Source organism: Flavobacterium sp. DG2-3, assembly GCF_030730925.1.
Taxonomy (GTDB): domain Bacteria; phylum Bacteroidota; class Bacteroidia; order Flavobacteriales; family Flavobacteriaceae; genus Flavobacterium.
This window is the reverse complement of record NZ_JAVAMB010000012.1, coordinates 57,672-115,342: the sequence shown is the minus strand read 5'-3', so window position 1 is coordinate 115,342 and position 57,671 is coordinate 57,672. Positions and strand designations below refer to the sequence as shown.

Below are 57,671 nucleotides of genomic sequence, written 5' to 3'. Positions count from 1 at the left end.
ATTTTCCCCCGTTAAAAAGATCCAATGTGAACCTGTTGGGATATTTTCCAACTCTACTTTCTTTATTGATCTATAGTTTTCAATACAAAAACTACCAATTGTATAAAGTTTTTTATCATCATGTTTCTTTACTAATTGGTAATTTTTATAATACAATATATTCTCTATATCTTTTTTAAAAATATGATCATCTATAAGATCTATAAAATAATTTTGGCCTTTTTTTCTTATAATTTCGTCGATTGAGCCCCAATATTGAGCTAAAAATTCATTTAGACAATCAAATAAATTGTTATGATTAAATCTTAAATTATATTCACATCCTGCCTCTAAAAAATCCTTTTCCCTAATGTTAATTTCTAATAATGGAAAAATTTCATTTACAATAAAATCAAACTTTTTATCGGTATCAGCCGCACTAAAATTCAACCTGCAAGTTCCCTCATAATCAATTATAAAAGAAATATTTGGCAATTTCTTTCTCCAATCGTCACCTGTCCAAAAACCTATTACTAGACGTTCTTCATCACCTAAAAACCATAAACCTTCACTTAAACGATTCGACCGATTTGTTTTTCGTGTTCTAAATTTAAAATCAGGATTTTCATATGAACGTTCCAGTAAAAAATCGAACAATTTATCTTGTAACTCGAAAAAGTCGTTAAATTGAAATCTATTTTCTTGTTTACTAACATTATCTTTAACAATTTTTTCAAAAATCGGATTATTATTGTTTATTTCCTTTAGTTTCTTTAATCCAAATTCATCATTAACCGTTTTCACAGTGCCATACTGTCCACCTCCAATTGTAGCATTTTGAATACCATAATTTGAAACACCTCTCTTTGGATTTGCCGAATCATACATAATCCATTCTTGCACTTCTACTCGTAACGCAAAATCTTTAGAATCATTAACGTACTTACGTACAACAATACCATATGCAACCAGAGAATGCTTATACTTTAAAATTAAAACATCACCTTCTTTGATTGAATAATAAGTACCTTTTTGTTGCGTGTTTTGATGTAATGCAAATTCTCTTGTATCAATGATATCAAAAAAATTATCCTCAATATAATCTGATCCAGGTTCGCCAGCACTAACTATAAAAAAATTCATATTTTCTTTTTTAGAAGATTTGATTAATTATACTTTTTTGTAAAGATTGAGAACTCTCTATTTTTATTTGAAATGATATCAAATTATCTTCAAATTTTTCTAATTTTAAAACGATCTCTTTTTGCTCGTTAATTTTGGGTAGTCGTACTTTCAACTTAGTTCTCACAATTGTTTTAGATAAATTAAATCTTGTTGATCCTTGAGCTCTCAAAGACATAAAAGTTCTTACTTCATTTCCTCTCATTAGGTATCTAGCATATTCAGGTAACAAGGTTTTAAAATCATGCAATCTAAAGCCAAAACAAAATGAATTTAAATAAAATCCTTTTAAATTATCAAGAACAACAGATGACATACCAACTTCATGCGGTGTTTCTGATGACCCTGTTAATAATATGTCCCCATATCTTAACTCATTTTGATTTTCACCTTTATCGATTTTAACATATTCAACTTGATTTGGATTTATTTTAGTGTTTGAAAACACATTCATATAAGTAACAAATGGCGCTCCAATACCAAAATCATCTTTTGTCTTACCTGTTAATCCTCCAAAAGTGTTTCCAAGTTCCCCAAACACATACTCTCTCCAACGGTTTTTTGAAACTTTACCAGATACTGTATCAAATAAATATCTCTGATAAAAAATATTATACTTATCTCTATTCTCTTTCTCCTTTTCAATAACCTCATCCATCGCCCAAAGTAATTTTGCAATTTCTTTCTGTTCTTCTTTAGATGGTAAAAGAAATTTGTATTCTTCTAAATCACGAAATTTAACACGAGGCGAAAGCCCTCCTGCAGAATGCTTAACTGCGTAATCAAAGAAATTGTCGTTATTAACTATAAATGGCAATATTTCAGGAAGTACATTTTCTTTTGCCCTAAAAACAGTAATGTCTCCTGAACAAATTCCATCAAAAGAAGCTTGTGCCGCTTTTTTTAAATATGCCCTCCTTCTTCCAAAAAGGACATCAAATTTTTTAAATTTTTTAGTAAAAGTGGTGCTGTCTTCTATGCTTGCTGATTTTCTTAAGTGAATATCTCCAGAATCAATATGCTCTAAACCTACAACATGTAAAATACCCTCAGCGGAAGCATCTTTCATATTTTCTTTTGGCTCAAATACCACATCACCAAATTTAACTAAAGCCCAATTGGACTTATCTATATTCATTTTTTGCAATAATTCTGTCGTCATTTATTTTTCTAATATTTGAAAAAGTTCGTTCATTGATTGTTTAAGATTATTGGAAGTTTCCTCCCAATTAGAATAGACATCTTCAAAAAGTTCAGTTGCTTGAGAATTTAAATCATTTGTGCGAACATATAAATTTATAGACATATTACCTTTGTTATCTAAAACCTCTGAATTACGTTTTACAACAGATAAATTATCAATATCCTTAAATAAATTATAGGCGTTGAATATAGTTTCAATATGAGATTGCAATAAATATCCAATTGTTTTCTCCTGCTTTACTTGATCTACGGCATTTATAAAAAGTATTTTTCCTTTCTTATGTTTTGCTTTTTTATTATTTGTAATTAACAAACAAGCTTCCATTGGGGAATTATAAAACAAGTTCGGTCCTAAACCAATAACACATTCTACCAGATCTTCTTCAATCATTTTACGACGTATTTCAGCTTCAGAATCCCTAAATAGAATTCCGTGTGGCCATAATGAAATAGAACGTCCATTATTTACATCTAAGCTCTTTTGTATGTGTTGCTGAAATGCATAATCTGCACAACCTTGAGGCGGTGTTCCCCAAAGATTACGCCCATAAGGATCGCTTTCAAAACTTTTTCGATCCCAGGCTTTTATAGAATATGGAGGATTAGCCAAAATTACATTGAACTTTTTAAGTTCGTCATTTTCTAATAGACTCGGTTGCGCTAAAGTATCTCCACGAACTATTTGAAACTCCTCAATTCCGTGCATGAACATATTCATTCGTGCAATTGCAGAAGTAATCAAATTAATTTCTTGTCCGTATAATTTCAACGTTCTGTATTCTTTTCCTTCTTCTTTTAAATGTAAAGCGCAGTTCAACAATAAACCTCCAGAACCACAGGTTGGATCATAAACACTTTCTCCTGGCTGAGGATCCATAATCATCGTCATCAGTTTCACAACTGTGCGATTGGTATAAAACTCTGCTGCCGTATGACCGCTATCATCAGCAAACTCTTTAATTAAATATTCATAAGCGTTACCTAATTTATCATCAGGAACATTTTTAATGTTTAAAGTATGCTGTGAAAAGTGTTCTACTAAATTGGTTAAAGTAGCATCTGAAAGTCTATCCTTATTAGTCCAGCTTGCATCTCCAAATATTCCAAATAACGTTTCAGGGTTAGCTTTTTCAATTTCGCGCATTGCTTCTTGAATTGCTAATCCAATATTGACAGTTGTTTCTCTAACCTTTTTCCAGTGCGCCTTTTTTGGTACTAAAAAATGATGGTGTTCTGCAAAAGATGCGTATTCTAAATCTCCGTTACTTTCTTTTAATGCTTTTTCAAATTCTTCATCATATACATCACAAATACGCTTGAAAAAAAGTAAAGGAAAAATATATTGTTTATAATCTCCAGCGTCAATTGTACCGCGTAAAGCGGTAGCTGCTCCCCAGAGATATTTTTCTAATTGTTGTTGGGTCATTATGATAATTCTTCTTCTATTAATTCAGCCTCTTCAATAACAGGAAGTTTTGAGTCGACTTTCAATAATTGCATTAATTTGTTTTTAAGTATTTCTCTTCTTGAAGTAAAGAAATTCAAATAATTGATAATTGATAAATCATTATCATTTGGAATAAAATGTAAGTTTTTATAATTTAATAAATCTTCATCTTTATAATTCTTATTTAACCAATCAACAAAAGGAGTTGCATTTTTCTCTAAGTTTTCAGTTTCTTGAATTAACTGTAAATTTGAAATTGAATTAAATGAACTTAAATATTGGTTTCTTAAATTTTCATCTTCTATTCCAAATTTTATTAAATCACGGTGATTAAAATACTTTTTAGGATGGATATGATCCTGATGAAATTTATAATTATGATTTAGTGGATAAACTAAATTTAAAACCATGTATGCAAACGCACTTCCATATTGCGTATTTAATAAATGCTCAATCGTCTCTTCATCAAAACTTAAAGATTTATTAGTTCCCTTATATTTATCAATTAAAATTTGGAGTGGAAACTTACCTAAATTTTCTGAAATAATATTTCTGTAAACTGGATAAAGATTATCAGGTGTTCCTCCAAAAACTCTTTTCAATAAAGCACGAATTAACCATTCTTTTATTAATTTTCTATTTTCGACATGATTACTTGAATGTAAAATCTCGTCGCCTAAATTGTTCTTTTTTATAAAATAGGCAATAGGAATTATTGCATTATAAGCAGTTAATGTTTTATCATTAAATCCAAAAGATGCTATTAATTGTATTGAAAGATTTAATGCTTTAGCAATGTTATCCCATTCAGACTCAATTAAAGTCATATTTTCAGAAGAGAAATTATCCACTTTAAACTTGATGTCTTTTATATCAGTTAGAACAAGACAAGATTTTAATACTAAATCTTTATTTATATTAAATCCTGGATCAATTGCATTAATTTGATCAACAAATCTGTGTATAATCTCTCGAGCATCTTTATCTTTCCATTGTGCCGTCGCAATTGATAATAATAAATCCGAATAACTCAATTGAGTCCCTCCACTATTTACACGAATGAAAATATGCAAAACCTTATCTAATTCGTCTGATTTTTCTAAATAAAAATTAATGATCTCATTTTTGTTAAAATATTGAAACAATTTAGATAATGTATCAGAAGCAAACTTTGCTTGTTCAGCACTAAATTTAGAAGTATCCATTAAAGAATGGTCCGCTATATATTTGAATATATCAGGGAAATCAGTAAAATCTAATATTTGACCAACCTTAAACCAATGATATTTTTCTGAATGAAATTCTTTAGCTTTAGAATATTCATCATCCGATAAAAACTTAAAATCATAAATTGAATCTATATCTTCTGAATGGCTTAAAAGATTTACATACAATTGACGTTTAGGAAATGCATCATTATTTTTCCAACCGTATTTTGATAGTTTGTATGCATAACTGCCTTTTAATCCTAAATATAAAGAAGTTAATCTCTGTTGACCATCTAAAATAGCAAATCTATCTTTTTCGCCAGATAATTCAGCAAGCTCGTTATGCCTTTTATCTCGCTGATGGTAATATGGAAGAAATCTGTAAAACTTAAATTTTTCAACATTTTCAGCTTTAACTTTCCAAAATAAAAAAGTACTTATTGGATAGTCTCTTAAAATAGAATCAAACAGTAATTCAATTTGTTTTGTATTCCACACAAACTCTCTTTGTATAGCAGGCAAAATATATTCTTGATTTTGAATTGAGGATATTGCCTCTCTAATTGTAATCGGTTTTTCGTAAGCCATTATATGAACTGTTTTAGTATGTTTTTAAATTTTTCTTCTGCTTTCAAACTCTCGTCCCATGCAATTTTAAGATCTGTTAAAGCTTCTTCTACAGATGGTAAATTATCTTCTATTATTTTTTCTACATAAAGCGGAATATTTAAATTATAATCATTCTCTTTTATTTCATCATCAGAAACAACTTTTACATAATTTTCGACATCAGAAAATTGAGAATACCATTCGTAAAGCTTTTCTACATTATGTTTCTCAAGAAAATTTTGAGCTCTTCCTACACGTATTTGCTCAGAACCATCTATAAAAAGAACTTTCCCTTTCTTATGCTTCTCTTTATTTTGCTTAAACACGAGTACACAAGCGGCTAACTGAGTACCATAAAAAATATTTTGCCCTAAGCCGATTACTGCTTCTAAAAGATCTTTTTTCAATAAGGCTTCACGAATTTTACCTTCAGAAGCTTTTCTAAACAAAGCCCCATGCGGCAAAACAACGGTCATTCGACCATTAGTATTCATTGACTTAATCATATGCTGAACCCAGGCCATATCACCATTTCCTTGTGGTGGCACACCTGCAATATTTCTTCCAAATGGGTCATTTACCCAAATATCTGCCCCCCAATCTTTTAGTGAAAATGGAGGATTAGCAATAACACAATCAAAAGTTTTTAATTCATCTGATTCAAAAAAAACTGGATTTCTTAATGTATCGCCACGAGCAATTTGAAAATCTTCAATCCCATGAAGAAACATATTCATACGTGCAATTGAACTAGAAGTTAAGTTCTTTTCTTGTCCATATAATTGTAGTGTTCTATAATCTTCGTTGTTGTGCTTTAAATGATCTACACATTCTAAAAGCATTCCACCTGTACCACATGCTGGATCATAAATCGTTTCACCTTCATGAGGATCTAATATTAAGCCTAATAAATGTACAACTGAGCGAGGAGTATAAAATTCTCCAGCTTTCTTATTGGTTAAATCAGCAAAATGCTTAATTAAATATTCATAAGCCTGACCCAAAATGTCTGGATCTACTAAAGAATTTGATAATGAATATTGTGAAAAATGTTCTATCAAATCTACCAATAATCGATCGGATAGTTTGTTTTTATTACTCCATTGCGCATCTCCAAAGATTCCATACAGAAATTCTTGATTAGCCTGCTCAATTCCTCTTAAAGCTTTTTCAATTGCTAATCCCATATTTGATGTAGTTTCTCTAACATCTTTCCAATGGCAACCATCAGGAATTATAAATCTGTGAAATTCTGGTAACAAAGCATAATCTACATCACCTTCAGATTCTTCTAATGCAATTTGATATTCTTCATCAAAAACATCAGATAATCTTTTGAAAAATAAAAGAGGGAATATATATATTTTAAAATCAGAAGCATCAACCGGTCCTTTGAGGATCCAAGCTGCTTTTGAAAGATATTGTTCTAATTGAGAAAGATTAATTTTGGGTGTGTTCATAATGCTTAAAATGAGGCATTTATAATGTAGAGGTTGTAATTAAATTTCTATAATAATTACAAAAATAGTTTCTCCAAACTTACTATTTTAAAAGTAATGATTAAAATATGTTTGGGTTTAATTTGTTTGTTAGAGACTAACTTATTTCTTTATAATTATTTCACAAACATAAATAAATGATTTAAAAGAAAAATATGGAAAACCGTAAGTGCTATAAATAATTTAGAATAAAAATTGAGTAAAATATAAAAGTTTTAACAATAAGAAAAACCTTTAGAATAATAAAGATATGAGATAACTACAGTTTCGCATCTCTTTGTTATAGTGTAATTGTTTAATATTATTTGAGATATCTGATAAAACTGAAGTATTTTATATCTTATTGTAAAAAATTATTTGACACTATTTTTGTATTTGCTTTTTAGTGCTGTTGTATCTTAAAAATTTAGAGTTTTAATTATTTCCTAACCTTAGGCTTTTCCATCAAAACACCAAAAATAAGAAGTGCTAAAAGCCAAAAGACTTTTGTACCCAACCAAATGCGCAATCTGGCTCGAAGTATATTCCTTACTGTCCAAAAATCAATAAAGTAAAACCTCCAAAGTCAGTTTTTGATTTTGAAGGGTTTTCTATGTTTTTTCCTTAATTTTAAAATCAAAAAAACAAAAACAATGGCTTTCAATCTACAACCCGTTTTAGAAAATGATCTTTGCATTCTATCACCCTTAGAAAAAAAAGATTTTGATGTTTTATACAAGGCAGCTTCCGATCCTAAAATCTGGGAACAGCATCCTAACAAAGACCGATGGAAGAAAGAAGTTTTTGAGAATTTTTTTCAAGGTGCTATCAAAAGCAAAGGCGCTTTTAAAATTATAAATAAAGCAACTGGAGAAGTTATAGGGAGTACAAGATTTTACGATTTCAATCAAGAAGAAGACTGTATTTTTATTGGTTATACTTTTTATGCCGTTTCCTGCTGGGGAAAAGGTTTTAATCTAAGCGTAAAAAAGACAATGCTGGATTATCTTTTTGAATATGTGTCAAAAGTTAGGTTTCATATTGGTTCAGAAAATATTCGATCTCAAATTGCAATCTCAAGAGTGGGAGCCGAAAAAATTGCCGAAGAAGAAGTAGCTTACTTCGGAGAAAAACCAAAATTGAATTTTGTGTATCAGATTGACAAAGCAAATTGGATAAAAGAAAAGCCTTAAACGTAATGTTTAAGGCTTTTCTCTTTTTATAAAAACGTTTTTATTGTACCAAATAAGGAACCTGATCAGCTTCGCAAAGTCTAAAATATCCGAATGCAAAATTATTGGCATCAGTACTATTCACAATATTTCCTCTAATGGTTCCCGGAGGAACAGAAAACGGATTAGAGTTTGAAGCTTCCAAAATTAATTTCCAATAATTAAAGAAATTTTTAGAAACGCCTCTGTGCGTAATCGTAACGGTGTTTCCAGGTTTCATTTTGTCTTCATCAGAAAATCTCGTGCTGATTTCGTTTCCGTTATAAAATTCATCATTTGTGATTTCATATTCCGGATAAATCAAAAATGAGCTTTGATAATCGGTTACATAAAAATTAGTCTGATCTGCTGGATCGTTATAATAAAAAGTCAGTTCGATGATATCTTTTCCATCAAAATCAGGAACAATTTTCTGTTCTACTTTATTAATTGGACTTACAGAAGTCAGTTTTTCAGTCGCCGTGAAACTTTGCCCTTCAGCATCTACAAATAATTTATAATCGGCATCAATTACAGGAACAAAATTGGTGCATTTGTAAACTCCGGCTTCCGTTTCGTTAAAAGTAAAAATGTCGCCATTGCTGTTTTCTATTCGGACTTGCGCGCCCGAAACTTTTGGTGTAGAACCGCTGTAATAAGGAGCCGTTTTACTGATTTTTATCGTTTGTTCTTTCCCGTCAGTTCCTTTTTTCCAGATAATTTCAGCATCGATGACCAGTTTGGTTTCGCCAGTTGGCAAATCAAGATTTACAACATCTTCGCATGAAGCGAAAGAAAAAACAAAAAGAAGAGTTATTAATGCCAGTGCTCTGTTCATTACCGTATATTTTTTCAATTTATTCATAGCATTAAAATTTAAAATTATAAGAAACTCCAGGAACAATTCCGAAAATCGAAAGCCTTCTGGTTTCATTTGCTCCCGTATCTTCATTGGTTGTAAAACTCATAGAAGCCGCATTTTTTCTGTTGTACACATTGTATAAACTAAATACCCAATAGCTTTGCCATCCTTTCTTTTTGTCTGGTTTTGGCGTATATGTCGCCGCAAGATCTAAGTGGTGGAAAAGAGGCAGTCTGTTTTCGTTTCTTAAAGAATAATTCGGAACGTGAATACCGCCCATTTCATAATAACCATTTGCATACGTTACTGGCTGACCCGACTGTAAAGTGAAATTTCCATTAAAAGACCATTTCGGATTCAGTTCATAACTTCCCACAATGCTCAAATTATGCATTTTGTCATAACCCGACAAATACCAGTCGCCGTTTGCAATTCCTGGTTCTTCAGGAGTTCTTCCCGGTGTTTTTTGTTCTGCGCGAGATAAGGTGTAAGAAACCCATCCGGTGAAAACGCCTCTATTTTTTCTGAACAGTAATTCCATTCCGTAAGATCTGGCTTTTCCAGTTAAAATAACCTGCTCAATGTTGTTGTTAGCCAAAACATCAGCACCGTCAATATAGTCAATACGATTTTGAACATTTTTGTAGAATAATTCGGTTTCTAAAGAGTAATCGCCGTCTTTGAAATTTCTGAAATAACCCATCGCATACTGATCCAAAAGCTGAGGTTTTGTAAAAGGGCCGCTTGGAGTCCAGATGCTCATTGGTAACGGAGACTGCGTGTTGGATAAAATATGAATGTACTGCGCCATTCTGTTGTAACTTGCTTTTACAGAAGTTTCGTCGTTAAAAGCATAAGACAAGGCTGCACGCGGCTCAAAATTGTCGAATTTGCTGATGGTTTTTCCTTTTCCGTAGGAGATGCTTCCTGTTGGTGTTCCTTCTTCGTAAATATTATATAATGGATTATAAACTACAGCTTGACCATTTTCGTAAGTGCTGATTGCTTCATCTCCTAAACGGTAAAACATGCTGTAGCGAAGTCCGTAACGGAAATTCAGTTTTTCTGTAATCTGATTTTCAAAATCGACAAAAGCAGAAGCTTCTAAAGCGTATTTTTTATCCAGCTGCATATAATTAAACTGAGAATCTGAAGAAGTCGGCTTTACAACTCCAGGATTGAAATTATAATACAAGCCATCTATACCATAATTGATTTTAAATTTCTCCGACTGCTGAAAGTTCCAGTTGTATTTCAAACCATAACTCTGAATATTGCTGTCCCATTGAAAACTTTCAATCGGAATTTCTAGATTAAATCTGTAATCACTATAGAAAGTAGATAAATTACTGTTTAAGCGATCAGAAAATTTATGTTTCCAGTTTAAAATTCCCATTGTGCTTCCGTACGTACTTGCAAAACGGTCGTTAATGTCGAATAAATCGTTTCCGAAATAACCAGAAAAAGACAGCGTATTCTTCGCATTAAAACGATAATTTAATTTCGCATTCAAATCGTAAAACATGGCAGAGTTATTATTGTCAGCCAATTTCATAAATAAATGTGCATAAGAAGCACGCCCAGAAAGAATAAAAGAACCTTTTTCTTTTTCCAGCGGACCTTGAACCAAAAGTCGGCTTGAGATAATCCCGATTCCTCCATTTACTTTATATTCTTCAAAATCTCCAGTTTGCTGCGTAACATCAAGAACAGAAGAAACGCGTCCTCCAAATCTTGACGGAATTCCACCTTTGTATAAATCTAAACCGCTAACTACATCAGCGTTGAAAATAGAAAAGAAACCAAACATGTGCGAGTCTGCATAAACAGGAGCGCCATCCAAAAGAATCAAATTCTGATCTGCAGCACCACCGCGGACATTAAAACCCGAAGAAGCTTCTCCCGCATTGGTAACACCTGGCAAAGTCAAAATCGATTTTAGAGGATCGGCTTCGCCCATTGCAACCGGAATTTTCTTGATTTCCTGCATCGAAAGCCTGTTCACACTCATTTGTGTGGTTTTGATGTCGACCGCTTTATTGGCTACCACAATAACTTCTCCCAATTGCTGGCTATCAGAATCGATGTTGAAATTAACTCTGTTATCATCAGAGACAGAAACACGTTTTTCTTCATTTTTAAACCCCACATAACTCACCTGAACGGTATAGTTTCCGTTTGGAACTTCAATACTGTATTTTCCGTTTGCATCTGTTACAACGCCCGTTTCCAGTTCTTTAACGTAAATATTAGCACCAATTACAGGCTGTCTTTCATCATCATAAACGGTTCCGCTTAGCTTGCTTTTTTTTTTGGCAGGCTTTTGCGTTTGAGCTTTCTGCTTCACAAAAATATTGTTGCCCACTATAGAAAATTGTACAGACGAAATCTGGTTTAATTCGGTAATAAGCTTGCTGATTTCGATACTTTTAAAAGTTTTATTTTGTGTAAAATACTTTTTATTGGTATCGATCTGATCTGTAAAAGCAAATTTAAAGTCGGTTTGGCTTTCAATCTGTTTGAAGAATTCTTTTAAAGTTACATTTTGATCTACAGTTACCGTAACGCCTTGAGCAGACATACCTAAGCTGAATAAAAAAAAGCATGCTGAAATTATATGCTTCATGAAATTTTGTATTTTTGAATATTATTAAATGGAATAACCTCGTGTTATCCTGAATATTAGGAGGATGTGGAGTTTCGCGGCTTACATCCTTTTTGTTTTTATTGAAAATTAATCTGCTTTAAATCTTCATTTATTTCAAAGTTTAGGTTATACATTTCTGATATTAGTTGGACAATTGTTTTTAAATCTTCTTTTTTATTGATTCGAATGGTAATTTTCTGATTTAGATTTTCTTTCGGAATAGTGACTTTATAGCCGTAATTTTCTTCAATATACTGACTGATAACAGAGAGTTTTTCGTCATCAAAATCTACAAATCGGCTGAATTCTGTTACCGAAGCAATTTCGTTTCCGTAAGTGAATTTATCGCCAGGTTTCAAGATCCATTTCTGGTCTTTGCCTTTTACGCTCATTTCTACGCTTCCTTCAAAAAGCTCAACAGTTATTTCTTCATTTTCAGATTCTTTAACAGTAAAAGAAGTTCCTAAAACTGTTGTGGTAGTTTCGTCGCAGAAAACCTGAAACGGATGCTGTTTGTCTTTTTTAACTTTAAAATACGCTTGACCGTCAATTTCGATTTTTCTATTTGAAGCAAAATTCTGTCCGAACTTAATTTTTGAATTTGGACTCAGTTCCACTTTTGAGCCGTCTGGCAATACAATATTTTTTATTGTTGAAGTTGTATTTTCGATTACAGTTTCAGCTAGAACTACATTTTCGGCAGAAGATTCTCCGTTAAAATAAATTCCAGTTCCAATTAAAACAAAAAGTAAAACAGCGGCAGCAGAACAATAGTGCCATGGTCTTAAGGAGCGTTTCTTTTGAGTAAAAGTTTTGGCGCGAAATTCTTCCCACGAAGTTTCTTTTTCTTCATTTGAATGAGAATGGGAGGTTTCGTTCCAAAGCTTTTCGAATTCCTTGTCAAATTTTTCGTTATCCATTTTTTAGATTTTTAAATAAGTTGACAATGAAAGCCTTGTTTGGTAAAAACGCCGTAAACCATTTCGTGAATTTCTCTGTTGGTTTCGATTTTGAGAATATTATCGCGTCCCTGCTTATCAAAATTTATGATGCAGTCGGAAATAACGAACTGTAAAAGAGCAATGAGTAGAGTTGCATCTTTTTTGGTTCTAACATTAGTTTTATACGCTTCGATATGCATTTTTTAGTTCTTTGTTTTTTAGTATAACAAACGAGAACTAAAAAGTTCCTAATGGTTTTCGATTTTTTTTCGAATAAATTTACTGGCAAGATAAATATGATTGGCAATGGTCTTCTCAGAAAGATCCGTTATTTCTGCAATCTCCTTATAGCTAAGGTTTTCCAGTTTGTGTAAAGTGAATATTTTTTGCTGCTGTTCTGGCAGCTGATTGATGAAGTTCTGTAATTTTTCTTGTCTTTCTTCAAAAATTCCTGATTCTGATTCTTCTTGAGGAACATCAATTTGAACAGGATCCAACGGAATTACTTTGTTTTCTCTATTAACATGATTAATGATAATATTCTTGCAGATCACAAATATTTGTTTGTCGAACAAAACTTCTTCGTTTAAGAGTTCTCTTTTATTATAAAGTCTAATGAAAGTTTCCTGAACGAAGTCTTCGGGAGTAAAGACAGAAGAATTAAATCGTTTGGCAATATTGATAAGTTTGTCGTAGTAGCTGAAGTATACTTCTTTGAAAGCTGCTTCATTACCTTTTTTTAAACTTAAAATAAATTTTTTATTGTCCATAACGAAAATATCGTGACTAGCTTCCTAGTCTAAACTCATTGGTGTCAATATTATTGTATTCGGAAATTGAGTAATCTCAAAATGTAATTAGTTACAAAGAACCGTAATTTAATTTAAGATTGGACGCTTTTATTGGAGAAATGTTACAGTTGATTTCAAATAAAAACCCTTAAACATTTGTCTAAGGGTTTGTTTTTATTGTTCGTTTGAAATTTTAACTTTTATAAGCAGCGGTAAGTTTATCTAGAAACTGAAAAAGTTTTTCATTCATTTCGCTAAAATCGTGCGAAAGAATTTCTTCTGGATTTTGAACGAATTGGTGTTTTTTGCTTTTCGCTAATAAATCAGTTTCGCTCTCAATTAAAAGAGAAACAACCTCAGCGGTTAATTCCATGTGGCACTGAAAACCGTATACAAGATTAGAATACGAAACAATCTGGATAGGGCAGCCTTCGCTAAAAGCCAGCACTTTACTTTCTTTTGTTAAACCCGGCATATCGTTGTGCCAGTGCCCGACATTTAGAACAGAACCAAAATGATTTATTTTTTCATCTTTAATTCCGTCTTCGGTTAAAGTGATTGGGAAAACTCCAATTTCTTTTTCTGGACTATGGCCGACTTTTGCGCCTAAAGCTTCGCCAATTAATTGCGAACCCAAGCAAACTCCAACAACAGCTTTTCCAGCAGCAATACATTTCTGAATTAAGGATATTTCATCTTCAGCATTAAAATGCGGACATTCTTCTAGAGTCGTATTGGGACTTTGAGGTCCGCCCATTACAATTAACAGATCTATAAAATCAGCAGAATCTGGTAGTGCATCATTTTCATAAACTTTAGAAAAAGAAATTTTGTGCTTTCTGCTTTCTGCCCAATTTAGATACGCTCCCGGAGCTTCGTATGTTTCGTGTTGTATAAAGTGTATGTTCATCTTCTATGGAATTTAAAGCAAATTTATTTTGAAAAAGAACAATACCAATAGTCCACTTTTTCTTTTACTAAAATAGTCCAGCTTTAAGAATTCAGCAAGAGCATCATCTGGATATCTACTCTGTCATAGGTTGAAGAAATTCCAGTTATTTCTTTAAATCCTAATTTCTCATACAATTTAATGGCAGGCTGCAGTTTGGTGTTGCTTTCCAGATAAAGTCGAGTTGCACCTTTTTCTTTAGCCCATTTTATAGCTGTTTCTGCCAATAATAATCCAACGCCTTTTCCTTGTGCTTTCGGACTTACCGCCATTTTTGCCAATTCATAATCGTAATCTTTTCCGTCACTTTTAATTAAAGCGCAAACGCCTAAAACTTCATCATTTAAAATAGCAGAAAAAATTTCCCCGCCTTTATTTATAATATATTCTTCGGCGTGGTCAAGCGCTTTTACATCATTTGGTTCCACTACAAAATACTTCGAAATCCATTCTATATTTAAATCCTTAAAACTTTTTTTATATTCTGGTTTATAGGTAACTATTTCTATTTGTTCTTTATTTTTCATACTAAAATTAAATACTGTTTTTTATTATACTGCCTAATTTTTCCAAATCAGATTCGACGCGCTCATTCCATTCCAAAGCGTATGTAAGTCTCATACAATTGTTGTACTGATTGTATTGCGAAAAGATTCTTCCGGGCGCAAAATTGATTTTTTGGGCAAGAGCCGTATTGTACAATTCGGTTGTCGAAATTCTTTCGTCCAACTCCAGCCATAACATAAAACCTCCTTTTGGCTGTGCAATTTTGGTATTGTCTGGAAAATAAGATTCTACCGCACGATTGATTTGCAAATAATTAGTGTAAAGTTTATTTCTAAATGTTCTCAGATGGTGATCGTAACGCCCGTGTTCTAAAAAATCTGTAATCACATCAGAATATAAAGGAGAATTACAAACCGTCTGAATTAGTTTTTGCCTTATAATTTGATCTTTAAATTTCCCGGGCGCAATCCATCCCACGCGATACCCGGGCGCAAGAGTTTTCGAGACAGAACCAATCCATAAAACTAAACCAGCTTCATCGTAAAATTTGCAAGGTTTAGGCCGTTCAGATCCAAAATAAAGATTGCCATACAGATCATCTTCAATTAAAGGAACATTGTATTCGGTTATCAGCCTCACCAATTCTTTTTTATTTTCGTCAGGCATTTGAAACCCCATCGGATTATTAAAATTGGTGATGAAACAGCAGGCTTTTATTTCGGGAAGCACTTTTTTGAAAGCATCTAAATCTAAACCATATAAAGGATGCGTCGGAATTTCGACTGCCTTTAAACCCAAAGCTTTAATCGCCTGCAATATCCCAAAATAGGCTGGACTTTCAACCGCTACGCTATCTCCTGGAGAAGTAACTGCCATAAGCGCATTATAAATGGCATGCATGGCACCAGAAGTAATGACCAGATCATCTTCGGTAATTTTTCCTTCCATGACCAGCGCCCATTTAGCAATGGCACGACGAAGTTCCTCAGAACCTTGAACGGGTTCGTATGGAGTTCCAGCATCGTTTCTGTTGCGAACAGCATTGATAATTCCCTTATTAAGTTTGGCAATAGGCAGAAAATTTTTTCCAGGTAATCCAAGCGCAAACTGAGTAATGTCTGGCTTATTGAGCGTACCAAAAACTTTGTCAATAAGATCTTCGGGAGTATTTTCTGTTTCGTGATTGTCTATATTGGCAATCGTTGGAAGTGCTGTTGTGCGCTGCGAACTTTTACTAACATAATATCCTGTTTTTGGACGGGATTCAATTAAGGAACGGCTTTCCAGTTCAAGATAAGCTTGTTTAACGGTATTGAGACTAACATTATACAATTTTTGAGCACTTCGAACAGAAGGCAGTTTGTCGCCAAGCATCAGGGTTTCATTGTGAATCTGATCTTCTATAATTTTGGCTATTTTTAGATATAATGTTTCGTTATTCTTCATTTTGCTAATTTGCTGTATCTAAAAACTTAGACATTGAAAAATTTGTTCGGCACTTTGTTTTAACTGTTCAGGATTGTTAAAGTTATCACTCTTTTTTTTCTTTAGAAAATTTGAGATACAATCCTGAAACGCAATCTTATTTTCTGCGGTTAAACTGCCATCATCATAGATCTGATAATCGATTAAATTGTTTTGATCTACAATCAAGCTCGCGAAAGCTATAATTTTTCCTGCCTTTTCTGCAAGCAAAAACGGAATTCCAAAAGATGTTTCATTTTCATCATTAAGAGGTGTATTTTGACAGAAGATGTTTTGCAAAATCTCCATGTCAAAGATGTAAACTTCTCTAAATGTTATGCTATCTTTTTTTGATACCTGCGATTCCATACTCTTTTTTAGCAAAATTAAAGCTATTCAAGACTTGGGTACAGATACAGAAAATAGTTTTTTTAAGGGTACAGATTGGAATTAGAAAAAAAGAGATTAAATAGAACGAAGCGCGTTCATAGCACGTTCTGTATCTTTTTCGTCAATAAAAACATGATCGTGATAATAAGCGGCCACAACATTACAGCTAATGTTTGCGTCGCCTAATACTTTTGAAAATGCAGCGGTCATTCCAACGGCTTCTAGTGAAGAATGAACTTTAAAAGTAATCCAAGCCGCAACATAAGAATAATCAAGATTGACTTCGTCTGCATCTTCTTTTTTTAGAATCACGGTAATTCCTTCACTTTCTTTAAATAGGAACAAAATTTTGGAGAAAGGAATTTTGTCAATATTGGTTACAGAGCAATAAACATATTGCCCTTCATTTAAAACAGGATTTAGATTTTTTAAGAGGATATCGAGATTTTTTTCTCCAGACATTTTAATTGTTTTTTAAGAAAATAAATTTAAGAAGACCAATAAAACAAAATGGAATTATTCTTCAGATTCCAAATTATCGGTAGCTGCAGAAATCTGATCTAATATATTAGTCTGATTTGGCGAAATGTAGTTTTTGTTTTCGCTAATCTGTTCTTTCTTAAAAAGAAGATCTAGCGCATTGTATAGTTTTAATAAAACATCTCGGTCTGCTTTTTCGATTTCTAAAGCAGAATTAAAATTAAAAACATAATTATTCGAATTGCGTACTTCGACTTTTATCGTTTTTGATGTGATCTTAAATTTAACTATATCCATGTTGTAAAATTATCTCTTCTGCAAAATAACTATTTTAATAGAAGTTTTGGAATGTTCTGTTAAAGATTTTTTCTAAAATATTCTTCAATTAGAATTTATAAAGTCCTAAAGGTGAAAAATAAGAAACCAGAATTTTTTTATCGGAATTTTTTTAGATAATTTATTTTTTTATGAGAAATCAGTATAAAAATATATTCTCTAGACTATTTTATCCCCAAAAACGGATTTTATTTTTCCTTCCTAAAGTCACTATTAATCAAATTTGCATCCCAGATTACGAATTGATTTGATGTGAATCGATCTGGAGTAATTTTTTCAAAACTAACTATTTAATTAACCAAATTACCAATCAAATGACAAATTTTATTAGGATTAAAAAAAGTCCTAATGGCGTGTCTAAATTTAATTTGAAGAAGAAAATGATAATGCTCTGCGCGTTGTTTTCTTTATCTCAAATTGATGGCTACGCGATTAGTTCCACGACAGCACTGTCTCAAAATGCGAAACTCCAAAAAAGCATTAAAGGGCAGGTAAATGATGAAAACGGCATGCCGATGCCGGGTGTTTCAGTTTTAGAAAAAGGAAGTAAAAATGCAACAACAACAGATTTTGACGGAAAATTTACTTTAAACTTAGGCAACGATAATTCTGTATTAGTCGTGTCTTATTTAGGCTACGTAACTAGCGAAGTTGCTGTAAAGGGCCAAACTTCAATTACAATTAAAATGCAGAAAACGACCACTTCACTAGAAGAAGTTGTGGTTGTAGGTTATGGTAAAATGAAGAAAAAGGATTTAACGGGTGCAGTTGTTCAGGTAACGCCTGACAGGCTGGTAAACCAGAATCCGCAGACGGTTCAGGATATCTTGAGAGGTACTCCTGGGGTGCGAGTAGGGTACGATCCTTCTGCAAAAGGAGGTGGTAACATACAGATTCGCGGACAGACTTCTGTGTACACGGGGAATTCAGATAAGAATCAGAAAACGGGAGGCCCACATAATTCGCCGCTTATTATTTTAGACGGAATGCAGTTTTACGGTGAGCTTTCAGAAATCAATCCTGATGATATCGCACAGCTTGATATTTTAAAAGATGCATCGGCAGCATCAGTATACGGATCGAGAGCGGCGGCAGGAGTTATTTTGATTTCGACCAAAAAAGGTAAAACGGGCAAACCGATGATTAGTTTTACGACCAACACGACCATTAGCAATAAGAGCGCTTATCGCGGTGTGTATTCTCCTGAGGGATATTTAAAATATCGTGAAGATTGGGAAACTGCTCAAACTTATGGTGTGAATACAGCAACAGGACAATACGAAGCATTTATATCAGGAACAGTTGCTCCTAATAAGCCAGGGTATTTTTCAAACCCGAATGATTTAGGCAAATGGGGAATTACAGAAGCACAATGGTTAGCATATCAGCCCGCTGCGCAAACGGTAGGAAAAAGTTCTAAAGAAGTTTGGGGAGCACGTTTAGGTTTAAACTTTGACCCTTCGTTAATGGCTAATTTCTTGGCAGATAAAACGCACGATTGGAGTGACAGTTCTTTTAGAACTGGAATTAATCATGATAATAACTTGAGTATTTCGGGTGCAAGCGACAAGGTTAATTATTACATGTCCTTTGGCTACTTAACTTCTGAAGGGGCTATTGTGGGTAATGATTATAAAGCAGCACGTTCTAATATGAAAGTGGATGCGAAAATTACCGACTGGCTGGATTTTGGAGCAAACGTTAATTTTCAAGACCGTTCAGATGGAGATGTAACGCCTTCTTTAGGTACCAATGCGGGAGATAATAATATGATGAGAACCAGTCCGTTTGGAACTTTCATTGATGCAAATGGCAAATATGAAAGACAGCCGATGGGGAAAAATGTTTCTGGGCAGAATTACAACTATTACTATGAGCGCCAGTTTATTGAAAAAGAGACAGGATATACAACATTGAATACTATTTTCAATACAAAAATTACTTTGCCTTTGGGTATTACGTATACGTTTAACATTGCGCCTCGCTACCAGTTTTTTAACGATCGTTATTTTAGATCGACACAGAATCCGAACTGGCCTGCTGCGACCACTGGAGTAACTAGAAAAAATTCGAAAAGATTTGATTATAACTTGAATAATACCATAACATGGGATTATACCATTGCTGAAAAACACCACTTTATTGCCACTTTTGTTCAAGAAGCTGAAGAACGACAATATTGGTCAGATGAAATGGATGCCTTTAATATTCAGCCTTCAGATGCTTTAGGATTTCATTTGGTGAATACGGCAACAATGGCCAATAGCGCACTGAGATCAAATGATACGCATGAAACTGCAGACGCCTTGATGGCAAGACTATTCTATTCGTTTGATAATCGATATATGCTGACAGCGACTGTTCGTCGTGACGGATATTCGGCATTTGGAGCTTCAAATCCGTATGCAACTTTCCCTTCATTTGGTGTAGCGTGGAGCTTTAAAAACGAAAGCTGGTTCAATTGGGAGGCCATGTCTACAGGTAAATTGCGTTTGTCTTGGGGTAAAAACGGAAACAGATCGCTTGAAGATCCGTACGTTTCTTTGGCAAACTTAGTAAATACGGGAACTATGGGATATTTAGATCCTTCTGGAAAAGCGCTTGAAATAAAGTATTTGTCGCTTGACCGAATGGCAAATCCAAATCTAGTATGGGAAAAAACTACCTCAACCAATATTGGTCTTGATTTAGGTTTCTTGCGCGATCGCATTACAGCTACTTTAGATCTTTATAGAGCCTCTACTAATGATATGATTATGAGTCAGTCTCTGCCTGGTTTTACTGGTTTTTCAGCCATTGCCACCAATCTAGGAGAGATTCAAAATCAGGGTGTTGAGTTGAGCATCAATACGCTTAATTTTAAAAAGCCAAATTTTGAATGGCGCACTTCATTGGGAATTTCTTATAACGAAAATAAAATCATTTCGCTATATGGAAATATGGTTGATATTAAAGATCCTAGCGGAAATGTTATTGGAAAAAAAGAAGGAGATGATTCTGCTAACGGATGGTTTATAGGAAGACCAATTACTCAAATTTGGGATTATAAAATAACTGGAATCTGGCAAAAAGATGAATGGAAAGAGGCTCAAAAATACGGGCAACGTCCTGGAGATCCAAAAGTAGCCAATAGCTATACAGCAGACGATGTAGATGCAGTGGACTCAGACGGGAATTCATATAAAAAAGCGGTTTACAATGAAAAGGATAAACAGTTTTTAGGAAATAGCAATTCACCTGTACAGTGGTCGATGCGTAATGATTTTAAAATATTTAGAAATTGGGATTTAGGAATTAGCATGTATTCTAATATGGGAGGAAAATCACTTAATTCCAACTACATGAATACGTTTAACGATGCCAGTTTATACAAATTCAACTTTAATCCTTATGTAAATCCATATTGGACATTGGACAACCCAACCAATAAATGGGCGCGTCTGGATGCAAAAGGTCCTGCTGGAACTCCAGTTGCACCAGGAAGATTGTACGACCGCAGCTTTGTTCGTTTAGACAACATTTCATTGGCTTATACCCTTCCTAAAGATCTTTTAGACCGATTGAATATTAAAACCATAAAAATTTATGCTTCGGTTCAGAATGTAACCACGTGGGCTGCTTCTAAAGAATGGAAATATTACGGAGATCCAGAAACAGGCGGATTGGCTACACGACAGTTTAATTTAGGTTTTAATTTCCAACTTTAAAAAATATTCAAAAATGAAAAGATATATAAAAAATAAAATTTTAAGACTGGCACCTGTCGTAGCATTTGCTGCGCTGGCTAGTTCTTGCTCAAAAGATTTTCTCGAAGCAGACCCGCTTTCGTTTTACGAACCAGAAACAACCTTTTCTACAGAAGCTGGATTACAGGCTACTTTGGCATTGTGCGATAAACAGCTGCGTAATAATTATATCCACTTTGGTTATTCTGGTGTAAGTGTGCCAATTGGTACAGAATATTTATTTTCTGATATGGCACAATATGGAAAAACAGATACCGGCAGTAATATTGCTGATTATGCGGCTAATATCGTTCCGACTGGAGATTTTAGAAGAGATGCAGGTGGTGAAGCGCTTTATCTTGGTTTTATGTGGACAGAAGCTTATACAGGAATTAAGAATGCCAATACGGTATTAACTTATATTGGTAATGTGACAAGTTTATCTCCAGAGGTTAAAAATAAATATATCGGTCAGGCTTATTTTCATAGATCGTACCGTTACCTGAATCTGGTGTATCAATTCGGAAACATACCATTGATTACCAAAATTTTGGAAGTTCCGAAGCAGAGTTATTATTCTACTAAAAAAGAAGCCATTATCGAAATGATTACGGCAGATATGGAAAAAGCTGTGGAGTGGGTGCCAGAACAATCTAAAATTGGATATGTGGGTATGATTAGTAAAGGCGCGTGTCGTCAGCTTTTGATAAAATGTTATTTGGCATCTGGCAGATTTGCTGATGCAGAAGCTCAAGCCAATATTCTAATTAACCAATCAGGCTATTCTTTAGTGCAAGGTAATTTAGGGATTTTTGATCCAGGAGGAAATCCGACGGCATGGCCAATAACTAGAAATGTAATCTGGGATTTGCACCGACCAGAGAATAAAGTAATTGCTAATAATACAGAAGCAATTTTGGTCGCACCAAATGGAGGAGCACAATCCTTTTTAGCTTTTTCTTCAATGAGAATTTTTGGACCAAACTGGAACGATGCCAATTTAATTACGCCTGACGGAAAAACAGCAGCACCGCGTTTTCCATTAACGGATAAAACCAATTATAATGCAAAATATGATTATCAAAGAGCCTTAGGACGCGGAATTGGAACAATCAGCGGTTCTTATTATTCACAACATCCTATGTGGAAAGTAAATGGTATTGAGGATAAGGTAGATCTTAGACACAATAGCACTGTTGGGAACTGGGTAAATATGGAAGATCTTAAATATGCTCCCGGAGCGGGCGGAAGCGCAACATGGGCAGGGCAAAATTTTAGGATGAAGGATGCAACTGGAAAATTATTAGCGCAAGATTCTATTCGCGATTGGTATGATTTTCCGCATTATAAAATCTATTATCACGATGTTGTAGCAGAAGGTAATCCAGCGGCAAATGATTTTCAGGGAGCTACTGCGGGAGCTAGTGCACATATGTACATCTATCGTTTGGCAGAGACTTATCTATTGCGTGCAGAAGCACGTTTTTATCAAGGAAACGTTTCTGGAGCTGCTCAAGATGTGAATGTAGTAAGAGCTAGAGCAAAAGCATCACAAATGTATACAACGGTAACAATTGGCGATATTTGTGCAGAAAGAGGAAGAGAGCTTTATATGGAAGAATGGAGAAACGTAGAATTAAAACGCATCTCGCACTGTTTGGCTTTAAGTGGAAAAGCAGATGAATGGGGAAATACGTATAGCAAAGACAATTGGGACAAGCAATCTGGGAAAGATGCCACTGGAGGAAGTTATTGGTGGCAGCGTATTGTGCATTATACGCTTTACAACAAATATCCAGCGGGTATTTCTTTAAAACCGGGTGTGAAGTTTTACACTATGGATAAGCGTAATAATTACTGGCCAATTCCGTTCAGGCTTGCTATAGAACCAAATATTAAAGGACAATTAAGTCAGAACTTTGGTTATGATGGTTACGATGCAGGTGTCAAAATCTGGGACAAATGGCAAGATGCTGTTGAAGACGAAAGCAAAATTTAAAATCAGAATAAATTTAAAGCAAAAACGAGTTAATTAATATTAACTCGTTTTTTATATTTTATAATAAATCTATTCCAGATTATCAGCATCAGAAATCTGATCTAAAATATTGGTTTGATTTGGCGAAATGTAATTTTTGTTTTCAATATTCTGCTCTTTCTTAAAAAGAAGATCGAGTGCATGATATAGTTTTAATAAAACATCTTTGTCTTCTTTTTTTATATCTAAAGCAGTATTAAAATTGAAAACATAATTGTTCGAATTGCGCACTTCGACTTTTATCGTTTTAGATGTGATCTTAAATTTGACTATATCCATGTTGTTAATGAATTGCTTGTTGCAACTTGCTTTTTAAAGTTGAATTCCTTTTTGGAAGCTCTTTACAAGAGTTCTAAGATAACAATTTTAAAGATTCCTCTTTTGGAATTTTCATTCGATGAGGTATAATTTAAACAAAAAACCCTTAAACATTTCTGTTTAAGGGTTTTACTTTTCTAGTAGCGAGGACGGGAGTTGAACCCGTGACCTCAGGGTTATGAATCCTGCGCTCTAACCAACTGAGCTACCTCGCCTGGACTGCTATCATGAATTCCTGATTGCGGGTGCAAAGATATAAATAATATTAAAGCATACAAGCATAAAATGAAGAAAAAAAAATATTTTTAAAAATGCTTTGTTTTTGGACATATATTCTTATATTTCGAAAAAAATTAAAGTAGCACATGGATTCAAAAATACGTTACGAAATCGAGTTTCCGATCAATTCTTCGCCGCAATTATTGTATCAATATATATCAACGCCGTCAGGTTTACAAGAATGGTTTGCTGACAATGTTAATTCAAGAGGGGAGTTTTTTACATTCATCTGGAATGACTCACAAGAAAAAGCACGTCTAGCTTCAAAAAAATCTGGCGAAAAAGTAAAATTTAAATGGGTTGACGAAAGCAGTAAAGATACTGAGTACTTTTTTGAACTTCATATTTTAGTAGACGAACTGACGAAAGACGTTTCGCTTATGGTGGTTGATTTTGCTGATAAGGAAGAAATAGGCGAGGCTAAACAATTGTGGGAGAATCAAATATCAGACCTAAAACATCTTATCGGATCTGTTTAGAAAAGTCTTTAAATATACCGTATATTTGCCCTGAACAAAATTCAGGGTTTTTTTATGATTAATTTTAACGGAAACATAGCGCAGGAAGAAATTATTTTAACTCAAAATCGCGCTTTTTTATATGGAGATGGTATTTTTGAGACAGTAAAAATTAGTAACGGAAAAATCTTGTTTCTTGAGGATCATTATTTTAGACTAATGGCATCTATGCGAGTAGTGCGAATGATGATTCCGATGAACTTTACAATGGAATATTTTGAAGAGCAGATTCTTAATTTGGTGAAAGAACAAGGAATTGAATCTTCGGCAAGAGCAAGAATTACCGTTTTTAGAAATGATGGCGGTTTATATCTTCCACAAACTAATGATATTTCATTTTTAATTAAAGCAACTCCGCTTGAAAACACTTCTTACAGCATAAATCTAAGCGAATACGAAGTGGATTTGTATAAAGACTTCTACGTTACAAAACAATTATTATCGTCTCTTAAAACGACTAATAAGATGATTCATATTACAGGAAGTATTTATGCGCACGAAAATGATCTAGCCAACTGTATTTTGCTAAACGACAGTAAGAATGTTGTAGAAGCGCTTCAGGGAAATATTTTTATGGTAATGGGCAAAAAGCTTATTACACCTCCAGTTTCAGAAGGTGCTTTAAACGGAATTATGCGTAAGCAAATTTTAGCGATGGCTAAAAAAGTTGAGGGCATAGAAGTAGTAGAAGAAATAATATCGCCTTTTGATCTTCAAAAAGCAGACGAATTATTTCTGACTAATGTAATCATGGGAATACAGCCGATAACTAAATATCGAAAAAAGGAGTTTACAACAAATTTGGCGCATTTATTAGTGCAGAAACTAAATGAATCCATTTCTGAAAATTAATTCAGATATGGATTTTCGGGTGCATTAGACCAAATAAGATAATCACCACCAAGCTCAATAATCTGCTCTTTCCAAAAATGGGTAGTAGATTTTCCGATAATTTTATTTTTATAATTATTATCGGCAATAATCCAAGAGTTTCCTTGCATCTCATTCTCAAGCTGATTTTCTTCCCAACCAGTGTATCCTAAGAAAAAACGAATGTTATTTTTACTAATAGATCCGTTGTTTATTAGGTCCTTGGTGGACTCAAAATCGCCTCCCCAATAAATTCCATTTGAAATCTCCACACTATTTGGGATTAACTCAGGAATATTGTGAATAAAATAAAGGTTGTCTTGTTCTACAGGGCCTCCGTTATATATCTTAAAGTTAGCATCAATCTCAGGTATTAAGTCATTAATAGTATATTTTAATGGCTTATTGATAATAAAACCTATTGATCCTTCTTTGTTATGGTCTGCTAATAAAATTACCGATCTGTTAAATGATAAATCTCCAATTATTGAAGGCTCGGCAATAAGCAGGTGTCCTTTTTTTAATTTTTCTGAAATCATACGGTTACAATTTTTATTAAATTTAATCATAAAAAAATTAAAATCACAAAAAAAATCGATAAACCGTATAAAAAAACCTTCCATGAGGAAGGTTTTAATTATATTATAAGTTTAGAGAACTTTCTTACTTAGTTCACTGCACCTTCTAATTCAGCTCCAGCTTTGAATTTTACAACGTTTTTAGCTGCGATTTTGATTGTTTTTCCTGTTTGAGGGTTTCTACCGTCTCTAGCAGCTCTAGAAGAAACTGACCATGATCCAAAACCTACTAATGAAACTCTTCCACCTTTTTTCAAAGTAGTTCCTACATTACCTAAAAAAGACTCTAAAGCTAATTTTGCCGCAGCTTTTGTAATTCCTGCATCAGCAGCGATAGCATCGATTAATTCTGATTTGTTCATAATAATTAGTTATTAATTGTTGGTTAAAAAAAATTGTTAATACACAAATTTAGTAGGAAATCCGTTGCGTGCAAGTGTTTTCTTTATTTTTAGCAAAAATTGTTGATAACTTGCTTTTTTTGTTCATAAACGATGTTGTTTATCGATAAAAAACAGGTACAAACCCTTGTTTTACTGACCTTAATACACTTTTGCAACGTCAGAAAAACTTACTCCATTTAATAATTCAGAAGCAAGCATTCTCTTTTTTCCTGGAAATTGTAGACTTAATAACTGAATAAAGCCGTCTTTTATTGCAATCTTGATTTCTTTTTTATTGCTAATTAGCTTTCCAACCTCGTAAGAGTGTGATTCTGAGATTAGTTTAGCTTCGTAAATTTTAATGTTTAATTCTTCATTTTGATCTTTCAAAAAACACCAAGAAGCAGGATAAGGACTTAAACCTCTAATTAGATTGTTAATTTCTGCACCCGATTTTGTCCAGTCAATTTTACAGTTTTCTTTATTTAGTTTGTAAGCTGTTTTAATATCGTCGTTATCTTCTTGAATTGTCGTAGTAACATTTCCGCTTTCAATAACCTTCAAAGTGTCAATTACAGTTGTGCTTCCTAAATGCATTAAACGATCGTGCAATTGCCCTGCGGTCTCTTCTGGTTCGATGTTGATTTCAGAATTTAAAATCATCGCGCCAGTATCAATTTTATCATCAATAAAGAAAGTAGTAACTCCAGTTTTGGTTTCTCCATTAATAATAGCCCAGTTTATAGGAGCAGCCCCGCGGTAATTTGGAAGCAATGAAGCGTGAAGATTAAAAGTTCCTAATGATGGCATTTCCCAAACTACTTTTGGCAGCATTCTAAAAGCAACAACAATTTGTAAATTGGCGTTTAAAGCTTTTAATTCGGCTAAGAAACTTTCGTCTTTTAAATTGGTTGGCTGCAATAAAGTAAGGTTGTTTGCAAGCGCATATTCTTTTACAGCCGAATATTTTATTTTTTGTCCGCGTCCAGCCGGTTTATCAGCAGCTGTAATTACGCCGACAACCTCGTAGTTATTTTTAATAATGGTGTCCAAAATGCCAACAGCAAATTCTGGCGTTCCCATAAATATAATTCTCAATTTCTCCATTATGATTTTAAAGTGTATTTATTATTCGCTTGTATAATGATATGATTGTTTTCGAGTAATTCCTGAAGAACCGATAAAATATCTTTGGTGTCCATTTTTATCTGACTTTCAATTTCTCTAGAAGTTAGTGAAGCCGTTTTAAGTAAAGATAAAATCTTATCTGCAATCGAATCGGCTTCTGTAATTTTTCCTTTTAGAGTAATGCAGTACGAACAAATGCCGCAGTTTTCTTTTGTCTCTTCTCCAAAATAATCCAAAACCAATCTGTTTTTGCAGGTTTTGTTGTCTTTTATATAATGTAAAACAGATAAAAGCTGTTCTTTTTTAACTTCATTTTGTTTTTCTAAATATTTCGAAACCCTATTTATAGTAAGATCGTCTTCACGAATTTCATTAAATAATATAGTGGAGTCGTTATTTTTAGATTTATATTCTATAATTTCTTTTTCTTTCAGTTTTTCCAAAAGAGCAATAATCTGTTCTTCTGTACGGTTGGATTTTTTTGCAAGCAAAGCCAAATTAAGATTGGCTTTTACATCATAAATACCAGGATAAGTTCTCAAAATCGCCAGCAAAATTTCTTCGTCGTTCGGATTCAGGCTCATGTATCGAATCACTTCTTTTGATTCTATCAAAAATTGAACGCTGATTTTTTCTGAGAATTCCTGAGACATGGTAATGATTCCTTGCTGATTCAAAAACTGCAAAGCATTGTATGTTTTCAAAGTCGGAAAGTCGTATTTATTGCAAAAATGATTCAATTTAAATGAAAAAGTTTCATCCATGCCTTCTCCATAAGCAATCTGAAAATAATTGCACAACTTAACATACATTGTTTTTAAAAACTTCTTATCGGGAAGAATATTCAAAAATTGCTGTTCTGTCTGAATTGCGTCTGAATTATTATAAAGTAACACCGAAAACGCTTTTGCGCCATTTCTTCCTGCGCGTCCAGATTCCTGATAATAATTTTCTAAATTTTCTGGAAGCTGTGTATGAATAACCGTTTTTACATTGTCTTTGTCAATTCCCATTCCGAACGCATTCGTAGCGACAATAACTTGTGTCTGTTCGGACATCCAGAGCTGCATATTTTTGTCTTTTTCTTTGGTCGAAAGTCCGCCATGATAATAGGTTGATGTAAAACCTAACGATTGCAATTGAGAAGACATGTTCAAACACGCTTTTCGATTTCGTACATATAGTATAGAAGGCTGTGGATTTTTTTTCAAGATTTGCTCTACACGATACAGTTTATCCTCCACTTCAAAAACCATGTAAGCAATATTTTTTCGCTCAAACGATTGCTGAAAGTGATTCGGATTTTTTAATTCCAACTGCGTTCTAATATCTTCAATAACTCTCGGAGTTGCCGTTGCTGTTAAAGCCAAAAACGGAATTTTTGGAAAAAACTTTTTCAGTTCCGAAATTTTAAGATACGCAGGTCTAAAATCGTGACCCCATTGCGAAACGCAGTGTGCTTCGTCGACAGCAATTAAATTGATGGGTAAGTTTTTGATACGCTCAAGAATCCAATCTGATTGTAGACGTTCTGGCGAAAGATATAAGAATTTGTAATTTCCGTACTGGCAGTTGTCCAATAAATCGATAATTTCTTCGGTATGAATTCCTCCAGTAAGAGCAATGGCTTTAATATCTCTTTTCTGAAGATTCATCACCTGATCTTTCATCAGAGCAATTAAAGGAGAAATGACTAAACAAATGCCTTCTTGCATCATCGCGGGGACCTGAAAGCAAATCGATTTTCCGCCACCCGTAGGAAGTACGGCAAAAGTATCCTGCCCATCCAGAACAGAATCGATAATTTCTTTTTGCAACGGTCTAAAACTGTCGTGTTTCCAGTATTTTAGAAGAATATCCTGCGCTCCGAGCATTGCGTTTGTTTTAAAGTTAAAAATTTAGAAAAACAGTTTCTAGTTTTGCAACTTTAAACCATGCTGCTAAATTTTGTCTAAGATATAAAGAATTCTGTTTTCAACTGTATCTTTTGGAACCTCAATCAGTTCGTAACCATATTTTTTATAAGTCTCAACAAGATGCTCCTGAATTTTTACTGCCTGATCAAAATTTTCATAACGCTCAGCATCACTTTGGTAAATTTCTTCCCAAGGCGGTAAAATAAAGGTTTTAGAATATTTGAAATCTTCGCAAGCTTTCGTAAAATGCTCTGGATATTCATCGCCAATATAATCCATATAAGCTACAACATCAGGAATTCCACGGTCGATAAAAACCACTTGATCAGGTTCTTCAAGAGCATTTTTGTATTGTTCAATACGTCCTTCCAACAACATTTCGCTAAACAAAAGAGGCTGTTCCAGAAACAGCTGCTCAATGCCTTGTTCTTGCGCTTTCATGGTAACCTGTCTAGAGATTTCAGGATAGCAGCAAAAGCCACGAGCTACCAATTCGTTAATAAGAGTCGATTTTCCAGTACCAGGTCCGCCAAGCAAGACAATAATTTCTTTTTGCACTATTCTAAAAATAAAGCGCAAATTTACCTAAACTTATTTGTAATTAAAAAGAATATTTATCAGAAACGAAAGATTTGATATTTTGATAAACAAAGTTTTTGTTTTAAAGTCCCAGTAGGGACGAAATATTTATAGAAAAAATTGCAGACAATAAATATAAAGCTCCAGCGGAGCGACATATTTTTAGTAATTTATATGCCGCTCCGCTGGAGCTTTTGCTTTGGGTGAATTGATTGTGCTATAAATATTTTGCTCCGCTGGAGCAGATTTTTGAAACTTAAAAAACGCTATTATTCACAAAACAAATATTTGCCAGAAGAAACTCCTTTTTTATTAGAAGGAACAATCAAATGCGACTGAAACTTTTTTCCTTTCAAAACATCATTTACAAAATCTAAAACGTATTGTTTTCCATCATGAAAAAGATAACCTGAAAACTCGTGTCCGCCACCGCAGAAAGTAATCAGTTGAATATCTTTATGAAGGTCGTTCATTTGATTGTAAACTGCATAAGAACCAAAAAGAATTAGCCAGCCAGAAGCGTTGGTCGGGCAGGAGCGGTGCGAACCCGCAGCGTACGGAACTGTATCGTCATTGCTCCCGTGTGCCAGTAACATCGGAATCGCTTTTTCTTTCGTAATCAAATTAATATCTTGAATTGCTCCCGAACCTCCAATGAAACCTTTGTATTTGAAGTTTTCTGGCAGATTGCTTTTGTATAAATTCATCAGTTTATAATCCCAAAAAGAAGCGTGGAAACCAATTTCTCCTCCAGCGCTAATTCCAGAAATAAAGAATTTTGAAGTATCCAAATTGTATTTATTAGCATTTTCAATTAAAAATCCAGTTGCTTGCCACATATCGCTCACGCCGATTTGGATCGCTTTTATTTTTTCGGTTAAAGTCCCTTTACAGCCAAAATCTTTTCCTTTCATGTATAAACTGTATGAAATGCTTGCAACAGCATAGCCATTCTGCGCCATAAATTTTCCGAAATCTTTTTCGCTCGTACGTTCTCCACCAGAAAATCCGCCTCCGAAAGCAAAGAGAATCAACGGAATTTTTTCGCCAGCTTTTACTTTTGGCAGGTATAAATCTAGATCTAGTTTTAAGGTGTCGTTTTGGAAATAAGTAAGGGTTTTAATTTCTTGGGCATTGCTGTTGTAAAAAGTGCAAAATGTAAAAAGTAAGAAGATGATTTTTTTCATTTCATTGTGTTTTTAATCTCGCAAAGTCGCGAAGTCGCAGAGTTTTTCGCAATATTGTCATTTCGACGAAGGAGAAATCTTCGCGAGGAGCTCGACAAAGATTGGTTAAATTCAGTGAGGAGTTACTTGTGGAGATTTCTCCTTCGTCGAAATAACAAACAGTACGATGTAATATTTGCTTCTAGATGATTTTGCGAGAAATATTTGAAGTATTGTTTTTTCAAATATAATATGAAAATTTACAAAGAAATAATCTTCCAAAGCTTTTTTCTATGCACCTTTGTCACTTTGTAACTTTGCACCTTTTTTCAAAATAAAAAATCTAAAAAATCTGAAATCAAAACCGTATATTTGCGTTTATTTTTAATTACGAATGGAGAACGATAAAGAAAAAAATACAGCCGAATTTTACGAAAGATTAAAATTAGAGCTAGATAACGCAAATACTTGGCCAGCAGAATACTTGTACAAATTTATTGTGCCTTCTGTAGCAGATAATGTAGAGCGTGTCGAAAAAGCTTTTGACAGAATGGGAGCAGTTATTAAAACAACAAAATCTAAAACAGGTAAATTTACCAGTGTTTCTGTAGATGTTACTATGCACAGCTCAGATGATGTAATCAGTAAATACAAAGAAGTTTCTACAATAGAAGGTATAGTTTCATTATAAACTTATGATCGAAAAATATAAAAGAGAAGCCGCAAGCGATGTTGTCTACAATTTAGAATACAATTCTGAAAGACAGCGTTTAATTATCCCAGAATATGGTCGTCATTTACAAAAACTGATTGATCAGGCCACTGCTATTGAAGATGATGAAACGCGTAACAAAGCCGCAAAATATATCATTCAGGTTATGGGAAGTCTAAATCCGCATTTGCGAGATGTTCCAGATTTTCAGCATAAACTTTGGGATCAGCTTTTTATCATGTCTGATTTCAAATTGAATGTAGAATCGCCATATCCGATTCCTTCTAAAGAGGTTTTAGAGCTAAAACCAGACGTTTTGCAGTATCCGCAGAATTTCCCGAAATACAGATTTTACGGCAACAACATCAAATATATGATTGATGTTGCGAATAAATGGGAAGAAGGCGAAATGAAAAATGCACTGATAATGGTCATTGCCAATCACATGAAAAAATCGTTCTTAAGCTGGAACAAAGACACTGTAAAAGACGATGTGATTTTTGAGCATTTATATGAATTGTCTGGTGGCAAAATCAATTTACTGCACAGCACAGAAGAACTTTTGAATACGACAGATTTAATGCGTACAAACAAACGCATGTCTAACAAAACAGCTTCTGGCGCACAGCCAAAAATTCAGAATAACAAAAACAATAACAATAAGGGAGGTCAGAAAAAGACATTTCAAAAAAACAATAATCAGAAATAAAAAGCTGCTAAGTGTCTAAGCTACTAAGCTGCTAAGCTTTTTTTGCAAAAAGAAAAAACTTAGAACCTTAGAACCTCAGTAACTCAGAACCTAAACAAGATCTATGGGAATTTTTAAAATCGAAGGAGGAACTCCTTTAAAAGGAGAAATCACTCCGCAAGGAGCAAAAAATGAGGCGTTACAAATTTTATGTGCCGTGCTTCTAACAGGAGAGAAAGTAAAAATTAATAACATTCCTGATATTATAGACATCAATAAATTAATCACTTTGTTGGGTAATTTAGGGGTGAAAATTCAACGTAATGAACCAGGTTCTATTACATTTCAAGCTGACGAAGTTAATGTTGGCTATTTAGAAACTGAAGCTTTCAAAAAAGAAGGTGGAGCGCTTCGTGGTTCTATTATGATTGTTGGTCCGCTTTTGGCTCGTTTTGGAAAAGGATATATTCCAAAACCAGGAGGAGACAAAATCGGACGTCGTAGATTAGATACACACTTTGAAGGTTTTATTAACCTTGGAGCAAAATTTAGATATAACAGAGAAGATCATTTCTACGGAGTAGAATCTCCAGAAGAAGGACTTCAAGGAACAGATATGCTTCTTGACGAGGCTTCTGTAACTGGAACTGCAAACATTGTAATGGCTGCCGTTTTAGCAAAAGGAAAAACTACAGTTTACAATGCTGCTTGTGAGCCTTATTTACAGCAGTTATGTAAAATGTTAAACTCTATGGGAGCAAAAATTACTGGAGTTGGTTCAAACTTATTGACTATTGAAGGAGTTGAAAGCCTTGGCGGATGCGAGCACAGAATTCTTCCAGATATGATCGAAATCGGTTCTTGGATTGGTCTTGCGGCTATGACAAAAAGCGAAATCACAATCAAAAATGTTAGCTGGGAAAATTTAGGATTGATTCCGAATACCTTCAGAAAATTAGGTATTACAATCGAAAAACGTAACGACGATATTTATATTCCGGCTCACAAAGACGGATATGAAGTGAAAACGGATATCGACGGTTCTATTTTAACTATTGCCGATGCACCTTGGCCAGGATTTACTCCTGACTTATTAAGTATCGTTTTAGTTGTGGCAACACAAGCAAAAGGAGATGTTTTGATTCACCAAAAAATGTTCGAAAGCCGTTTATTCTTCGTGGATAAATTAATCGATATGGGGGCAAAAATTATGTTATGTGATCCGCACAGAGCTGTGGTTATGGGGCATAATTTCGAATCTCAATTGAAAGCAACTACAATGTCTTCTCCTGATATTCGTGCGGGAATCTCATTGTTGATTGCAGCGCTTTCAGCAAAAGGAACTAGTACAATCCAAAATATTGAGCAAATCGACCGTGGATACGAGCGTATCGATGAGCGTTTGAGAGCAATTGGAGCAAAAATCGTGAGAGCGTAAATTGTTAGCCACGAATTACACGAATTGCACTAATTTTTAATTTTGAATTTCAATTATACGAATTTGATTTAAAAATTAGTGTAATAAAACGCAAAGTAAATCTTCGTGTAATTTGTGAAATTCGTGGCGAAAAAAAATATAGTCGTAAATGACAAACGAACAAAAAGCTGTAAAAGCTACTATTTTTAGTATAGCCGGAAACACCTGCTTAGCCTTGACAAAAGGTTTAGCGGGTTTTTTTGGCAATTCTTATGCCTTGATTGCCGATGCGATCGAATCGACGACGGATATATTTTCGTCTTGTTTGGTTTTGTTCGGAATCAAGTATTCTAATAAACCTGCAGACGAAAACCATCCTTACGGACATGGTCGCGCAGAACCTTTAATTACTTTTTTGGTTGTTGGATTTTTAATTACTTCGGCAACTATCATTGGTTACGAAAGTATTGCAAATATTAATACTTCACATGATTTGCCTAAATCTTGGACTTTGTATGTTTTAGGTGCGATTATTATTTGGAAAGAATATTCTTTTCGTGTGGTAATGAAACGTAGTAAGCAAACCAACAGTTCGTCTTTAGCAGCTGATGCATGGCATCATCGTAGTGACGCAATAACATCTGTAGCAGCGTTTATCGGAATTTCTTTTGCGCTTATTATGGGTAAAGGATATGAATCTGCAGATGATTGGGCAGCACTTTTTGCAGCTTGTTTTATTCTTTACAATAGTTATAAAATCTTCAGACCCGCGCTAGGCGAAATCATGGATGAAAATCTTAATGATGATTTGGTAGAAGAAATTCGCGTAGTTTCTTTAACTGTGACGGGAATATTAGGAACTGAAAAATGTTATATTAGAAAAGCTGGAATGCGTTATCATGTGGATCTTCATGCCATTGTTTCGGCAAAAATTTCTGTAAAAGAAGGCCACGATTTATCGCATAAACTTCAAGATACCTTAAAAGAAGAAATTCCTCAATTGGGAAATGTTTTGATTCATATTGAGCCAGATGATTATCACTGTTGAAAAAAAGCTACTAAGGTTCTGAGATGCTGAGCTTCTAAGGTTTTTAGTCTTTGTCAGGCTGAGCGAAGTCGAAGCCCACGCAAAGTTTAACTAATTGATATATTGAAAATCCGCTTAAATTGTAGTCTGATTTCACGCAGATTTTACAGATTTAAGCGGATTTTTTAATATTCAAGATTATCGGATTCTAAGAGAAAACTTAGCATCTTAGTTCCTCAGTACCTTAGCACCTTTAATCCAATACATTCAAAATCTTCAATCCAAACACAACACCGTTTTGTTGGATTCCACTTTGGTAAGAATGCACATAATCGATTCTGAATAATTTGAATTTTCCGAAGCCTAAATTATCTAAACCAACTGTAAACTCGGTATACGGATTTCTATCAGGAAGTGCCAAAGAATGAAATCCAAGATTCATTGTTGATTTTAAAAGATTCAATAACGGAATTTTATTCATAATAAAACCAGTATCGTTATATTCTGTATGCATTTCAAAGTAGCTGTCGTTGGTGCTGTTCGAATAGTATGGCATCATGTTGAAAACATTCAAATAACGCTCACTTGTGCCAATATGAGTTTGGTTTCCGTTAAAATGTCTGTAATCAACAAACGATATGTTTTTGGCATTAAAGAATTTTCCGGCTCTAAAATTTGTTCCTAAAACACCTTTGTTTCCCAATGATAAATCGTATTGAACAGAAGCGCCGATTCTTTCATATTCGTATTTTTTTTCGCTTGCCGCGAATGCCTTTTCGAATGCTAAATAAATCGTCGGATATTTATCATCTTTAAAATTAAATCGTCCGTCTGGGCGTGAAATATATTTGTTCCCAAAATTTATTCTCGTTGTTACCAAAGCCTTAAACAAATGATGCTCATCAAAAGCAGGAGTAATAAAATCATTTGGAGCCAACGGATTATTTGACGAATAAAGATCATCTTTCTTAAAGAAGGAATAATCAGTCGTGTTGAAAAGCGGTTTGCGTTGTTCGTAGCCTATTTTTCCAGTAAGATTAATTCCGTTTGCAATATCCTGGCCGTAATTTATTTCAGCAAATTCCAAGTTGTACAGCTTCATATAATTATCTTTAAAAAATAAAGAACTTATAGAATTGACAAATTTACTGATTGGCTCAGCGCTATTAAACTGAGCTGTTTTTACCCCTCCAGAACCCCAAATTGTAGCATAATTGATCGTATTAAATCTATGGCTGAATTGTCCAATAGCACGAAAACGCTCATCTGAAAATCCGTAATTAAAAGTGGTGCTTATCGAAGTGCTTTTTCCTTCCTCTTCATTCCATTTTTTAAAAGAAAAACCAGAATCCAGATTAAAACCCTGAACGGTATTAAAACTCAAAGAAGCAATATTGAGCAAGCCTTTATAATCGAAAGAATATTTTTTATACGTGTTTTTATAATCGTACCCCATTAAAATATCCCAAACCTTAAATTTATTGTTTTTTGCATCAATAGAATCGGTGTATTTTTTAGATTTTCGAATGATTTGCAGGCTGTCTTTTTTGGCGTAATCACTACTTTCTTCAATAGTTAGCGGAATTGGACGAATTTCATTCCAAAAGGCATCATCTTTTTTGTTCGCATTAAGCTCAAAAGCCACGAGTTCATTTCCAAAAGTTTTCTTGTCAAAGGAGGCTGGAAATTCATAATTCGAATACACGTAATTAAAATTTCCAGAAAACTTTACACCAAAAATACCCGCATTAAAAGAAAGTGTCTGTGCGTTTTTTGACCAGATTTTGTTCTTTGTGTTGTAGCTGAAACTCTGTTTTAATTTCATTATTTCTGTAAACTCATTTTTCATTCTGTAGCCTTTAATTTCGAGATCAATGGCATAAATAGCAAAACTGTCGTCTACGATATAAATATAGCCTTCAAAAACAGGCTCCTTATCACGTTTCGGAATTACTTTAATTTTGTTAATCTGTTGATTATTATCGTCATAAAAAGTACTTTCCAATTTATATTTGTAATAATAGAAAGCATTGTCCGCGATTGGTGAAATCAGCTTGACGTCAAAATCTAAAGCATTGTCGTAAAAGTCATAATTGGATAATGCGGCTGTGTTGTAGCTGTAACCACGGTTGTTTCCAGAAACTTTGGAGGCAATAATGTTTTCTTTAAAGTTGTTTGGTTTCTCATAACTAACTTTAGAAATGGTTTCAGATAAATATAAAATCCCAGTTCCTGTAGAATCTAAGTTGGAAGACATATCGTCACCCAATTCTACTTTTTTGCCTAGAATTTTTTTAGGAAGATCTTTAACCTTAAACATTCCTTTCGAATAAAAATCGACGGTGTATCTTTCGGTTTTATCTGAGTTTTCCTTTTTGTTTGCAATGGCACTTCTTATAATTGCATTGGCTGGATTGTTTTTAGGATCGATTACAACTTCATTCAATGCAAAACTTTCTTCCTGAAGCTTAACATCCAAAGTAAACATTTTTGTTCCTGACGCAACGCTTATTTTTTGAGTTTTAAAACCTAAATATTGAAAAGTAATTTTGTTCTTTCCAATTTCTTTTACATTCAGCTGATATTTTCCCTGTTCATTTGAAGTAGTTCCAGCATACGTATTCTCTTCAAAAACGGATACAAACGGAAGCGGATTTCCTTTGTCATCTGTAATTGTTCCTTTAATTTGAGAAAAAGCTGTAATCGAAAAAAATAGGAAGGCAAATAAAGTAATGTTTCTCATGTAGTGTGGCTTATCTTACAAAAAATATAACAAGTTAAATCTGAGCTTATTAATAATTTGTTAAATTCCAAAAACTACAAAAGATACTTGGTCAGGCTGAGCGAAGTCGAAGCCCTATAAAAATGATTGAATTGCCAGTTCGTAACTTTTTAGTCCGAAACCTAAAATAACCCCTTTTGCATTTCCTGATAAATAAGACTGGTGCCTAAAACTTTCTCTGGCATAAGTATTAGAAATATGAACTTCGATTACGGGAGTTGTGACCGCTTTCATAGCATCTCCTAAACCAATTGAAGTATGTGTGTACGCCCCGGCATTCAAAATAATTCCGTCAAAAGTAAAACCGCATTCCTGAATTTTGCCAATCAATTCGCCTTCAATATTGCTTTGATAATATGAAAGTTCGATGTTTGGAAATTTTTGTTTCAACGTTTCAAAATAATCTTCAAAAGTTTGGCTACCGTAAACTTCAGGTTCTCTTTTTCCTAAAAGATTCAAATTAGGTCCGTTGATGATGCAGATTTTCATAAAATAAAAAATTTAATAGTGATGCGAAGGCATTTTATAAGTAAGCGTAAAAATAAAAAAACCGCACTAATAAATAGAGCGGTTTTTGTAAAAGTATGTGATATTCTTTTAGAACATGTATCCAGCAGAAAGTTGGAATACAGAGTTTTTAAAGTCAGCTTCTTCTGAAATTTCAGTTAGACCAATTCCGTAACGAGCTTGAACAAAAAGACCTCCAACTACTTTTAATCCTAGACCAGCATTAAGAGAGAAGTCAAATGTATTTGGATCTGCTGCATCAAATTCTTTTTTATTGCTAACAAGGAATGATGCCTGTGGACCAAGTTCTAAGCTAAGAGATTTAGTCATGTAGATTTTTGCCATTACCGGAATAGCAATATAACCCATTTCGTTTTTAAATTCTGAAATAGCATTTTTATACGTTGCTCCTTGAGTAGTATACAAAAGCTCTGGCTGAATTGAGAATTTTTCTAATAATTTAAGTTCTGCTACAAGACCTGCGTGGTAACTTGTAATACCTTCTTTGTCAACAGAAATTCCTTCAAAGTCAGAACCTCCTGTTTGGTTAGCAAAGTTAACCCCTGCCTTAACCCCGATTTGTACAAATTGTGCGTTTACTGCTGCTGATGTTGCAAGGAACATAACAGCTACTAAAAGTATTTTTTTCATAAAAAGGTTTTTAAAAATTGGTATTTTAAATGTTATTTATAGATCAAAACTACATATTTAGGGTTTTATTGCATTATATTTTGGATTAAATAATTAATAAAATTCCCACTGAATTTGAATTTCCTTATTCGAAAATGTTCTCGAAGTCTTTTAAAATTCTGATTTTCAATGCGTCATTACAGATTTATTTTGGTCTTATTTTAGTTGATTCTAAACGCTAACCGCTATACTTATTGTAGGTTTAATCTTTATTTTTTAATTGAAATATGGTTAAAACGAATTTTTCTATTTCTGAAAATTTTAATTTTAAAACTGACTTAATCAAAAATTAACAATTATAGCTATAGATACTATTTTATTTGTTAAATTCCTAATATGCATTTATGAAGAATATTTTTATATTTGATCTATTAATTTAACCCAAAACAAATTAGAATGAAAAAAATAATTTTATCTGCCATTGCAATAATGGCTTTTGCATTTACAAATGCTCAGTCGACAAGATTTGGAATAAAAGGAGGTCTTAACATTTCAAATGTAGTTGGAGGAGATGTAGAAGATAATAAATCACTGGTAGGATTCCATGTTGGTGGTTTTGCAGAAATTCATGTAGTTGAAAAGTTTTTTATTCAGCCAGAGCTATTGTACTCTGCTCAAGGAGCTAAATTTGATGGTCCTTTTGGAGCTGATGGAGACTTGAAATTAAATTATTTGAACATTCCTGTATTAGCGAAATATTACGTTGTTGATAATAAATTTAGTGTAGAAGCTGGTCCTCAACTGGGTATTTTATTATCAGCTAAGGCAGAAGGTGAAGACGTTAAGGACTTTACAAGATCAACAGATTTTGGATTTAATTTAGGAGCTGGATATAATTTTACAGAAAACTTTTCTGTAGGTCTTCGCTACACTATTGGTTTATCGCCTATTACTGATAATGATATTGATGATTCAGAAGAGTATTACGACAGTGCAAAAAACAGTAATTTACAGCTTTCTTTAGCTTATAAATTCTAATCTGAGTTTTAAAGTATTTGTAAAACCTTCCTTTTTAGGAAGGTTTTTTTGTGTATGAGATGAATTTTTAAAGAATAAAAACCTATTTTTTTATAAGTATTTTAACCCTAACCCAAAAATAAATGAAGAAAATTATCTTATCTGCCATTGCAGTTATGGCTTTTACATTCTCAAATGCACAGAGCGGACAGTTTAAAATTGGAGCGCACGCTGGTGTTGTTTTTGGAGATTTAAAAGATTCCTATTCCGCTAATTTTGGTATCGATGCGGCATATCTATGGAATGTTACTGATGAATTTAGCGTTGGAGCAACAACGGGTTATACAGCATATATTCCAAAATCTTATGATTATTATGATGGAGGTATGCCATACAGAGTTGAAAGTTCTGAGGCGGGTTTTGTTCCAATAGCAGCAACTGCACAATATTCGATAACTGATTATTTATTTGCTGGAGCTGATTTGGGATATGCAATTTATGTAGCAAGCGGCAACGGAGACGGAGGAGTTTTATATCAACCAAAATTTGGCTATCAAAGCAAGAAAGTTGAATTGTTTGTTTCTTATAAAGGAATATCTGCTGATGCAACGCTGTCTTCTTTAAATATCGGATTCAATTATAAATTATAAATTTATAGCGCAATAATTTTGTAAAACCTTCCTTCAACGGGAAGGTTTTTTTATGCCAAAAAATCATTTACTTTGTAAATATGAATTGGAGCAGATATATTAAAGATTATCAGTCGTATTTGAGGATTGAGAGGGGTTTGTCTAAAAATACGATCGAAAACTACGGCTTTGATATTGAGCGTTTGTGTCTTTTTTTAGAAACCAACAAGATTGATGTTTCGCCTATAAAAATTTCAGATGAAACGTTGCAACAATTTATTTATACAGTAGCAAAAGAAGTAAATCCGAGGTCGCAGGCAAGGATTATTTCTGGACTTAAAAGTTTTTTCAATTATTTGGTTTTTGAAGATTACAGAAACGATAATCCTTTAGAATTGATAGAAGCTCCAAAAACAGGTCGTAAATTACCCGATACTTTATCGCTTCAGGAAATCGATGCTTTGATAGAAACAATCGACTTAAGCACCAATGAAGGCGAGAGAAACAGAGCGATGCTAGAAACTTTATACGGCTGCGGATTGCGTGTCTCTGAATTGATTTCGCTAAAAATTTCAGATCTTTTTTTTGATGAAGGTTTTATTAAAATTACGGGTAAAGGAAACAAGGAAAGATTTGTTCCGATTGGGCCATTAACTCAAAAATATATTGATATTTATAGAAATGCGGTGCGATGTAATCTCACGATTAAAAAAGGAGCCGAAGATACTTTATTTTTAAACAGAAGAGGAAATCAGTTAACTCGAGCTATGGTTTTTACAATTATCAAAGATCTTGCGCAAAAAATGGGGCTGAAGAAAAGTATAAGTCCGCATACCTTGCGTCATTCTTTTGCAACACATCTACTTGAGAACGGTGCAGATTTAAGATCAATTCAATTAATGCTTGGCCACGAATCTATCACAACAACAGAAATTTATGTGCATTTAGATCGCAGTTTTTTAAAAGAAGTAATGCATAGTTTTCATCCTAGGAAATAATTTTTTGCAGTATTGTGTGTTTTTGTTTTGAAAATTTATATATTGTGTTAAAATTTTAATTTAATAGGAATAAAAAGCATTAAAACGAGTTGGTTTGTTTGCTTTTTCCGAGTAAGTTCTGAATATCTTATTTACATAAAGAAGTAGTATATGGTTTTTGATTTATATGGAAATGACGATTGCTTAGAGCTAAATAATTTTTACAAAAAATTGTTGGCCGAAATGCCCGACCTGCTTTTTCAATTTGTTATTGATTCCGATAATAATTACACTTTTCCCCTTGTCAGTAAATCGGCAGACGAAATATTTGAACTTTCTGCAGCCGATTTTAAAAATGATATAAAGTATATAATCTACGATCGAATTTTACCTCAAGATCGCGATCATTTTTTTCAATCGTTAGTTGCGGCTAGAAAAGAAATAAAGCCGTGGGAAATTGAGTTCAGAGCCATGCTTCCTAAAAAAGGAATCCGCTGGTTTAAGATTTCTTCCAAAACAGAATCTTCAGCAAATGGAAATGTAATTTTTTACGGACATGTTTCAGATATTACCGAATTAAAAGATAAAGAAGAAAAGCTTAGAATTTCAGAAGAACGATTTCAGTTTGCTCTTGATGCTTCTACGGTAGGAATTTGGGATTGGGACATGGTTACCAACAGGGTTTTTTATTCCTCCTTGTCTCTTAAAATTTTAGAATTAGAATCTACCGACGTTTTTGATGATCCAGAGCGTTGGGATAAAATCGTGCATCCAGACGATCTTCCAAAATATTACTCTGATATTCATGAGCATTTTGATAACAAGATTCCGTTTTACGAAAATTACCATCGTGTAATGACTTCCAGCGGTAATTACAAGTGGATTTTAGACCGTGGAAAAGTGATCAAACGGGATGAAAACGGAAAGCCTTTGCGTGTAATTGGAACTCATACCGATGTTTCTGCTCAAAAAGAAAAAGAACTTGAGCTTATAAAAACAATGAAATTATACAGCGATCAAAATAGCCGATTGTTGAACTTTTCGCATATTGTTTCGCATAATTTAAATACACAAGCTGGGAATATAAAATCGATTTTAGATTTTATTGATGCCGATGTCAATAAACAGACCGTGGCTGAAATGCTGGAACATTTGCGTACTGTTTCTAATGATTTGAATGAAACGATTTCGAATCTTACTCAGATTGTGAAAACGCAAAGCAATATTAATATAGCCGTAGTGCCGCTAAAACTTTGTGAATATGTCGAAAAGACAATTTCGACGATTAAAGGTTATGATAAACAGCGTAAAGTGACTATTGTAAACAACGTTCCGAAGTATTTAACGATTAATTTTAATCCCGCGTATATGGAAAGTGTTTTGCTGAATTTTACAACAAATGCTATTAAATATGCGCATCCAGATCGAGATCCTGTAATTACTTTTGATTTTGCAATAGAGCCTGAAGGTTTTAAATCGCTTAAGATTACAGATAATGGCCTCGGAATCGATTTGAAAGTTTATGGCGATTTATTGTTCGGAATGTATAAAACTTTTCATAAGCATGAAGAGGCCCGCGGAATTGGATTATATATTACAAGGAATCAAATTGAAGCGATGAAAGGAACTGTGGAAGTGGAAAGTGAAGTAGGAGTAGGGACAAGCTTTAAAATTGTTTTTAATGATATGTAGGTTTTGAGGCTTCTTTTGTGAAGAATGTTTTAGAAAATAGAAATAGAATAAAGAGAATAGAATAAAGAAAATAGATTGTATAAATAAAAATAAAGGCTGTCAATTGACAGCCTTTATTTTTATTTATGTTTACTTGGATTATTTAGCAATGTTTACAGCTCTAGTTTCTCTAATAACTGTAACTTTTACCTGTCCAGGATAAGTCATTTCTGTTTGAATTTTTTGTGAAATTTCGAAAGATAAGTTTGCTGCGTTATCATCAGAAACTTTTTCGCTTTCTACAATTACACGAAGCTCTCTACCAGCTTGAATTGCATACGCATTTTTCACACCGCTGAATCCGTAAGCTACATCTTCAAGATCTTTCAGACGCTGAATGTAAGAATCTAAAACCTGACGTCTTGCACCTGGTCTAGCTCCAGAAATAGCATCACAAACCTGAATAATTGGAGAAAGTAAAGATTTCATTTCAATCTCGTCGTGGTGTGCTCCAATCGCGTTGCAAACCTCTTCTTTTTCACCATATTTTTCAGCCCACTGCATACCTAAAAGTGCGTGTGGTAAATCACTTTCTGTATCAGGCACTTTTCCGATATCGTGTAATAAACCAGCCCTTTTTGCCAATTTCACGTTTAGTCCTAATTCTGCTGCCATAATACCGCAAAGTTTAGAAACCTCTCTCGAGTGCTGTAATAAGTTTTGTCCGTACGAAGAACGGTATTTCATTCTACCCACAACTTTAATTAATTCTGGGTGTAAACCATGAATTCCTAAGTCAATAACAGTACGTTTTCCAACCTCGATAATTTCGTCATCAATCTGTTTTGCTGTTTTAGCAACAACTTCTTCGATTCTTGCAGGGTGAATACGTCCGTCAGTTACTAATTTGTGTAAAGACAAACGAGCAATCTCTCTACGAACAGGATCAAAACAAGAAAGGATAATTGCTTCTGGCGTATCATCAACAATGATTTCAACTCCCGTAGCCGCTTCAAGAGCTCTAATATTACGACCTTCACGACCGATAATTCTACCTTTTACATCGTCAGATTCAATGTTGAAAACAGATACACAGTTTTCAACCGCTTCTTCCGTTCCAACTCTTTGAATAGTGTTGATGATGATTTTTTTAGCTTCTTGCTGTGCTGTAAGCTTAGCCTCTTCAATAGTTTCCTGAATGTGAGACATTGCTTTTGTTTTAGCTTCAGCTTTTAAACCTTCAACCAATTGTTCTTTTGCTTCTTCGGCAGAAAGACCAGAAATTACTTCTAATTGCTGTAATTGACTTTTGTGAAGTTTGTCAACTTCAGCTTGTTTTTTGTCTAAAACTTCAATTTTATTATTGAATTCAGCTGTTTTAGCTTCAAATTCGTCATTTACTTTTTTAGCTTTAGAAAGTTCATTAGAAACTTGAGATTCTTTATCACGTACACGTTTTTCTACTTCAGCCACTTTTTTATCGCGTGCTAAAATAACTTGTTCGTGTTCTGATTTTAATTCGATAAAACGCTCTTTTGCTTGAAGGATTTTATCTTTTTTAATGTTTTCTGCTTCTAAATTAGCGTCTTTTAAGATAGAAGCGGCTTCTTTTTTAGCGTTTTTGATTAGGTTTGAAATATTACTTTTCTCGATAATTTTAGCTATTGCAAATCCTGCTGCAATACCTACAATACCAATAATGATCGTTATGATGTCCATGTTTGTTAGGGTTTATATATAAAAAAAGCCTACATTAATTGCTTGTATAAACTCGTAAAGACAAGTTTTGAGCTAACTCACTGTTCAAGTTTCCCAGCCAAAAGGAGGGCATACTATAGTAGCGACGATTTGCTCATTCTAAATTGTTAGTGTTGAGTTTACCAATTGTGAACTAATGTAGGCAGTATCTTAGTTTCTGTAAAGAACGTTTAATTTTCGAGATATTGATCTAAAAGCGTGTTTAATCTTTTAATTCTTTCGATGGTTTCTTCTCCGTCGATTGCATTATCAATCTGTTTTTGTTCTACTTGCGATGCAAATTGTAATGCACACATGGCTAGAACGTCTTGTTTGTCACGAACCGCGTAGTTTTCTTCGAACTGCTTTATCATAGCATCAATTTTTTTAGAAGCACTTCTAAGTCCTTCTTCCTGAGCGGGTTCAACCGTAAGTGGGTAAACGCGGTCGGCAATTGATATTTTAATTCTAAGCTTTCCGTCCATACTGTTAATCTGATAGTTGCGCTATACAGTAATCAATTTCGCGAATTAATGAATTTATTTTAAGCTTTGTCTCTCTCTTGTTATTGTCGCTGCCAAGCAACGAATTGGCTATCTTAAGTGTTTCATTTTGCTTCTTCAAAGCTTCCATTTCCTCAGATTGTTTCTGGATAATTTGCGCAGCTTTGGCTAGTTCTAATCGTAATACTTGATTGTTTTGTTCGAAAGCTTTTGATTTTTCAAAAAGCTTTTCGACTTTATATTCAAGAGTATCAATTATTTCTGCAATTACACTCATTATACATCCTATTCATTACTTAATCATACAAAGTTAGTATTCCTTTTTATTAATGCAATTTTTTCTCGATTTTTTTGCGTTAAAATTAATCAAATTAATGAATTTCAGTTAATTGTATTTTTTGTGGTCTTTTTCTTGCTTTTATTGGTTAATTTTTCGCTATCTTAGCAAAAATGTTGCTTATGAGATTTCCTGTACTTGCCCTTTTGATTTGTAATTCTATATTTGCTCAAACGCAATATCCTAAAGACTATTTCCGTCCTCCGCTTGATATTCCAATGCAACTTTCTGGTAATTTTGGAGAGTTAAGACCTAATCATTTTCATGCTGGTTTTGATTTGAAAACCAATCAGAGAGAAGGGTTGACCGTGCATGCCATTGCTGATGGTTACGTTTCTAGAATTAAAATTTCAACTTATGGAAACGGAAAATGCATTTATATTACACATCCAAACGGATATACGTCTGTTTATGGGCATTTGCAAACGCCAACTGGAGCAATTCTTGACTATGTAAAGAATACGCATTACAAAGAAAAGGCGTATGAAATCGAAATGTTTCCAAAACCAGATGAACTTCCTGTTGCAAAAGGAGACATAATTGGTCTTTCTGGAAATACAGGTTCTTCTGAAGGACCGCATCTTCATTTTGAAATTAGAGATACAAAAACAGAATTTGTAATCAATCCGATTTTCTTTGGCTTTGACCAAAATATAAAAGATACTAAAAAGCCTACTTTATCCAGTTTGTATGTTTATCCGCTAGATAATGCAACGGTAAATCAGTCAAAACAGCCTTTGCTGGTTAATATGACACTTCAAAAAGATGGAAATTATCTGGCTTCTAAAGTTAAAGCTAACGGTAAAATTGGTTTCGGAATCAATGCCATTGATACTGATGATGTGTCTTATAATAAAAATGGGGTTTTTAATGTTTCGACTTTTTTAAACGGAAATCCGAATTATAACTATCAGTTCGATACGTATTCTTTTGACGAAATGCGCTATATCAATGCTTTTATCGATTATCAGCGATATAAAAAAAGCGGACAGCGTGTGCAGAAACTTTTTATGAAAACGCCTTTTGCTTTAAGCATTATTAATACAGATGCGCTTAGAGGTGTAATTACGGCAGAAGCCAATTTGGAATCAAATTACAGAATTGAGGTTTCCGATTATTTTGGAAACCAAAGAACGGTTACGGTTCCTATCGAATACGATACTGCAACTCCACTTGTTGAAGCTGAACCTGTAATTTCTAAATACTTTGTAAAATACGACAAAGATGCAATTTTTGAAAAAGATAATATGTCTGTTTTCTTTCCTGCAGGTACATTCTACGAAGATTTTAATATGAATTTTGATGTGAGAAATAACAAAGTTTATATTCACGATGACACGGTTCCAGCGCATTCAAATTTTACGATTACGATAAAAGATGCCTCTTATCCAGAATCTTTGAGAGATAAACTATACATCGGTAAAGGAACAAGTTTTAACGGAACGATTAGAAAAGATGACGTTTTTACTGCCAAAGCAAAAGTCTTGGGTGTATACGGTTTGGTTCTGGATACAATTCCGCCAGTTATTAAAATTGCCAAACCTGTTGAAGGAAAATGGATTAGCGATCAAAAGAAAATTGATTTTACGATAAGTGATTCTTTGTCGGGAATAAAATCTTATAATGGTTATTTAAATGGAACTTGGGTATTGTTTGAATACGAAAATAAAGCTAGAAGAATTACGCATACTTTTGATGAGCAATATTTGGCAGATGGAGAAAACGTTTTAAAAATCGAGGTAGTTGATAATGTAGGAAATACTACTATCTTTGAAACACGTTTTCTTAGAAGTCAAAAAAAATAAAACCCAAAATCTTTGAGTAACAACAGGTTTACATTCGCTTTTCTTTTTCTCTTTTTCAGCTGTAGCGCATTAGCTCAAAACGCTCGTATTAAAGGGCTGATTTTAGATGCCGAAAAACATCCTGTTTCGGGTGTAAATGTTTCTTCTCAGGATATTGCTGTACAGTCCGATTCAAATGGATTTTATGAAATTGTAATTCCGTCAAACAAAAAAGTTTCTTTGATCTTTACTCACGTTTCCTTAAAAATGATGAGTCTGACGGTTAGTTTAAAAACAAATGAAGTTTTTGTTTTTAATCCGATCATGAATAATTCTGAGGAGCAAATGGGCGAAGTGTTTGTTTCTTCTGGAAATAGAAAACGAGTTCAGGGAATTACATCAGTTGATACTGAAACCATAAAGAAAATTCCAGGCGCCAATGCGGGAATAGAAAATATTTTGAAAACACTTCCAGGCGTTAATTCAAATAACGAATTGAGCACACAATATATGGTTAGAGGTGGAAATTATGACGAAAATCTAGTTTATGTAAATGAAGTAGAAGTATACCGTCCGTTTTTAATTCGCTCGGGACAGCAAGAAGGACTTAGTTTTACCAATACAGATTTAGTCCAAAATGTTGAATTTTCAGCAGGTGGATTTCAAGCTAAATTTGGAGATAAATTGTCTTCTGTTTTAGATATTACGTATCGCAAACCAACTCAATTTGGTGCAGCTTTTGAAGCCAGTTTTTTAGGAGGAAGTGCGACTGTCGATTTGGTTTCTAAAAATAAAAAATGGTCTGCTGTAACGGGAGTTCGCTATAGAAATAATAGCCTTTTGGTGAATAGTCAAGATACGGACACCAATTATAAGCCGACTTTTGCAGATATTCAAACCAATGTAAATTATGATATTTCTGAAAAATGGCAAATGAGCTTTTTAGGAAATATTTCTCAAAATAAATATTCGTATGAACCTTTGGTGCGCCAAACTAATTTTGGAACAGCAGACCAGCCAATGGCACTTGCAGTTTATTATGACGGACAAGAAAAAGATCAGTACGATACTTATTTTGGAGCTTTGAAAACTACTTGCAAAGCTTCGCCTACGCTTACTTTAAAATTAATTGGATCTTTATTTCATACGACAGAAAAAGAGCATTTTGATATTTTGGCTCAATACCGTTTAGGAAATGTAAATGCTGAAGATCCAGAAAATGCTTCTGGAGTAGATTTTACACGCGGAATCGGTTCTCAGCTCAATCACGCTCGAAACGATTTGGATGCTTTGATTGCGAACATCGAATTGAAAGGAATTAAAAACTGGAAGGAAAGCCAATTGGAATTTGGTTTAAAATATACAAGAGAATCTATTCGAGATCGAGTAGTGGAGTGGGAAGTAATCGATTCTGCAGGGTTTTCTATAAATCCGCCAGTAGCAATTTTGCCAGAAAACAATCAGCCTTATACACCTTATGCAGGTCCGCTTTTACCTTATAAGAATATACGAGCGACGAATTTTAATACTGTAAACCGTTTTTCTGGTTATGCACAATGGAACAAACAATCAGAATTAGGATCAAGTCAGATTTGGTATCATTTGGGAGCGCGTTTCCAAGGATGGAATGTTGAAGGCGCTTTAGAAGAAGGAAAAACGCAGTTTGTGGTAAGTCCGCGTGCGCAATTTGCGATAAAACCAGATTGGGATCGCGATATGGTTTTTAGAATTTCTGGAGGGTTGTATCATCAGCCACCATTTTATAGGGAATTGCGTGATCTGGATGGAGTGGTGAATCCGAATGTGAAAGCGCAGGAAGCGGTTCATGTCGTTTTGGGTAACGATTATAATTTTAAAATGTGGAATCGCCCTTTTAAATGGGTAACGGAATTGTATTATAAATCACTTTCAGATGTAAATGTATATTCGATTGATAATGTCCGAATTCGTTATGTGGCGAATAACGATGCCAAGGCATACGCTCAAGGTTTAGATTTTAGATTAAATGGCGAATTTGTGCCTGGAACAGAATCTTGGGTAAGTTTTGGCTATATGAAAACCGAAGAGAATTATGAAAACAAAGGTTATATCGCTCGTCCGACAGATCAGCGTTTAAAATTTGCAATGCTATTTCAGGATTATATGCCTAATATTCCAAGTGTAAAAGTATATTTGAATTTGGTTTATAATACGGGATTGCCAGGAGGCGCACCAGCCTACACAGATCCGTATTTGTATCAAAATAGATTGAATGATTACCGAAGAGCCGATATTGGTTTTGCAAAAGTTTTTGTTGATAGTAGTACGCAGAATACTAAAAAAGGCTGGCTGAAAAACTTTAAAGAGCTGTCTCTTGGACTAGAAATTTTTAATCTCTTTAATAATCAAAACGCGATTACAAATACTTGGGTTCGCGATGTGTATTCAAAAAATCAATATGCGATTCCAAATTATATGACTTCGAGGGTTTTTAACGTTAAGTTAAATGCGAGGTTATGAGAAATGCTATTTAAAAATAAATAGTAATCTTTTTTTAATGTGTAATGTTTATATCAGACTTTTATTTATTGCGGTGGAAAATGGTAATGAATTTTTATAAGCATGGATTATTCTAAACTGTATCAATTTTTAAAAAAGCAAACTGGGAAATTCTTTAATGACCAATCTCCAAATTATTGGATTGAAAAAGATTTAGGGATTTATGGAGATGAAGCAGTGGACTTTTTGGTCCAATTTTCTAGTGATTTTGATGTAAACATATCAGATTTTAATTTTGCAGAACATTTTAATTCTGAGTCAGATAAAATCAGTCTCTTTGTATCTTATTTTTTTTAAAGAAAAAACAAAAAAGATTTAACAATACAAGATTTAAAGGATGCTTTAATTAAAAGAAGATTGGAATAAGAAGATAATTTAGTGTCATCTTTATTGGTAAAATCCAAAAATACAATCAAAAATAGTATATTTGATAATCGTATATAACCATTATAGATGAAAAAGTATTTTAAATATATCGCCCTAATACTTGTCGGGACAGTAATTAGCTGTCGAGAAGAAGTTCAAAAGCCAAAAGTAAGTTATGGCGCTTCAAACAAAGTAAGCGTTGCCAAAACAGATTCTACACAAATTGAAATTGCCGATCTTCCTATCCAAATGGAAGGAACAAATTATTTAATTCATCCCGTAGGTGATTTAAGAGTGTATGAAAGAGGTTCTAAAGCAAGATTTGGTTCGTCTAGCGTAAACGATGTGAGTTTTACGATTTCGAATTTAGGCGAATATGAAATTACAGGTTACCTGCAGAATTTAAAATTTCAAAAAGTAGATTCAGATTCTATCCGACCTTTATCGGATAAACCAGTTTTAATTTTAACGGCTACTTATCTGAAAACTGTTGCAGACAGAACGCATAATAATGTTATGGTTTACACCCTGACAGATTCAGATACTAATAAAGACGGAAAAATTGATACCAGCGATATCAAAACGTTATACCTAAGTGACATCAGCGGAGAAAACTTCACAAAAGTCTCAGCAGATTTAGAAGAATTAATCGACTGGAATTTAATTGATTCTAAAAACCGTCTATATTTTAGAACTATTGAAGATACCAACCAAAATGGTCAGTTTGATAAAAATGATGTGCTGCACTATAATTATATTGATTTAGCTTCTAAAAAGTGGGAAGTTAAGGGGTATAAGCCTATTTAAGGTGATGAGGTTCTGAGCTTCTAAGTTTTGCGCACTCTCGTAAAAAAAACGTCTAGAAATTTTAAATTTCTAGACGTTTTTTTTATTTAGGTTAAAGGAAAATCTCTTCTAATCCTCTTAATCTGTGGCTAAAAAAAAACTCAGAAGCTTAGAACCTCAGCACCTTAGAAGCTTTAAATCAATATATCACTCTCCAAATCAGACTTCTCGATTTCAAAACCAAAATCTAAGCGTTCAACCAATTCTATTACCAGTTTTTTATACCAATTTTCAGACTTTGGATGAATGTATATCTTTTCAATTAATTGGTTAATATCGACATTTATTTTTAAACCGTCATTTAGTTTGATATCACTTTTTGAAGTATCAGTCAAAATGCGGACTTCACGTTCGTATTGAAAGCTTTTTCTTTTGAATAAAAACGGAAAAAACAAATCGTCAAACGGAATGTATTCTTTTCGATAGTCGATATAATTGACTTCTCCGATAAATTGATCGAAATTGTTCTCGGGTTTTAATGCTTTCTGCAAACGTCCAATGGTCGATTGAATGGCTAATCCTTCGCTATTTTGAGTAAAAATCTGCCACATGGCAAAAGACTCATATTCGTTAATATGCCAGCTGCTTATGGCAACTTGTTCGCGATGTGTTTTATAGTATTTTAAAAAATCAGGATTGTCAGTAGCGAGTTTTTTAATCTCCTCGTAAGTTGGTTCGCTAAAAGTGCCTTCGTATTGATCTTCAAATTTGTCTGAACGAGACATGAAAAGCTTTTTTGAAAGCAGCAGATCAAGAAATTTAGATAAGTCCAGATATTTCCAAACGACAGTGTTAGGATCTTCAGGAAGTGTAATGTTTGGGTTGTTAAGATACATTTTCGTGAGATTAACGATTTATTCTTTAACTCACCTAAAGTTATAAAATAAAACACAGATTAAAGAAATTAAACTGAGTTTTAATATTTCCTTAATCTGTGTAAAATAATTGGGTTATGCTGTTTTTTTTTAAGATTCGAAAGACTGCATAGTAACCAATTTATTGTAAGTTCCGTTGAGTGCGATTAGCTCTTCGTGAGTTCCTTGTTCAACGATTTTTCCTTTTTGCATTACGACAATCACATCTGCTTTTTGAATAGTAGAAAGACGGTGCGCAATTACAATCGAAGTTCTGTTTTGCATCATGTTTTCAAGCGCCACCTGAACAAATTTTTCGCTTTCGGTATCCAATGCTGATGTTGCTTCGTCTAAAATCATAATCGGCGGGTTTTTCAATACGGCACGAGCAATTGATAAACGCTGTTTTTGTCCGCCAGAAAGTTTGTTTCCGCTGTCTCCGATATTAGTATAAATTCCTTGCTGCAGCTCTTTTACAAATTCGTAAGCATTAGCAATTTTTAGTGCTTCGATAATCTCGTCATCAGTTGCATCTAATTTTCCTAAAGAAATATTTGCCTTAATAGTGTCATTAAATAAAATGCTGTCTTGCGTAACCAATCCCATTAAACTGCGAAGCGATTGCAAATTCATATCTTTAATGTTGGTTCCGTCAATCGAAATTGTTCCATCATTCACATCATAAAAACGAGTCAGTAAATTGGCAATAGTACTTTTTCCGCTTCCAGATTGTCCAACCAAAGCAACAGTTTGGCCTTTTTTAATTTGAAGAGAAAAGTCCCTTAAAACGGTTTCTTCTTCATATTTGAAGTTTACATTTTGAACGCTGATATTGTCATCAAAAGTTGTTTTTTCAATAGCTTTTTCTTTAGAAGTAATAGGATTTTCCTGCTCCAGAATTTCTAAAACACGTTCTGCAGCAGCATTTCCTCTTTTTACTCCATAAGAAGCTTTAGAAATTGCTTTTGCTGGAGTCAAAATGTTATAAGCCAATCCCATATAAGCAATGAAAGAAGCGCCGTCAAGGGTTTTATCAATTAAAACCATTTGGCCTCCGTACCATAATAAAATTGCGATTACCGTAATTCCCATAAATTCGCTTGCAGGTGAAGCTAGATTCTGGCGATTTCCAATGCTGTTTGATAATTTGAAGAATCTTTCGGTTGAATTTTGAAAAACGGTATTAAAGTAATTTTCAGAATTATATCCTTTTACCACTTTTAATCCTCCGATAGTTTCTTCGATAGTAGAAAGAAAATGACCTTGTTCCTGTTGCGCTTTCGAAGATTGTTTTTTAAGCTGTTTTCCAATTAAAGAAATAATGTAGCCAGAAACGGGGATAAAAATAAATACAAATAAAGTTAGCTTTGGGCTTATGAAAAGCATGGCTGCAATTGTAAAAAGAATCGTTAGAGGTTCTTTTACGATAAGCTCCAAAATGGCTAAAAATGAAGTTTGAACTTCGTTAACGTCTGCAGAAATTCTAGAAATTACGTCACCTTTTCTTTTTTCAGAATAAAATGACAACGGCAGTTCCAGCGTTTTTTTGTACATCGCATTACGCATGTCTCTTAAAACTCCATTTCTTAAAAAGTTAATAAAGAACATAGCCAGATAGTCAACTAGGTTTTTTAGTAAAAAGATACTGATAATTCCGGCTACCATAATTGATAATGTACGGCCAACACCATATTGATCGGTAGTAGTCGTTACGTAATAGCTTAAATAATTTTCTGCGTATGTTTTAATGTGCAAAATTCCTTCGTAAACTGGTTCAACAGTCTTTCTTTTGGTTTGATCAAATAAAACTTGAATCATCGGGATCAACGACATAAAAGAAAGTGTGCTGAAAAGCGCGTATAAAACATTAAAGAAGATGTTTAAATAGGCATATCTTTTATACGGATATATAAAAGGAACTATTTTTTTGAAAGTACTCATTTATTTTTTGGGTGTTATTTTTGGTGCTTTAGAATCTCTCACAAAGTTTTGAGATTTTCGGTGTTTATTTTTGTAGGGACAAAATTAATCCAATTGAGGTGTTTTCAATTTCTTTTTAGTTTTTTTTATAAAAAAAAACTCTGATCTATATTGTAAAATACAAATCAGAGTTCTAGAATTTCAAAGTATGTCAAGAATGAACGTACTTATTTTATTAGTTTAACTGCATATCAGCAATAATATTCTTGATTTTTCCGTCTAAGAATTCTTCGGCTGCGTCAAAATCTGAAACCGATTCTAATTCTGCATTTACGCTGATGTAGAATTTAATTTTAGGTTCTGTTCCACTTGGTCTTGCGCAGATTTTAGATCCGTCTGCCGTGTAATAAATCAACACATTAGATTTCGGAATATCCATTGTAGATTCTTCGCCTGTCAATAAGTTTAAAGCAATAGACGATTGATAATCCTCAACCATAATTACTCTTTCACCGTTGATTTCTTTTAGAGGATTCTCACGCAAATCAATCATCATTTGGTTGATTTCCTGTAAGCCTTCCATTCCTTTTTTAGTCAGAGAAACTAAAAATTCTTTGTAGAAGCCATTTTCTACATAAAGCTGTAAAAGTTCTTTGTAAACAGAACTTCCGGCTGCTTTAGCTTGAGCGGCAACTTCGCAGATTAATAGGGTTGCGGCAACAGCATCTTTATCTCTTACGGCATCGCCAACCATAAATCCGAAACTTTCTTCACCGCCTCCGATAAATTCTAGTTCAGGAAAATCTTTGATCATTTTAGCGATCCATTTAAAGCCGGTTAATCCAACTTTGCACTCAACGCCGTAGCTTGTAGCCAATTCCATCATCATTGGAGTGGAAACAATTGTAGAACCAACAAATTGTTTTCCGTTTAGTTTGCCTGCTTTTTTCCATTGTTTCAATAAGAAAGAAGTCATTAAAACCATAGTCTGGTTTCCGTTCAATAAAATCATTTTGCCTTCATTGTTACGAACGGCAACTCCTAAACGGTCGCAGTCAGGATCTGTACCTACTACGATGTCAGAATTTGTTTTATCAGCAAGAGCCAAAGCCATTGTTAAAGCTTCTGGTTCTTCTGGATTTGGAGATTTTACAGTTGGGAAATTTCCGTCTGGAACAGCTTGTTCTGGAACAATATGAACATTTTTATATCCAGCTTGTGATAAAGTATCTGGAATTGATTTTATAGAAGTTCCGTGCAATGAAGTAAATACAATATGAAGATTGTCTTTGGCTTCAGCCGGAGTATTAAAACTTGCGTTTTCGATAGACGATTTTATAAAAGCTTTGTCTATTTCAGTATCGATATATTGAATCAAGCTTTCGTTTGCATTGAATTTGATTTTGTCATAGCTCAAACTTTCAATTACATTGACAATTTCTTTGTCTTGCGGAGGAACAATCTGTCCACCGTCTTGCCAATATACTTTGTAGCCATTATATTCTGGCGGATTGTGAGAAGCTGTTAAAACAATTCCGCATTGGCATTTTAAATATTTAAGAGCAAAAGACAATTCTGGAGTTGGTCTTAAGTCAGAAAACAAATACACCTGAATTCCGTTTGCAGAGAAAACATCAGCAACCACTTTTGCCAGCGTGTTACTGTTATGACGGCAATCGTACGCAATAGCAACTTTTAAAGTTTCGTTTGGAAAAACTTGGTGCAAGTAATCAGATAATCCCTGAGTATTTTTTCCAAGCGTATATTTATTGATTCTGTTGTTTCCAATACCCATAACGCCACGCATACCACCAGTTCCGAATTCTAAGTTTTTGTAAAAACTCTCTTCCAGTTCTTTTGGCGAAGTTGTCATTAATTCCTTAACTGCAGCTTGCGTTTCTTGGTCAAATGTTGGTGTTAGCCATTCGTTTACAGCGTTTAATATATTAGGTGCTATATTCATTTAAATTTCGTTTTATGTTTATTCTAAAAATAATTTTTTATCAAGGACTGCAGGTGCTGTATGCAATAATTTTGTGCCTTAATTAAAAAAATAGAAAAAAAATATAATGTTCAGGTTGATGTGTTTTAGAAATTAACCTCTCTCGCTACTTTATAACGTGCTTCGTTGCTTTTGGTTCTTAGAATTATTTCTCCCAAGAAACCTGCTAAAAATAATTGAGTTCCAAGAATCATAGTCGTTAAAGCAATATAAAACCACGGATTATTGGTAACCAGACTGTACTTCATTCCAGTATACATATGGTAAAGTTTAGAAACTCCAATATATCCTGCGGCCAAAAAACCGATGATAAACATTAAAGAACCCATGGCGCCAAATAAGTGCATAGGTCTTTTTCCGAATCGTGATAAAAACCAGATGGTAATTAAATCTAGAAATCCGTTTATAAAACGTTCCATTCCGAATTTTGTTTCACCATATTTTCTGGCTTGGTGAATTACTACTTTTTCGCCAATTTTTCCGAATCCGGCATTTTTTGCCAAAACAGGAATGTAGCGGTGCATTTCTCCAGAAACTTCGATGTTTTTTACCACCACATTTTTGTATGCTTTCAATCCGCAGTTAAAATCATTTAACTCAACGCCAGAAGTTTTTCTAGCTGCCCAGTTAAATAGTTTTGAAGGAAGATTTTTTGCCACAACAGAATCGTAACGTTTCTTTTTCCAGCCCGAAACCAAATCAAATTTCTGATTGGTGATCATTTCGTACAATTCAGGAATTTCGTCTGGACTGTCTTGCAAGTCAGCATCCATAGTAATGATAACATCACCTTTCGCTTTTGCAAAACCAGCATGTAACGCTTGAGATTTTCCGAAGTTTTTCATGAAACGAATCCCTTTGACATTTGGGTTTTCGTTAGAAAAGCCTTCAATAATCTGCCAAGAATTATCTGTACTACCATCATCTACAAAAATGATTTCATAAGAGTAATTGTTAGACTGCATCACTTTAATGATCCAAGTATAAAGTTCTTTAAGTGATTCCTCCTCGTTTAGAAGCGGTATAAGTATAGATAAATTCATTTATATTTTTATTCTTGTGTAGATTTGCTTTTAAAAAATGCTGCGAAAATTAATCCGAAAATAGCACTGACAACAATTGCGAAAACAGATCCTTTTAATAATTCGAAAGTAGAATATGGATTGCTTTCTTTCATTTTAGCAATAGTTTCGTTAATTGCTGAGGCTGGTGTGCCAAATTTCTGCAGCATGCCAACAGTATATTTGATCATAATTTCGCTCAAAGTATCTTTTGCGCCTGGATCAATAACATTAAATAATACGATGTTGAAAGTTGTAGATATTAAAATACCAATTACTGCAGCTATAAAATAAGTAGTAAAAGCATCTTTAAAAGGAAAAACGCCGTTTAATTCTTTCTTGGTTTTAGAAAGTAAGATAATACTAATTGTAAGGCTTATTACGATTGTAAGTATTCCCATCCACCAAGCTGTAAATAAGTTTAAATCAACAGCATAGATTGTAGCGGTAACCAAAGCCGATGCAATTCCGATAATTACACCAT

Annotated in this window: 51 protein-coding genes and 1 tRNA gene (2 of these 52 cut by a window edge); 17 read left to right on the top strand and 35 right to left on the bottom strand. The window is 33.7% G+C overall.

Annotation, left to right across the window (positions count from 1 at the left end; all coding sequences use genetic code 11):
• The 5 genes in view from Q9Q97_RS16665 to Q9Q97_RS16645 are tightly spaced (at most 10 nt apart) and all read right to left on the bottom strand, a layout consistent with a single transcriptional unit that may run on beyond the window.
• On the bottom strand, positions 1 to 1,122 hold the 5' portion of the coding sequence (locus Q9Q97_RS16665; RefSeq protein WP_306159140.1) for an AAA family ATPase. It extends 1,062 nt beyond the left edge of the window; only the first 1,122 of its 2,184 coding nucleotides appear in the window; the start codon lies at positions 1,120 to 1,122; the stop codon falls past the left edge of the window.
• 10 nt (positions 1,123 to 1,132) lie between these two features.
• Positions 1,133 to 2,323 (bottom strand): restriction endonuclease subunit S, encoded by a 1,191-nt coding sequence (locus tag Q9Q97_RS16660; RefSeq protein ID WP_306159138.1) that lies wholly within the window; start codon positions 2,321 to 2,323, stop codon positions 1,133 to 1,135.
• On the bottom strand, positions 2,324 to 3,790 hold the full coding sequence (locus tag Q9Q97_RS16655) for a class I SAM-dependent DNA methyltransferase (protein WP_306159136.1): 1,467 nt from the start codon (positions 3,788 to 3,790) through the stop codon (positions 2,324 to 2,326).
• Entirely contained in the window at positions 3,790 to 5,607 is a 1,818-nt protein-coding gene (locus Q9Q97_RS16650; RefSeq protein ID WP_306159134.1) for a DUF262 domain-containing protein, read from the bottom strand. The genes Q9Q97_RS16655 and Q9Q97_RS16650 overlap by 1 nt, the downstream gene beginning before the upstream one ends.
• The gene (locus Q9Q97_RS16645) at positions 5,607 to 7,088 is read right to left on the bottom strand and encodes a class I SAM-dependent DNA methyltransferase (protein ID WP_306159132.1); all 1,482 of its coding nucleotides are present in this window, start codon (positions 7,086 to 7,088) and stop codon (positions 5,607 to 5,609) included. Before Q9Q97_RS16645 ends, Q9Q97_RS16650 begins: the two co-directional genes overlap by 1 nt.
• Before the next feature lie 671 nt (positions 7,089 to 7,759).
• Here Q9Q97_RS16645 and Q9Q97_RS16640 point away from each other — a divergent pair.
• Positions 7,760 to 8,299 (top strand): GNAT family N-acetyltransferase, encoded by a 540-nt coding sequence (locus Q9Q97_RS16640; RefSeq protein ID WP_306159130.1) that lies wholly within the window; start codon positions 7,760 to 7,762, stop codon positions 8,297 to 8,299.
• 40 nt (positions 8,300 to 8,339) lie between these two features.
• On the opposite strand, the gene Q9Q97_RS16635 is transcribed toward Q9Q97_RS16640, so the two are convergent.
• The 11 genes from Q9Q97_RS16635 to Q9Q97_RS16585 form a co-directional block, all read right to left on the bottom strand.
• Positions 8,340 to 9,182: a DUF4249 domain-containing protein gene (locus tag Q9Q97_RS16635; protein WP_306159128.1), complete on the bottom strand. Its 843-nt coding sequence runs from the start codon at positions 9,180 to 9,182 to the stop codon at positions 8,340 to 8,342.
• Between the two features lie 4 nt (positions 9,183 to 9,186).
• Positions 9,187 to 11,805, bottom strand: a complete 2,619-nt coding sequence (locus Q9Q97_RS16630; RefSeq protein WP_306159126.1) for a TonB-dependent receptor — start codon at positions 11,803 to 11,805, stop codon at positions 9,187 to 9,189.
• Between the two features lie 98 nt (positions 11,806 to 11,903).
• Positions 11,904 to 12,746 (bottom strand): FecR family protein, encoded by an 843-nt coding sequence (locus Q9Q97_RS16625; protein WP_306159124.1) that lies wholly within the window; start codon positions 12,744 to 12,746, stop codon positions 11,904 to 11,906.
• Positions 12,747 to 12,757: 11 nt separating this feature from the next.
• Entirely contained in the window at positions 12,758 to 12,967 is a 210-nt protein-coding gene (locus Q9Q97_RS16620) for a hypothetical protein (protein WP_306159122.1), read from the bottom strand.
• Positions 12,968 to 13,015: 48 nt separating this feature from the next.
• Positions 13,016 to 13,537: an RNA polymerase sigma factor gene (locus Q9Q97_RS16615; protein ID WP_306159120.1), complete on the bottom strand. Its 522-nt coding sequence runs from the start codon at positions 13,535 to 13,537 to the stop codon at positions 13,016 to 13,018.
• Between the two features lie 214 nt (positions 13,538 to 13,751).
• Positions 13,752 to 14,468 (bottom strand): type 1 glutamine amidotransferase, encoded by a 717-nt coding sequence (locus Q9Q97_RS16610; RefSeq protein ID WP_306159118.1) that lies wholly within the window; start codon positions 14,466 to 14,468, stop codon positions 13,752 to 13,754.
• 83 nt (positions 14,469 to 14,551) lie between these two features.
• Positions 14,552 to 15,034, bottom strand: a complete 483-nt coding sequence (locus Q9Q97_RS16605) for a GNAT family N-acetyltransferase (RefSeq protein WP_306159116.1) — start codon at positions 15,032 to 15,034, stop codon at positions 14,552 to 14,554.
• Positions 15,035 to 15,041: 7 nt separating this feature from the next.
• Positions 15,042 to 16,460: a PLP-dependent aminotransferase family protein gene (locus Q9Q97_RS16600; protein ID WP_306159114.1), complete on the bottom strand. Its 1,419-nt coding sequence runs from the start codon at positions 16,458 to 16,460 to the stop codon at positions 15,042 to 15,044.
• A gap of 18 nt (positions 16,461 to 16,478) precedes the next feature.
• Positions 16,479 to 16,847 (bottom strand): hypothetical protein, encoded by a 369-nt coding sequence (locus Q9Q97_RS16595; RefSeq protein WP_306159113.1) that lies wholly within the window; start codon positions 16,845 to 16,847, stop codon positions 16,479 to 16,481.
• Positions 16,848 to 16,943: 96 nt separating this feature from the next.
• Positions 16,944 to 17,330, bottom strand: coding sequence for an ACT domain-containing protein (locus Q9Q97_RS16590; RefSeq protein ID WP_306159111.1), 387 nt, complete (start codon positions 17,328 to 17,330; stop codon positions 16,944 to 16,946).
• 54 nt (positions 17,331 to 17,384) lie between these two features.
• Positions 17,385 to 17,645: a hypothetical protein gene (locus Q9Q97_RS16585; protein WP_306159109.1), complete on the bottom strand. Its 261-nt coding sequence runs from the start codon at positions 17,643 to 17,645 to the stop codon at positions 17,385 to 17,387.
• Positions 17,646 to 17,998: 353 nt separating this feature from the next.
• Between Q9Q97_RS16585 and Q9Q97_RS16580 the strand changes: the two genes are divergently transcribed.
• Together Q9Q97_RS16580 and Q9Q97_RS16575 are read left to right on the top strand one after the other, a co-directional pair.
• Positions 17,999 to 21,391, top strand: coding sequence for a SusC/RagA family TonB-linked outer membrane protein (locus Q9Q97_RS16580; protein WP_306159107.1), 3,393 nt, complete (start codon positions 17,999 to 18,001; stop codon positions 21,389 to 21,391).
• 13 nt (positions 21,392 to 21,404) lie between these two features.
• The gene (locus Q9Q97_RS16575; RefSeq protein ID WP_306159105.1) at positions 21,405 to 23,408 is read left to right on the top strand and encodes a RagB/SusD family nutrient uptake outer membrane protein; all 2,004 of its coding nucleotides are present in this window, start codon (positions 21,405 to 21,407) and stop codon (positions 23,406 to 23,408) included.
• Between the two features lie 69 nt (positions 23,409 to 23,477).
• Here Q9Q97_RS16575 and Q9Q97_RS16570 read toward each other — a convergent pair whose 3' ends face one another.
• Both Q9Q97_RS16570 and Q9Q97_RS16565 read right to left on the bottom strand, forming a co-directional pair.
• Positions 23,478 to 23,726: a hypothetical protein gene (locus Q9Q97_RS16570; protein ID WP_306159103.1), complete on the bottom strand. Its 249-nt coding sequence runs from the start codon at positions 23,724 to 23,726 to the stop codon at positions 23,478 to 23,480.
• A gap of 180 nt (positions 23,727 to 23,906) precedes the next feature.
• Positions 23,907 to 23,980: transfer RNA gene (locus tag Q9Q97_RS16565), tRNA-Met, on the bottom strand.
• Positions 23,981 to 24,130: 150 nt separating this feature from the next.
• Between Q9Q97_RS16565 and Q9Q97_RS16560 the strand changes: the two genes are divergently transcribed.
• Positions 24,131 to 24,523, top strand: a complete 393-nt coding sequence (locus Q9Q97_RS16560) for an START-like domain-containing protein (RefSeq protein WP_125722604.1) — start codon at positions 24,131 to 24,133, stop codon at positions 24,521 to 24,523.
• 54 nt (positions 24,524 to 24,577) lie between these two features.
• The gene (locus Q9Q97_RS16555; protein WP_306159101.1) at positions 24,578 to 25,414 is read left to right on the top strand and encodes an aminotransferase class IV; all 837 of its coding nucleotides are present in this window, start codon (positions 24,578 to 24,580) and stop codon (positions 25,412 to 25,414) included.
• Here the strand turns inward: Q9Q97_RS16555 and Q9Q97_RS16550 are convergent.
• The 6 genes from Q9Q97_RS16550 to Q9Q97_RS16525 all read right to left on the bottom strand — a co-directional run bounded on the left by Q9Q97_RS16550 (position 25,411) and on the right by Q9Q97_RS16525 (position 31,203).
• Entirely contained in the window at positions 25,411 to 25,971 is a 561-nt protein-coding gene (locus tag Q9Q97_RS16550) for a YqgE/AlgH family protein (protein ID WP_008464759.1), read from the bottom strand. The genes Q9Q97_RS16555 and Q9Q97_RS16550 overlap by 4 nt on opposite strands.
• A 128-nt stretch (positions 25,972 to 26,099) precedes the next feature.
• Complete coding sequence (locus tag Q9Q97_RS16545) at positions 26,100 to 26,372, bottom strand: HU family DNA-binding protein (RefSeq protein WP_008464760.1); 273 nt, start codon at positions 26,370 to 26,372, stop codon at positions 26,100 to 26,102.
• 180 nt (positions 26,373 to 26,552) lie between these two features.
• Positions 26,553 to 27,500 (bottom strand): methionyl-tRNA formyltransferase, encoded by a 948-nt coding sequence (gene fmt / locus Q9Q97_RS16540; protein ID WP_306159098.1) that lies wholly within the window; start codon positions 27,498 to 27,500, stop codon positions 26,553 to 26,555.
• Positions 27,500 to 29,395 (bottom strand): ATP-dependent DNA helicase RecQ, encoded by a 1,896-nt coding sequence (locus Q9Q97_RS16535; protein ID WP_306159096.1) that lies wholly within the window; start codon positions 29,393 to 29,395, stop codon positions 27,500 to 27,502. The genes fmt and Q9Q97_RS16535 overlap by 1 nt, the downstream gene beginning before the upstream one ends.
• Positions 29,396 to 29,461: 66 nt before the next feature.
• Positions 29,462 to 29,995 carry an ATP-binding protein gene (locus Q9Q97_RS16530; RefSeq protein ID WP_306159095.1) on the bottom strand — a complete coding sequence of 178 codons (534 nt, stop codon included), beginning with the start codon at positions 29,993 to 29,995 and terminating at the stop codon, positions 29,462 to 29,464.
• A 290-nt stretch (positions 29,996 to 30,285) separates the two neighbouring features.
• Positions 30,286 to 31,203 carry a S9 family peptidase gene (locus Q9Q97_RS16525; protein ID WP_306159093.1) on the bottom strand — a complete coding sequence of 306 codons (918 nt, stop codon included), beginning with the start codon at positions 31,201 to 31,203 and terminating at the stop codon, positions 30,286 to 30,288.
• 373 nt (positions 31,204 to 31,576) lie between these two features.
• On the opposite strand from Q9Q97_RS16525, the gene Q9Q97_RS16520 reads away from it, so the two are divergent.
• From Q9Q97_RS16520 to Q9Q97_RS16505, 4 genes are all read left to right on the top strand, one after another.
• Positions 31,577 to 31,873 (top strand): DUF493 family protein, encoded by a 297-nt coding sequence (locus Q9Q97_RS16520; RefSeq protein ID WP_035649758.1) that lies wholly within the window; start codon positions 31,577 to 31,579, stop codon positions 31,871 to 31,873.
• 4 nt (positions 31,874 to 31,877) lie between these two features.
• On the top strand, positions 31,878 to 32,603 hold the full coding sequence (locus tag Q9Q97_RS16515; protein WP_306159091.1) for a DUF4290 domain-containing protein: 726 nt from the start codon (positions 31,878 to 31,880) through the stop codon (positions 32,601 to 32,603).
• A gap of 103 nt (positions 32,604 to 32,706) precedes the next feature.
• Positions 32,707 to 34,020, top strand: coding sequence for a UDP-N-acetylglucosamine 1-carboxyvinyltransferase (gene murA, locus Q9Q97_RS16510; protein WP_091497287.1), 1,314 nt, complete (start codon positions 32,707 to 32,709; stop codon positions 34,018 to 34,020).
• A 148-nt stretch (positions 34,021 to 34,168) separates the two neighbouring features.
• Complete coding sequence (locus Q9Q97_RS16505) at positions 34,169 to 35,047, top strand: cation diffusion facilitator family transporter (protein WP_306159088.1); 879 nt, start codon at positions 34,169 to 34,171, stop codon at positions 35,045 to 35,047.
• A 232-nt stretch (positions 35,048 to 35,279) separates the two neighbouring features.
• Here the strand turns inward: Q9Q97_RS16505 and Q9Q97_RS16500 are convergent, their stop codons facing one another.
• The 3 genes from Q9Q97_RS16500 to Q9Q97_RS16490 form a co-directional block, all read right to left on the bottom strand.
• Positions 35,280 to 37,769, bottom strand: a complete 2,490-nt coding sequence (locus Q9Q97_RS16500; RefSeq protein WP_306159086.1) for a DUF5686 and carboxypeptidase regulatory-like domain-containing protein — start codon at positions 37,767 to 37,769, stop codon at positions 35,280 to 35,282.
• A gap of 114 nt (positions 37,770 to 37,883) precedes the next feature.
• On the bottom strand, positions 37,884 to 38,297 hold the full coding sequence (gene aroQ / locus Q9Q97_RS16495; RefSeq protein ID WP_198858214.1) for a type II 3-dehydroquinate dehydratase: 414 nt from the start codon (positions 38,295 to 38,297) through the stop codon (positions 37,884 to 37,886).
• 108 nt (positions 38,298 to 38,405) lie between these two features.
• Positions 38,406 to 38,966, bottom strand: a complete 561-nt coding sequence (locus Q9Q97_RS16490) for a porin family protein (RefSeq protein ID WP_306159083.1) — start codon at positions 38,964 to 38,966, stop codon at positions 38,406 to 38,408.
• Between the two features lie 435 nt (positions 38,967 to 39,401).
• Here Q9Q97_RS16490 and Q9Q97_RS16485 point away from each other — a divergent pair, with 435 nt between their 5' ends.
• From Q9Q97_RS16485 to Q9Q97_RS16470, 4 genes are all read left to right on the top strand, one after another.
• Positions 39,402 to 39,983 carry a porin family protein gene (locus Q9Q97_RS16485; RefSeq protein ID WP_306159081.1) on the top strand — a complete coding sequence of 194 codons (582 nt, stop codon included), beginning with the start codon at positions 39,402 to 39,404 and terminating at the stop codon, positions 39,981 to 39,983.
• Positions 39,984 to 40,105: 122 nt separating this feature from the next.
• Entirely contained in the window at positions 40,106 to 40,612 is a 507-nt protein-coding gene (locus tag Q9Q97_RS16480) for a hypothetical protein (RefSeq protein ID WP_306159079.1), read from the top strand.
• 80 nt (positions 40,613 to 40,692) lie between these two features.
• On the top strand, positions 40,693 to 41,589 hold the full coding sequence (xerD, locus tag Q9Q97_RS16475) for a site-specific tyrosine recombinase XerD (RefSeq protein ID WP_306159077.1): 897 nt from the start codon (positions 40,693 to 40,695) through the stop codon (positions 41,587 to 41,589).
• Positions 41,590 to 41,739: 150 nt separating this feature from the next.
• Positions 41,740 to 43,260, top strand: a complete 1,521-nt coding sequence (locus Q9Q97_RS16470; protein WP_306159075.1) for a PAS domain-containing protein — start codon at positions 41,740 to 41,742, stop codon at positions 43,258 to 43,260.
• Between the two features lie 138 nt (positions 43,261 to 43,398).
• Here Q9Q97_RS16470 and rny read toward each other — a convergent pair whose 3' ends face one another.
• The 3 genes from rny to Q9Q97_RS16455 form a co-directional block, all read right to left on the bottom strand.
• On the bottom strand, positions 43,399 to 44,958 hold the full coding sequence (rny, locus tag Q9Q97_RS16465) for a ribonuclease Y (protein WP_306159073.1): 1,560 nt from the start codon (positions 44,956 to 44,958) through the stop codon (positions 43,399 to 43,401).
• Positions 44,959 to 45,167: 209 nt separating this feature from the next.
• Complete coding sequence (locus Q9Q97_RS16460; RefSeq protein ID WP_008464801.1) at positions 45,168 to 45,461, bottom strand: cell division protein ZapA; 294 nt, start codon at positions 45,459 to 45,461, stop codon at positions 45,168 to 45,170.
• A gap of 4 nt (positions 45,462 to 45,465) precedes the next feature.
• The gene (locus tag Q9Q97_RS16455; RefSeq protein ID WP_008464802.1) at positions 45,466 to 45,756 is read right to left on the bottom strand and encodes a hypothetical protein; all 291 of its coding nucleotides are present in this window, start codon (positions 45,754 to 45,756) and stop codon (positions 45,466 to 45,468) included.
• A 182-nt stretch (positions 45,757 to 45,938) separates the two neighbouring features.
• Here Q9Q97_RS16455 and Q9Q97_RS16450 point away from each other — a divergent pair, with 182 nt between their 5' ends.
• The 4 genes from Q9Q97_RS16450 (at position 45,939) to Q9Q97_RS16435 (ending at position 51,311) form a co-directional block, all read left to right on the top strand.
• Positions 45,939 to 47,621, top strand: coding sequence for a M23 family metallopeptidase (locus Q9Q97_RS16450; protein ID WP_306159071.1), 1,683 nt, complete (start codon positions 45,939 to 45,941; stop codon positions 47,619 to 47,621).
• 12 nt (positions 47,622 to 47,633) lie between these two features.
• Entirely contained in the window at positions 47,634 to 50,099 is a 2,466-nt protein-coding gene (locus Q9Q97_RS16445; protein WP_306159069.1) for a TonB-dependent receptor, read from the top strand.
• 102 nt (positions 50,100 to 50,201) lie between these two features.
• Positions 50,202 to 50,435, top strand: a complete 234-nt coding sequence (locus Q9Q97_RS16440) for a DUF1493 family protein (protein ID WP_306159067.1) — start codon at positions 50,202 to 50,204, stop codon at positions 50,433 to 50,435.
• A 156-nt stretch (positions 50,436 to 50,591) separates the two neighbouring features.
• Positions 50,592 to 51,311: a hypothetical protein gene (locus Q9Q97_RS16435; RefSeq protein ID WP_306159066.1), complete on the top strand. Its 720-nt coding sequence runs from the start codon at positions 50,592 to 50,594 to the stop codon at positions 51,309 to 51,311.
• A gap of 173 nt (positions 51,312 to 51,484) precedes the next feature.
• Here Q9Q97_RS16435 and Q9Q97_RS16430 read toward each other — a convergent pair whose 3' ends face one another.
• The 5 genes from Q9Q97_RS16430 to Q9Q97_RS16410 form a co-directional block, all read right to left on the bottom strand.
• Entirely contained in the window at positions 51,485 to 52,186 is a 702-nt protein-coding gene (locus Q9Q97_RS16430; protein ID WP_306159064.1) for a DUF2971 domain-containing protein, read from the bottom strand.
• A 129-nt stretch (positions 52,187 to 52,315) separates the two neighbouring features.
• Positions 52,316 to 54,145, bottom strand: coding sequence for an ABC transporter ATP-binding protein (locus Q9Q97_RS16425; protein WP_306159062.1), 1,830 nt, complete (start codon positions 54,143 to 54,145; stop codon positions 52,316 to 52,318).
• Positions 54,146 to 54,359: 214 nt separating this feature from the next.
• Positions 54,360 to 56,087 carry a phospho-sugar mutase gene (locus Q9Q97_RS16420; RefSeq protein ID WP_306159060.1) on the bottom strand — a complete coding sequence of 576 codons (1,728 nt, stop codon included), beginning with the start codon at positions 56,085 to 56,087 and terminating at the stop codon, positions 54,360 to 54,362.
• A 125-nt stretch (positions 56,088 to 56,212) separates the two neighbouring features.
• Positions 56,213 to 57,169 (bottom strand): glycosyltransferase family 2 protein, encoded by a 957-nt coding sequence (locus Q9Q97_RS16415; protein ID WP_306159058.1) that lies wholly within the window; start codon positions 57,167 to 57,169, stop codon positions 56,213 to 56,215.
• A gap of 8 nt (positions 57,170 to 57,177) precedes the next feature.
• Positions 57,178 to 57,671, bottom strand: partial view of a DUF4199 domain-containing protein gene (locus Q9Q97_RS16410; protein WP_306159056.1) — the 3' portion only. 37 nt of this gene lie beyond the right edge of the window; the window shows 494 of its 531 coding nt (coding positions 38–531); its start codon lies off the right edge, out of view; the stop codon is at positions 57,178 to 57,180.

Coding starts and splice junctions, on each gene's coding strand:
- Q9Q97_RS16660 (WP_306159138.1), bottom strand. CDS start 2,323: ATGACGACAGAATTATTGCAAAAAATGAATATAGATAAGTCCAATTGG.
- Q9Q97_RS16655 (WP_306159136.1), bottom strand. CDS start 3,790: ATGACCCAACAACAATTAGAAAAATATCTCTGGGGAGCAGCTACCGCT.
- Q9Q97_RS16650 (WP_306159134.1), bottom strand. CDS start 5,607: ATGGCTTACGAAAAACCGATTACAATTAGAGAGGCAATATCCTCAATT.
- Q9Q97_RS16645 (WP_306159132.1), bottom strand. CDS start 7,088: ATGAACACACCCAAAATTAATCTTTCTCAATTAGAACAATATCTTTCA.
- Q9Q97_RS16640 (WP_306159130.1), top strand. CDS start 7,760: ATGGCTTTCAATCTACAACCCGTTTTAGAAAATGATCTTTGCATTCTA.
- Q9Q97_RS16635 (WP_306159128.1), bottom strand. CDS start 9,182: ATGAATAAATTGAAAAAATATACGGTAATGAACAGAGCACTGGCATTA.
- Q9Q97_RS16630 (WP_306159126.1), bottom strand. CDS start 11,805: ATGAAGCATATAATTTCAGCATGCTTTTTTTTATTCAGCTTAGGTATG.
- Q9Q97_RS16625 (WP_306159124.1), bottom strand. CDS start 12,746: ATGGATAACGAAAAATTTGACAAGGAATTCGAAAAGCTTTGGAACGAA.
- Q9Q97_RS16620 (WP_306159122.1), bottom strand. CDS start 12,967: ATGCATATCGAAGCGTATAAAACTAATGTTAGAACCAAAAAAGATGCA.
- Q9Q97_RS16615 (WP_306159120.1), bottom strand. CDS start 13,537: ATGGACAATAAAAAATTTATTTTAAGTTTAAAAAAAGGTAATGAAGCA.
- Q9Q97_RS16610 (WP_306159118.1), bottom strand. CDS start 14,468: ATGAACATACACTTTATACAACACGAAACATACGAAGCTCCGGGAGCG.
- Q9Q97_RS16605 (WP_306159116.1), bottom strand. CDS start 15,034: ATGAAAAATAAAGAACAAATAGAAATAGTTACCTATAAACCAGAATAT.
- Q9Q97_RS16600 (WP_306159114.1), bottom strand. CDS start 16,460: ATGAAGAATAACGAAACATTATATCTAAAAATAGCCAAAATTATAGAA.
- Q9Q97_RS16595 (WP_306159113.1), bottom strand. CDS start 16,847: ATGGAATCGCAGGTATCAAAAAAAGATAGCATAACATTTAGAGAAGTT.
- Q9Q97_RS16590 (WP_306159111.1), bottom strand. CDS start 17,330: ATGTCTGGAGAAAAAAATCTCGATATCCTCTTAAAAAATCTAAATCCT.
- Q9Q97_RS16585 (WP_306159109.1), bottom strand. CDS start 17,645: ATGGATATAGTTAAATTTAAGATCACATCAAAAACGATAAAAGTCGAA.
- Q9Q97_RS16580 (WP_306159107.1), top strand. CDS start 17,999: ATGACAAATTTTATTAGGATTAAAAAAAGTCCTAATGGCGTGTCTAAA.
- Q9Q97_RS16575 (WP_306159105.1), top strand. CDS start 21,405: ATGAAAAGATATATAAAAAATAAAATTTTAAGACTGGCACCTGTCGTA.
- Q9Q97_RS16570 (WP_306159103.1), bottom strand. CDS start 23,726: ATGGATATAGTCAAATTTAAGATCACATCTAAAACGATAAAAGTCGAA.
- Q9Q97_RS16560 (WP_125722604.1), top strand. CDS start 24,131: ATGGATTCAAAAATACGTTACGAAATCGAGTTTCCGATCAATTCTTCG.
- Q9Q97_RS16555 (WP_306159101.1), top strand. CDS start 24,578: ATGATTAATTTTAACGGAAACATAGCGCAGGAAGAAATTATTTTAACT.
- Q9Q97_RS16550 (WP_008464759.1), bottom strand. CDS start 25,971: ATGATTTCAGAAAAATTAAAAAAAGGACACCTGCTTATTGCCGAGCCT.
- Q9Q97_RS16545 (WP_008464760.1), bottom strand. CDS start 26,372: ATGAACAAATCAGAATTAATCGATGCTATCGCTGCTGATGCAGGAATT.
- fmt (WP_306159098.1), bottom strand. CDS start 27,500: ATGGAGAAATTGAGAATTATATTTATGGGAACGCCAGAATTTGCTGTT.
- Q9Q97_RS16535 (WP_306159096.1), bottom strand. CDS start 29,395: ATGCTCGGAGCGCAGGATATTCTTCTAAAATACTGGAAACACGACAGT.
- Q9Q97_RS16525 (WP_306159093.1), bottom strand. CDS start 31,203: ATGAAAAAAATCATCTTCTTACTTTTTACATTTTGCACTTTTTACAAC.
- Q9Q97_RS16520 (WP_035649758.1), top strand. CDS start 31,577: ATGGAGAACGATAAAGAAAAAAATACAGCCGAATTTTACGAAAGATTA.
- Q9Q97_RS16515 (WP_306159091.1), top strand. CDS start 31,878: ATGATCGAAAAATATAAAAGAGAAGCCGCAAGCGATGTTGTCTACAAT.
- murA (WP_091497287.1), top strand. CDS start 32,707: ATGGGAATTTTTAAAATCGAAGGAGGAACTCCTTTAAAAGGAGAAATC.
- Q9Q97_RS16505 (WP_306159088.1), top strand. CDS start 34,169: ATGACAAACGAACAAAAAGCTGTAAAAGCTACTATTTTTAGTATAGCC.
- Q9Q97_RS16500 (WP_306159086.1), bottom strand. CDS start 37,769: ATGAGAAACATTACTTTATTTGCCTTCCTATTTTTTTCGATTACAGCT.
- aroQ (WP_198858214.1), bottom strand. CDS start 38,297: ATGAAAATCTGCATCATCAACGGACCTAATTTGAATCTTTTAGGAAAA.
- Q9Q97_RS16490 (WP_306159083.1), bottom strand. CDS start 38,966: ATGAAAAAAATACTTTTAGTAGCTGTTATGTTCCTTGCAACATCAGCA.
- Q9Q97_RS16485 (WP_306159081.1), top strand. CDS start 39,402: ATGAAAAAAATAATTTTATCTGCCATTGCAATAATGGCTTTTGCATTT.
- Q9Q97_RS16480 (WP_306159079.1), top strand. CDS start 40,106: ATGAAGAAAATTATCTTATCTGCCATTGCAGTTATGGCTTTTACATTC.
- xerD (WP_306159077.1), top strand. CDS start 40,693: ATGAATTGGAGCAGATATATTAAAGATTATCAGTCGTATTTGAGGATT.
- Q9Q97_RS16470 (WP_306159075.1), top strand. CDS start 41,740: ATGGTTTTTGATTTATATGGAAATGACGATTGCTTAGAGCTAAATAAT.
- rny (WP_306159073.1), bottom strand. CDS start 44,958: ATGGACATCATAACGATCATTATTGGTATTGTAGGTATTGCAGCAGGA.
- Q9Q97_RS16460 (WP_008464801.1), bottom strand. CDS start 45,461: ATGGACGGAAAGCTTAGAATTAAAATATCAATTGCCGACCGCGTTTAC.
- Q9Q97_RS16455 (WP_008464802.1), bottom strand. CDS start 45,756: ATGAGTGTAATTGCAGAAATAATTGATACTCTTGAATATAAAGTCGAA.
- Q9Q97_RS16450 (WP_306159071.1), top strand. CDS start 45,939: ATGAGATTTCCTGTACTTGCCCTTTTGATTTGTAATTCTATATTTGCT.
- Q9Q97_RS16440 (WP_306159067.1), top strand. CDS start 50,202: ATGGATTATTCTAAACTGTATCAATTTTTAAAAAAGCAAACTGGGAAA.
- Q9Q97_RS16435 (WP_306159066.1), top strand. CDS start 50,592: ATGAAAAAGTATTTTAAATATATCGCCCTAATACTTGTCGGGACAGTA.
- Q9Q97_RS16430 (WP_306159064.1), bottom strand. CDS start 52,186: ATGTATCTTAACAACCCAAACATTACACTTCCTGAAGATCCTAACACT.
- Q9Q97_RS16425 (WP_306159062.1), bottom strand. CDS start 54,145: ATGAGTACTTTCAAAAAAATAGTTCCTTTTATATATCCGTATAAAAGA.
- Q9Q97_RS16420 (WP_306159060.1), bottom strand. CDS start 56,087: ATGAATATAGCACCTAATATATTAAACGCTGTAAACGAATGGCTAACA.
- Q9Q97_RS16415 (WP_306159058.1), bottom strand. CDS start 57,169: ATGAATTTATCTATACTTATACCGCTTCTAAACGAGGAGGAATCACTT.